Source organism: Rhizobium sp. HT1-10 (genome assembly GCF_049472505.1).
Classification (GTDB): Bacteria; Pseudomonadota; Alphaproteobacteria; order Rhizobiales; family Rhizobiaceae; genus Rhizobium.
This window is the reverse complement of sequence record NZ_JBCEBQ010000009.1, coordinates 56,225-113,173: the sequence shown is the minus strand read 5'-3', so window position 1 is coordinate 113,173 and position 56,949 is coordinate 56,225. Positions and strand designations below refer to the sequence as shown.

Here is a 56,949-nt window from a genome sequence, read left to right as displayed (position 1 = left end):
CTTCATCATGCGCGGATCGATCATTCCGCGCATCCTGCCGCAGATCCTCGTCATCTTCGTCATGTCCTGCTTCATCACCTGGGGCCATCATGAGCGTCCGGGGATGATCCTGTCGGTCAGCGGCGTGCCTTTCGCGGTTCTCGGCACGGCGCTTTCGGTGTTCCTGTCGTTTCGCAACAATGCCTGCTACCAGCGCTGGTGGGAGGCGCGTCAGAGCTGGGGGCAGCTGGTCTATGCGGCCCGCACATTCTCGCGCCAGACCTTGCTCTTGGAGGCGATCCACGGCGACGAAGGCCGGCGCATGCGCCGCAGCCTCATGGAACTGGCGATTGCGATGCCGCAGGCGCTGGTCCAGCACCTCAGGCCGAATGGCGACCATGGCAAGGTCGAGCGGGTGCTGCCGGCCGATTTGCGGCCGCTCTACCACGCCGCCTCGAACCGGCCGGAGATGCTGATGCGGCTGATGTCGACCGATCTGGCGCGGATGCGGGCGGGCGATAAGCTGACAGACATCCAGTACCAGATGCTCGACGCCAGCGTGACGCAGATGGCGATCGTGCCTGCGGTCTGCGAGCGCATCCGCAACACGCCGCTGCCGTTTGCCTATACGCTGCTGGTGCACCGCACCGCCTATCTGTTCTGCTTCCTGATGCCGTTCAGTTCGGTCGATGTGCTCGGCTGGGGAACGCCGTTCGCAGCTGCCGTCATCGCCTACACCTTCTTCGGGCTGGATGCGCTCGGCGACGAGCTGGAAAATCCGTTCAGCAAGGAGGCGAATGCTCTCCCGATCGCGGCGCTTGCCGATGCTATCGAGCATAATCTGCGCGAGGCGCTGGGCGAGACGGACCTGCCGCCGCTGCCGAAGCCCAGGGATTTCGTGCTGATGTAACCCGTTTCGATTTTTTTGATCGGGACGGGAATAAGTTCGCATCGGTGTCCGTATACTCAGTCATGGAACGCAACGGACGCACATTCGATGTCTTGGCACAGCTCTCATCCCTGAGACGCTACGCCCGCTCGCTGGTGCGCAACGCGGACGATGCCGAGGACCTGGTGCATGATGCGCTGGTGCGCGCCTATGAGCGCAAGTCGACTTTCCGCCGCGGTGCCAACCTGCGCTCCTGGCTGCTTTCCATCCTGCACAACGCCCATGTCGACCGGCTGCGTCGCGACCGGTCGATGACCCGCCGCCATGATGGCGCGGCTGTCGAGACGGAGCAATCGCTGGCCGCCGGCCAGGAACATGCCGTGCGGCTGTCGCAGGTGCGCAATGCCTTCTTCAGCCTGCCGGAAGAGCAGCGGGCAGCCCTGCACCTCGTGGCCATCGAGGACATGTCCTACAACGAGGCGGCGGCGGCGCTCGGCATCCCGGTCGGCACGCTGATGTCGCGGATTTCGCGGGCGCGGGCCCAACTCAGGGACTTCGAGGACAAGGCACCGGCTGCGTCGCATCTGCGTGTCATTGGAGGAAATGATCATGACGCCAGCTGACCCGATCATCGATGCCGATCTCGACGCCTATGTCGACGGCGAGCTGGACGTATCCCGGCGCATCGAGGTGGAATCCTATCTCTCGGAGCATCCCGACATGGCGGCCAAGGTGATGGCAGACCTCAGCCTGCGCGGAGAATTGCGGCTGGCGCTTGCCACGGAAGCCGTGGCCGGCGGCGCGCAGACGCGCGAGGCCGCGCGCCGGCTGGAGCGGGGGCTTGCCTCCGGGCGGGTGTTCCAATCGCTGCAGCGTATTGCGGCGGTCGGCGTGCTGGTGACGGCCGGCTGGGTGGCCCACACTTCCTTCGGTGCCTTCTCGGCCACCGAAGTCTCGGCCTCGGTTCCGCCGCCTGAATTCGTCGACGATGCCGTCGCGGCCTTCCGCACCTCGGCCATCCGGTCTGAGGTTGCCTCACAGCCGAAGGCGACAGGCTACAATCCGGAGGAGATGCGGGCTGCCACCGCTATCGTCATGCCGACGCTGCCGGCCGACTGGAAGGTGGCGGACGCCGAAATCTATCCCTCGGCCTTCGGGCCGAGCATCGAAGTCAGCGTCGACGCCAAGGGCAAGCGGCTTTCGCTGTTTGCCGTCCGGCCGGGCAGCTTCGCGGTTGCCAAGGTCGCCCACGTCGCACTCGACGGCGTGCAGGCTTCATACTGGCAGATCGGGGAAGTGGCCTATGCGCTGGTCGCCGATCCCAACGTCAACAATCTCGACGGGGAGGCCGAGCGGCTTTCCCGGACGCTCTATTAACCCAATCAAGGAGACAGATCATGAATCCGATCAATCCCCACTCCGGTTTCGGCGTCAATGCCGGCACCCAGGCGCTGTTCGACGAGGGCCTGCGCAAGCACATGCTGCGCATCTACAACTATATGGCCATCGGCCTTGTGGTGACGGGCCTCGTCGCCTTCGTCGTCGGCACGACGCCGGCCCTCTACGTGCCGATCTTCTCGTCGCCGCTGAAGTGGGTCGTCATGCTCGCGCCGATCGGCTTCGTGCTGTTCTTCTCGTTCAAGATCCAGTCGATGTCGGCCGGCGGTGCGCAGATGATGTTCTGGGCCTTCTGCGCTGTGATGGGCCTGTCGCTCGCCTCGGTTTTCCTCGTCTTCACCGGCGCCAGCATCGCGCGCACCTTCTTCATCGCCGCCACCATGTTCGGCGCGACCAGCCTTTATGGCTATACGACGAAGCGGGATCTCGCGAATTTCGGCTCGTTCCTGATGATGGGCCTGATCGGCGTCGTCATCGCCAGCGTCGTCAACATCTTCCTCGGCTCGACTGTCCTGCAGTTCGCCGTGTCCGTGATCGGTATCGCCGTCTTCGTCGGCCTGACCGCCTGGGACACCCAGAACATCAAGGAACAGTATGCCGAGAACTATGATCAGGAATCGCAGCAGAAGATGGCCGTCATGGGCGCGCTGTCGCTGTACCTGAACTTCGTCAACATTTTCCAGCTGCTGCTCAACTTCACGGGCGAGCGCGAGTAATAGCTCCTCCTGGTGGGGCCAGGAGTGAGCGAGCGCCTGCCGATCTGTCATGGGATCGGCGGGCGCGTTACGTTTTAGGGGTTTAGGAGCATTTCAGCGTCTCGTTGAGGCATGGAAATGCTCTTTTTGTTTTCAAGCATTGAAGCTTTAAGCGGCGCGTTCGTCCAGGCAATCCTGCAGCATGCTCCAGGGCAACAGCGCATTGGGCGCGTGCCGGAGCAGGGCGTGGAAGGGGATCGGCGCCGGCGGTGCGAAGGGAATGGCGAGATCGCGGGCGTCCGCACCCGCCGCCCAGTCCGCGATCGCCCGGCCCATTGCTGTCGTCATGGCGATGCCGCGGCCGTTGCAGGCAAAGCCGGCAATCAGTCCGGGGCCGAGATCGACCAGATGCGGCAGGAAATCCGGCTCGACGGCGGCAATGCCCGACCAGCTGAACTCCAGCGGTGGCAGGTCGGGGAGCCCGAGCTTTTCGGCCATCCGCCTGTGGATCGTGTTCGGCACACGGCTGTTCGCGCCGGGGCCGAAGATGTGCATGCCGCCCGATATCAGCCGGTTGGCGGCATCGAAGCGGAAGGTGAAGAGGTTGCGCCGCGTGTCGGAGGCGCACTGGTTTCCCGGCAGCAGGCTTTGGCGGACGGAAGCCGGCAGCGGTCGGGTCGCGACCTGAAAGACCTTCAGCGGAAAATAGGTGCGCGCCAGCTGCGGATTGAGGCGACCGCCATAGGCATTTGTCGCAACCACCACCTTGCCGGCGCGCACAGTGCCGGTCGACGTCGTCAGCGTCCAGCCATTGCCGGAGCGGCCGATACTCGTTACCGGCGATTGCTCGAAAATTTTCACGCCCAGCCTTTCGGCCGCATCGGCGAGGCCCCGGGCATATTCCACCGGATTGAGCACGCCGCCCGATTTGTCCGTCCAGCCGCCGAAGTAGCCCTCTATCCCGGTGAGGGCGCGGACGGCCTGGCGATCGAGAACCACGGCCGGGCGACCGCGTGCCTGCCACTGGGCGGCGCGCGACTTCACCTTCTCGAAGGCGGCGGCCGAGTGGGCGGGCTGGATCCAGCCGCTCTGTTCAGCTTCGCATTCAATCGCGTGCCGGCGGATCAGGTCGAAGACCAGGTCGCCGCTGCCGGCCGCCATCTCGATCAGGCGTTCGCCGCGCTCGGGGCCGAGTTCGGCGATGACGTGATCCGGGTCCTTCTTGGCGAAGTTCGGCACCACGAAGCCGGCGTTGCGGCCGGTGGCGCCCCAGGCGATTATGCCTGCCTCGAGCACGACGACCGAGAGGCCTTTTTCCGCCGCATGCAAGGCCGTCGAGAGGCCGGAGAAGCCAGCCCCGACGATGGCGAGATCGACGTCGAGCGTGGCCTCCAGGGGAGGGCGGTTGCGTCGGTTGCGGCCGACGGCGTGCCAGAGCGATGGAACGGTCGGGGGGACGCTTTCCCTCGTGCTCACGAGGCGGCCCCGTTCTGATCTGACACGGCCGGCGGCTGTTTCCTGCCGAACCAGCGCGGACGGCGCGGCAGGGTGCCGAGGATGCCGTTCGGGCGCACCAGCAGGATGACGCAGAGCATGACGCCGATGGCAACGATCTGCAGCGATGCTGCGCGTGCCTGCTGGTCGGTCGGGAAGGCGGCGCTGGTCAGCGCTCCGGAGCCGGCCCAGATCGCCCAGACGAGGACGCTCCCGAGGATGGCGCCCTTGTTGCTGCCGGACCCGCCGACGATGAGCATCGTCCAGATCTGGAAGGTCAGCGTCGGCACATAGTTGTCAGGGGCGATGAAGCCGATGAAATGCGCCTGCACTGCGCCGGCCAGCCCCATGATCGCTCCGCCGACGGCAAAGGCCTGGACCCGGTAGAAGCGGGCGCTCTTGCCGAGCGAGATGGCGGCGCGCTCGTCCTCGCGCAGCGCCTTCAGCACCCGTCCCCAGGGGCTGCGGGAGAGATGTTCCAGCGCAAGGTAGGTGACGAGCGTCACGCCGGCGCCGGCGGCGAGGTTCGAGAAGTTGAACAGAACAGGCGTTTCGGCGAGGCCTGCGAAGGGTCGCGGGATAAACCCGATGCCGAAGGGGCCACCGGTCAGTTTTTGCGCGTTCAGCGCCACCAGTTGCACGACGACGGCGACGCCGAAGGTGGTGATGGCCAGATAATCCGACTTCAGCCGTAGCGTGGCGACGCCTGTCAGGGCGGCGGCTAGGCCGGTGACGAGCATGGCGCCGAGCCAGCCGATGACGATGGGCATGTCGAAGCCGCCCAAGCGGCCGACCGTATCGGGTGTCGTCAGCAGCGCCGAGGTATAGGCGCCGATGGCGACGAAACCGGCCAGACCGACATTGAACAGGCCGGTCAGCCCCCATTGCAGATTGAGGCCGAGAGTGATCAGCGAGAAGATCAGCGCCGTCGTCAGGAAGAATGCGCCATAGCCAACGATGTCCATCATCTCTCTTTCACTCCGAAGAGGCCGATCGGCCGGACCAGCAGCACCGCCATCAGGATGACGAAGGATACCGCAGCCCGCCATTCGGCGCCGATCAGTTGCACGGCGCCGGCTTCCGCAAGGCCGATGATCAGGCCGCCCAGCACGGCGCCGGGCACGCTGCCGATACCGCCCAGAATGGCGGCGGCAAACATCGGCAGCATCATGTCGAAGCCCATCAGCGGCCGGATCTGCACCAGGATGCCGATCATCACGCCGGCGACGCAGGCGAGCGCCCCGCCGATCAGCCAGGTCACGCGCACCACCTTGGTAACGTCGATGCCGACCACGCGGGCGAGCGCCGGGTTCTGGCTGACGGCCTGCATCGAGCGACCGATCTGGGTGCGCGTCATCAGCATGTGAACCGAAAGCACAAGAAGCGCGGTCATCAGCAGCAGCACGATCTGGTCGGGCGTGATGCGGATGCCGTAGCCGACCGGCATGGCGATCTGGATCGAACGGCTGAAATAGGCCGGCCGCGAGGTGAAGATGAACTCCAGCAGGCTGCGCAGCGCCATCGAGGCACCGAAGCTTGCCATGACGACGATGATCGTCTGACCCTTGGCGCGCAGCCGCGCGAACAGGATCTTGTCGAGCAGCAGCGCCATCAGCCCGGTGAACGCCATGCCGATGACGACGGCCACGATTAGCGGCCAGCCGAAGGAGAGCGGGCCGATCGGGGCGATCTTGCCGAACATCGCGCCGATGGCACTGACGGCGGTGAGCGTCGCGTAGGTACCCCAGGCCATGAAGTCGCCATGGGCGAAGTTGGAGAAGCGCAGGATCGAATAGGTCAGCGTCACGCCGATGGCGCCGAGGCCGACCATCGAGCCTGTCAGAAGACCGTCGACGATGAATTGCAGGTTCATGCGGCACCTCCGGTATCGGTCGATCGTGCAGGCTGCGACGGTCGCTGGCCGAGATAGAGCTCCGCGACCACAGGGTCGTTCCACAGTTCGGAGGCGATGCCTTCGTGGCGGTCCTTTCCTTCGACGAGCACATAGGCGCGGTCGCCGATGGCAAGCGCTGCCCGGGCGTTCTGCTCGACGAGCAGGATGGTGACGCCTGAGTTGCGGATGTCCGCCAGCATCTGGAACACCATCGAAACGAATTTCGGCGACAGGCCGGCCGAGGGCTCGTCAAGGACCAGCACCTTCGGATCGACCACCAGCGCGCGGGCGACGGCGAGCATCTGCCGCTGTCCGCCAGACAGGTTGCCGGCGGCGATCTTGCGGTGGCGGGCCAGATCCGGGAATGTCGTGTACATCGCCTCGATGCGGGCGGGGACATCGCTTGGCTTTAGGATACCGCAGGCGACCTTCAGGTTGTCGTCGACCGACATCTGCGGAAAGATGTTTTCGGTCTGCGGCACGAAGGCGAGGCCGAGACGCACCATCTTGTGGGCAGGGGCCGCCGTGATGTCCTTGCCGTCGAGCAGCACGCTGCCCGATGTAATCGGCACGAGGCCGGCGACGGCCTTGATGAAGCTCGACTTGCCGGCGCCGTTGGGCCCGAGGACGACGACGATCTCGCCCCTGTTGACGGTGATCGAGGCGCCCCGGACGATTGGCACGCCGGGCTCGTAGCCGGCGACGAGATCGCGGACGAGGAGAACGGGTTCGCTCATGCCGCACCTCCGAGATAGGCTTCGATGACACGCGGGTCACGGGCGACTTCTTCGGCCGTGCCCTGGCAGAGCAGCTGGCCGCCAGCCATGACAAGCACGCGGTTGCAGAGCCTGGTGACCATGTCGATGTTGTGCTCAATCAGCAGAAAGGTGATGCCGCGTGCGTTGATGTCGCGGATGCGGTCGATGATGACCTCGAGCAGGGTGGCGTTGACGCCGGCTGCGGGCTCGTCGAGGAGGATGATCGCCGGATCGGCCATCATTACCCGGGCCAGTTCGAGCAGCTTGCGCTGGCCGCCTGAAAGCACGCGGGCCGGCTCGTGGGCAAGCCGGGTCAGGAGCACGAGGTCGAGCAGTTCCATTGCCTTGTCGCGGGCGCGCTTTTCCTCTGCGGCAACGCGCCAAGGCACCAGGAAATTGGCAAACAGGCTTTCGCCCGTCTGGTGCTGGGCGGCCAGCATGACGTTTTCGATCAGCGTCATGTTGGGGAGCGGGCGCGGGATCTGGAATGTGCGGCCAAGACCTCGGCCGATGCGGCGGTGGGCGGATTCGCCTGAGACCACTGTTCCATTGAGGCGGATTTCGCCGCTCGTCGGCAGGACGCTGCCGGAGAGAAGATCGAACATGGTCGTCTTGCCGGCACCGTTCGGGCCAATCAGACCGAGGATTTCGCCGTGCTTCACCTCGAAGGACACGTCGTTGACGGCGGCTATTCCTCCAAACCGCCTGATGACATTTTTCGCAGTCAGAACAGGCGCTTGGGTATCCTCCCCCTGCCGTTCGGATGGTAAACTCATGGATCCCTCTGGCCGGGGACGATCGTTGCCGACCCCTGATTTTTTGATTTGTGATCACACTTGCATTGATCACGCTATTCAGCTTTAATTCGTTCTGCAAGTCAAAAACGGGATCGCAATGCAAAAGGCCGCAGCCGAAAAAAGCAATGATCTGATTGCCGCCCAGCTGGCCCCGGTCGGCCGCGAAACCGTTCAGGATCGCGTTTATTCCGAGCTGCGCCGCGCCTTGATCGGCGGGCTGTTCGAGCCGAGCCAGGTGTTGACGATCCGCGGCCTTGCCGATGCGCTAGTGACCAGCACCATGCCGGTGCGCGAGGCGCTCGGGCGGCTGATCACCGAAAAGGCGCTGGAGGCGCTGCCCAACCGCTCGGTGCGCGTGCCGCCGATCACGCTTGAGCGGATCGACGATCTCCTGCGCGCCCGCATCCTGATAGAGGGCGAGGCCATCGCCCTTGCTGCGGGGCGGATGGGGCCGAAAGGCATCGCGACCATCGAGGGGATGCTGCACGAGTGGGACGAGATGCGTGCCCTCAAGCAGAAGAAGGACGTCGATCGCGAGGTCACCCTCAACCAGACCTTCCATTTCGAGATCTACCGGGCCTGCGGCTCGGCCGTGCTCATCCCGATGATCGAGAGCCTGTGGCTGCAGTCCGGCCCCTGCATCCGCGTGGCGATCTATGCCTTCTCGGAGGCCGGCGAGGTCGACACCGCCCACTACCACCGCAGCATCGTCGCGGCCCTTGCCGCCGAAGACGCAGATGCCGCGCGCGCCGCGCTGGTCGCCGATATCAGCCGGCCTTTCACATTTTTGCGCAACAAGCTGCAAGCCGATGCAGCCAAGATCCGAGACCGCCCATGAGCCAGTCCGCCATCCACATCACCGAGCCCCGTTCCGGATTGTCCGTGGTGGCGCCGCTTCTCCCCGGCAAGGCGCCCGAGAACGTCGCCTTCTTCACCCAGTATCTGTCCGAGCCGCGCGTCGTTCCGGGCATCCATGCCATGTGGACGGGGCCGGAAATTTCCTGCCCGATCCCTGCAACGCAGCTCGAAGGGGCCGCCTATGCGGCAGCACTTCCCGCCGAGAACGCGACTGTCACACCGCAGCCGGGCGATATCGTGCTGAGCTATGTGCCGGCCCGGATGTGGGGTGGCAGCCCGAATGCGATCTTCGACATCGGCCTGTTCTATGGCCCGGGTGCGCGGCTGCTGTTTCCGATCGGCTGGCTCGCCGGCAGCGTCATCGCGCAGGTGCGCCCCGAGGAGCGCGAGCATTTCGCCGCTGCCTGCGGGATCATCCGCCGCAACGGCGGTTGCGACGTCACCTTTTCGCTGACGGAGGTCTGAGGTGAGCGACGGCGACGACAGTTTCGAGCTCTATGACCTGCGCGTCGAGGCCGTGATCCCCGAGGGCAAGCCGATCTATTGCGGCGCCAAGGCGGGTGATTATTTCGAGCTGAAGGGTGAGATGCTGTCGATGCCGCCGGGGCAGGGATTTTCCGTCTATTCGATTTCCGCCGTGCTGCCGCTGCTGGCGGCCAAGCAGCGGCCGACCCACAAGAACGACTGGATGACCTCGGATGCCGAGATCGCCTGTCCCGATCCAAACTGCGCTAGCCGGCTAAGGATCGTGCGGCTGGGCAAGCGCCGGTTCAGCCATGCCGAGACGACGGCGGTGCCGCTGCCGGACGGCGAGGGCTGATCGATGGCGGGCGGACAGGATGGCCGATGCCTGTCTTCTCCCCTCGGGGAGAAGATGCCCGAAGGGCAGATGAGGGGGCTGGCGCGGGACTGCGCGTGTGGCTCCCCCTCATCGCCTCGCTTTGCTCGGCACTTCTCCCCGAGGGGAGAAGGGGGAGGCTGCCGCAACACCACAGTTTTACCAATTGAAAGCTGCATGAAATGACCAAGACCTTCGAACTGCGCCCCGGCTATGCCATTTCCCGCGTCATTCGCGGCGGCTGGCAGCTGGCAGGCGGTCACGGCGCGATCGACCGCCAGCAGGCGGTGACCGATCTGATCGCCGCCTTCGATGCCGGGATCAATACCTATGACTGCGCCGACATCTATACAGGGGTCGAGGAACTCATCGGGGCTGCCCGTGGCCGGTTGCGCGAGGAGCGCGGCCTTGAGGCGGCGGCCGGGATGAAGGTCCATACCAAGCTGGTGCCGGATCTCGAGAAGCTCGGGAACATGAACCGCGACTATATCAGGGGTATCGTCGAGCAATCGCTGCAACGGCTTCGCACCGACCGGCTGGACCTCGTGCAGTTTCACTGGTGGGACTATTCGCTGGATGGCTATCTCGATGCGATGGGCTGGCTGAACGAACTCCACGGGGAGGGCAAGGTCCGCAATGTCGGCACCACCAATTTTGACACGCCGCATGTGGCCGAGATCCTGAAAGCGGGCATCCCGCTGGTCAGTCAGCAGCTGCAATATTCCGTGCTCGACCAGCGACCGGCCAAAAGCCTGACGGCGCTGGCTGCCGCCAACGACGTCAAGTTCCTGTGCTACGGCTCGGTGGCCGGCGGTTTTCTCAGCGACAAATGGTTGGGTGAGGCGGAGCCGGACATGCCGCTCGAGAACCGGTCGCTGGTGAAATACAAGCTGATCATCGACGATTTCGGCGGCTGGGACCTGTTTCAATCGCTGCTGTCGACATTGAGGAAGATCGGCGACCGCCACGGCGTCGATATCGCCACCATCGCCAGTGCCTGGGTGCTGCGTCAGCCGCAGGTCGCGGCCGTCATCGTTGGCGCCCGCAATCAGGCGCATGCGCTCGCCAATGCCGGGATCATGGATGTCGCGCTTTCCGACACCGACATCGCCGAGATCGACACGGTCATTGCGCAAAGCAACGGCCTCGATGGCGATGTCTATACGCTCGAGCGCGACCGCACGGGGCGTCACGGCTCGATCATGCACTACAATCTCAACGCGGGGAAAGTATGAGCCAGGAGCCATCACTGTTTGAGCGCGCCAGCGCCGAGATCATCGCCTTCCACGAATTCTTCGTCGGCTGGTATGATGCGGCGACCGCCGATCTGACCGATTTCGGACGCTGCGAGCAGGTGTTCGGCGAGGGATTTCAGATGATCCCGCCGACCGGGCGCGTCTACGACCGGGCGGCGACCATCGCCCTGATCCGCGCCAATCGCGCCAGCTTCGACCGCGATTTTTCCATCGACATCGAGGATATAAGGGCCGGCTTCCAGACGGAGGACGCGATTGTCATGACCTATGTCGAGATCCAGTGCCGCCGGGGCGTGTGGTCACGCCGGCAGGCAAGCGCGCTCTTCACCACCAGTTCATCGGCGCCGTGGGGCGTGCAATGGCGGCATCTGCAGGAAACCTGGCTGCAGACACCGGAGACCTGACAGGATTACTGAACGAAAATAGAAGTCGTACCTAACAAGGGGAACAATCATGAAAAATGCGCTTCTTTCCGTCACCACCGCCCTCGGCCTGATCATGGCTGCGGGCATCGCCAATGCTGCCGATTGCAAGATCACCGTCGGCCTCGTCATGGAACTGACCGGCCCTGCCGGCGAATACGGCCAGGCCGGCGCCAAGTCGGTCGAGATGGCCTTCCGCGATCTCAATGCCGCCGGCGGCGTGCGCGGCTGCGATCTGGTCACAGATACCCGCGACAGCCAGAGCCAGGGCAATGTCGCCGTCGATGCCGCGACCCAGCTCGTCCAGGTCAAGAAGGTGCCCGTCGTCATCGGCGGCATCATCTCGTCCGTGTCGATCCCGATCCTGACCTCGGTCACGGCTCCTGCCAAGGTCGTGCAGATCTCGCCAGCTTCCTCGTCGCCGACGCTGACGGCACTCGGCCGCGACGGCAAGACCAACGGCATCTTCTTCCGCACCATCACCTCGGACGCGCTGCAGGGTGTTGCCGCTGCCAAATACGCTGTGGACAAGGGCTTCAAGAAGCTCGCCATCATCCACGTCAACAGCGACTTCGGCGTCAACATGTCGGCCGAGTTCTCGCGCGCCTACAAGGCGCTCGGCGGCACGATCGTCTCCGACACGCCCTACAACGAGAAGCAGTCGAGCTACGCCTCGGAAGTCACCGCCGCCATGTCGGGCAGCCCCGATGGCCTCTACCTTATCAGCACGCCGGTCGACGGCGCGACGATCGCCCGCACCTGGGTCTCGCAGGGCGGCGTACAGAAATTCCTGCTCAACGACGGCATGAACAGCCCGGATTTCATCGAGTCGGTCGGTGCCGACTACCTGAAGGAAGCTTATGGCACGTCCTCCGGCACCAGCCCGACGGCCTCGACCGACTATTTCATGAAGAACTACAAGGAATTCTCGGGCATAGAGCCGTCCAATCCGGCAGCCGACCGGTCTTATGATGCCGGTGCCATTGCCGGGCTTGCCATCGCCATTGCGGGCTCGGAAGATCCGGCGAAGATCAAGGACGCCGTCTTCAAGACCGTCGATCCCTCGGGCACGCCGATATATGCCGGCAAGGAGGAGTTCACCAAGGCGCTCGGTCTCATCAAGGAAGGCAAGCCGATCCGCTACGAGGGCGTCATCGGGCCCGTCGCCTTCGACAAGTACGGCGACATCACCGGCCCGTTCCGCCTCTGGAAGATTGCCGACGGCAAGGTCGTCACCGATGGCGAGATGTCGACGGATGATGTCAACAAGCTGCAGGCGACGCTGAACAAGTAAGTCGCAAAAGGGTGGGCCGGCCTTCTGGGCCGGCTCATCGCGCTTCGGTTGACCGCAGCTGAAGATAGCTACCTCTGCAGGAGTTTCGTCGTCCAGCTGTCGTCTTTTTGGGATAGCACCTTATATTGGCTGTGGCGAAGCCGAGGGCTTCGCCAAGCGGTTGCCCTGGAGAGGCGAACGCTGTCTCCCGAAACCCATCAAAAGGAGCACCACATGAAGATTTCACGCACGGGTTCGGCCCATTGGGCTGGCGGTATCAAGGACGGTAAAGGCGAGATCAGCACCCAGAGTGGCGCGCTGAAGGAGTATCCCTATGGCTACGCCGCCCGCTTCGAAGGCGTTGCCGGCACCAATCCGGAAGAACTCATCGGCGCTGCCCATGCAGGCTGCTTCACTATGGCGCTCTCCGGCATCCTCGACGGCGCCGGCCTGAAGGCGACCAGCATGCAGACGACAGCCAAGGTCACGCTCGAAAGTGTCGAAGGCGGTTTCGGCATCACTGCAATCGCCCTGACGCTGGTGGCCTCCGTGCCCGGCACCGACGCGGCGAAATTCACGGAACTGGCTGAACAGGCCAAGGCCGGCTGCCCGGTCTCCAAGGCACTCGCCGCAGTGCCGATCACGCTCGAAGTACAGTTCTCCTGATCAATCTGAATGGTAGCATGCCGGACCGCCAAGGCGGTCCGGCATTTTGCTGTCCGGGCCGACCGTCGAATTTCCCACGATGTCTTGCAAACGCTATTCCAACTGGAGGATTTGCGGCGTTTGCGCGCTATTCCTTAGCAGGCAACCGAAGTTCAGTTTCAGGCGTTAATGCGATTGCCCGGCATCACACCGGGTGAGACACCGAAAAAATCTCGCCTTGCAGGCGTTTGCTTTACTGTCGATCAATCCTTTTGTGCTCCGCAGCAATTCTGCTTGCTGATTTTGCATTGCGGCAATAAAGAGATGCGACATTGGTAACGATGCTGGCAGCGATTGAGGTTTTAATCATCCAGCGGCGAAGGAGAATTCCATGTCCAATCCCACCACGACCGACCCCAAGTCTGCCGAAATCGACACGCTCGCCGATGTCGGCACGCGCATCCGCACGACACGCGGTTCGTTTGGCTACAGCGTTGACGACCTGGCTGAAACCGTCGGCCTGACCGCCGACGAAATTGTCGCCATCGAAGCCGGCAACGACAATGATCCGGCTAAGATCAAGCGGATCGCCTCGGCCCTGAAAGTCGAACTGCCGGACGCCTGATCGCCCCGCAGCGTTCGCCATCTCCGAAACGGAGAATGGCGACGCCAGGCGCGGGCGCGCCCGGCTCCTGGCAAATCCTCAAGCAATCCAAGATCAAAACGTTATCATGCCCTGTCTGCGGGCGACGGATAGGCTCGCAGGAACGTCTTGACGGCATTTCGGGCCGCGCTGCCGATATCCTCTTCGGTCGGGATGCCGCCGAACAGCGTCGTGACCTGCAGGTCTGCATTGATCAGTGCCAGAAACTGCCGGGCGGCGAGATCGACGTCCTCGATATCCAGCAGGCGGGTCGTCTTCAGGCGCAGGAAAAGTCCGGAGATGGCGTCCACCGGCAGGCCTGAACCTTTCCGTCGCCAGGCCTCGAACAGGTGCGGATAACGCTCACCTTCGGACTGCAGCAATTTTCTGAGGAAACGGCCATCGTGGTTGCACAGGCAGTTGCGGACCAGTCGGATGGCAAAGGCTTCGAGTTCCCCATCGATATCACTGGGCGACGCCGGAAACGTCGACACGATGGCAGAAAGCCCCGCGCCCGTCCGCGCCATGATGTCCTCGACGATGGCGACGAACAGCGCTTCCTTGTCTCGGTAGTGGTTGTAGATGGTCTGGCGCGAGACGCTGGCTTCGACGGCGATCTCATCAATACAGGCGCCTGAAAAACCCTCACGGCAAAAAACTTCGGTCGCCGCCGTCAGGATCGACAGACGCTTCGTCGAAAGCCCACGTGGCGGGGCCGCTGGGATAGCCGGTGAGCAGGTTTGCGCAGTTGTCATGGAGGGAGAGTAAAGCGTATTGACGTTTTAGACAAGTATGTCTAATTTGACAGTTGTGTCCAAATGAGCGGCGATGGCCGCTGGACGTTTTCAGGTGGCCTCCCAACGCCTCCGATGACATCGTTTTTCCGCCCCATCCTCGAAAGTGATCGACCATGACGCCCTTCTTCCGCATAGCGCTGATTCTTGGCCTGTTATCGGCCATCGGTCCCTTCGCCATCGACATGTACCTGCCGGCGTTGCCGTCGATCGGTCATGACCTGACTGCGCCGGACAATCTGGTGCAGATGAGCCTGCTCGCCTTCTTCATTCCCTTTGCCATCTTCCAGCTGCTCTATGGCCCGATCGCCGACATGTATGGCCGCAAGCTGCCGCTATATATAGGCATCGGCCTGTTCGCGGTGGCGAGCGTCGGCTGCGCTGTCGCCAACGACATCCAGACACTGATCGCCTTCCGCTTCCTGCAGGGCATCGGCGGCGCGGCCGGCATGGTGGTGCCCCGCGCCATCGTCCGCGACATGCACACCGGCGTCCAGGCGGCCCGGCTGATGTCGCTGCTGATGCTGGTGTTCAGCATCTCGCCGATCCTCGCGCCGCTGTCCGGCAGCGCCGTCATTGCCTTCTATGGCTGGCGTGGCGTCTTCTGGGCGGTGACCATCGCTGCCTTCATCGGCCTGATCCTGCTGTCGACGCAATTGAAGGAAACCCGATCAAGGGAAGACCGTGCCGGCAGCAGCTTCCGCAGTGCCATGGCGGCCTATCGCTACCTGCTCGGCGACCGGAATTTCATGACGCTTTCCTTCATCGGCAGCTTCGGCATCTCCAGCTTTCTCGTCTATCTCGCCAACTCGCCCTTCGTGCTGATCAATCACTACGGTCTGACACCGACGCAATACAGCTTCGCCTTCTCGGTCAATGCCGTGTCGTTCTTCGCGGTCTCGCAGATGACCGGCCGGCTCGGCCAGCGGTTTGGCCTGGTCCGGGTGATGCGGGTCGCGGTCACGGGCTTTGCGGCGTCGATGGTGGCTTTGGTCGCAGCGATGGGCCTCGGCTTCGAGCAACTGCCGGTGTTGGTCTGCCTGCTGTTCGTCGGCTTCGGCTTCCTCGGCCTGGTGATCCCGACCACGGCGGTGCTGGCGCTGGAGGAGCATGGTGCTATCGCCGGTACGGCCTCGGCGCTGATGGGAACGTTGCAGTTCGTGACCGGTGCCGTTGCGATGGTGCTCGCCAGCCTCGTCGCCAACGGCACGGCCGTGCCGATGTCGGCGGCAATAGCCGGCTGTGCCGTCATTGCGTTCCTGCTCGCACAACTGACTATGGGCAACTACGCCAGCAGCGTCAAAGCTGCTGCGGAATAGCTGCAGCTCCCACGTCTGTATAAAATGCAGCCCGCGAGTCTGGTGCGGGCTGCTTTGTATCGGTCTACTGGTCGAGGACGATCTGCAGCTTGACGTCGCTCGGGCGACCTTCGGCCGCACGATCGAAGGCCTGGATCGACTGCTCGAAACCGAAGGTTTCCGAAATCAGCGGCTTCAGGTCGACGCGGCCGGAGCCGATGAGCGCGATGGCGCGGTCATACTGATGGGCATAGCGGAACACCGTCTCGATCCGCACTTCCTTCGTCGTGGCGATCGACACGTCGATGGCGACAGGTGCCACCGGCAGGCCGACGGCGACGATGCAGCCGCCCGGACGCGGCAGTTCCATGATCGTTTCCCAAGCCTTGGGCGAGCCGGAGCATTCGAACACCACGTCGGCACCCCAGCCGTCGGTCAGGCGGTTGAGTTCGTCGATCAGCTTGGTTTCGCGGATGTTGACGGGGATCACGCCCTGGTATTGCGCAGCGATGTCGAGCTTCGGCTGGGCAAGATCGGCGACGATGACGCGCGAGCAGCCACCGGCAAGTGCTGCGATCGCCACCATCGTGCCGATCGGTCCGGCGCCGAGCACGACAGCGGTGTCGCCGGGCGCAATCCGCGCCTTGGTGGCGGCCTGCATGCCGACCGCGAAGGGCTCGACCATGGCGCCTTCGGCAAAGGTGACATTGTCGGGCAGCTTGAAGGTGTAGTTGGCGGGATGGACGACGAAGGGCGTCAGCACGCCATGGACCGGCGGGGTCGCCCAGAAGACGACGGCCGGATCGACATTGTACATGCCGAGACGGCTGGCGCGGGAGTTGGCATCCGGAATGCCCGGCTCCATGCAGACGCGGTCGCCGATCTTTAGATGGGTGACGTCGGCACCGACTTCGACCACCGTGCCGGCGGCCTCATGGCCCAGCACCATCGGCTCATTCACAACGAAGGGGCCAATGCGACCGTGTGTATAATAGTGCACGTCGGAACCACAGACGCCGACCGTGTGGATCTTGATCTTCACCTGGCCCGGCCCAACCTCCTGCGGCAGGTCTATTTCGCGCAGGGCCAGTTCGTGCTGGCGCTCCAGAACCAGGGCACGCATCTTCGTCATCGTCTTTTCCTCCAGTGTCGATGGGGTACCCGCGTCGGCTTCGTTGTCTCGGACGGGGCGCAGTCGGGATGGCTGTTCGATGTGACTATAGAAAGGCGAAGTGATTTGTTCAAACAAGCGTTTGATATTTCTCCGAGGGAGTTTGCTGGGAGAAGAGGTGGCGTTGGCTCGAGAATGTGGAGCACGACGAAATGCCGGGGGTGCAGCGAATCGAAGCCTTGCACTCTAATGGGGAAATGATAATTAACCGAAGCCCTTGCAGTTGCTGAATCGGATCAGCCAGCCCGCTCGGCACTAACGTGAGCCTCCTGAAGGAAATTCTCGTTACCGACACCAGCGCGAGTCAGCGCGCTTCTGACTTTGCAAACTCGATTACTTCAGGTAATTCATGTCCAGGCAGCGACTTCCCGTTTACCTCATAAATATTGCCCGGGCTGTCGATCGGTTGGCTGCGATCCGGGCCAGCAGCCTCGACTTAGGCATCGAAATACAGCGGATCGAGGGCGTCGACGGCAGTTCAGTCGCGGTTGAGCAATGGGTCGATGTCGACCGCCTTGGTTTCGCAAGACGTCACGGCAGATCCATCCTGCCGGGTGAATATGGATGTTACAGGAGCCACCTGATGGCTCTGCATGAGTTCCTTGCGAGCGAAAGCGATGCCGCCATTGTCATCGAAGACGACGTTGAGCTTAATGGCGAGTTGATGGAGCGCGCGTTGGCAGCGCACCATGCTGTCCCGGCAGCGGGAATTATAAAGCTTGTGAACCATCGCTGGAAGGGCTTTCGCGAGCATGTCCGCAGCACTCGGGGCGATCAGATCGGGCGCTGCCTGTTCGGACCGCAAGGTTCCACCGCCTGTTATCTCGTGACACGATCGGGCGCCGAAAATCTCTTGAGGGCGCTTGCTGTGATGAACCTGCCATGGGACGTTGCCGTGGAGCGTGGATGGGACACGAACGTTTCTATCTTCGCCACGCGGGAAAATCTCGTCGGTTTCAGCAAGTCCCAACGTGAAACTATGATCGGTCGTCGCAGAGACTACCGAGCCGCTAAGCTCGCTTTCTGGAAGCGCATTCCGGCGCATATTTTCCGCACCATCGACTTTTTCAGGCGCCTTGCCTATGTTCTTTCACGGCCGGCACCGGCTGTGACTGGCAAAGCTCCCTTGGTAGATCCCCAAGCAATCAGGAAGCCCCTGGACTGACAGGTGACCGTGACAGGTTAGGCTTTCGTTCTCTGTTCTGTTTGTCGATCAACTGGCTGATACGAACACCGGACATCCACTCTGGCCATCAAGTGCATACCCGCCTGATACGACCACGCTGTTTGCTGTCTGGGTGCTTGCCGACAAACACTCGGAAGGTGAGCACCTTGGGTCGAACTTTTGGTGCGATAACCGCCACTAGAGGTATTCAGACGGTGGCCTTTTGGTTGAATCCACCGTATAGGGGGGCCTTTGTAGAGGCGCCGATCCGCAAGGTTGTTATGCAAACACCAACTCCATCCGCCACCATCGGGCTTGCTACGCATTTGCCCATCGTCGTCGATCTCGACGGTACTTTGGTGCTTTCAGACACCCTTCACGAGACGGCGGCGATCGCATTGTTTCGGAATCCCCTTGGGTTGGCGCGCTCTCTTTCAACGCTTTCCAAAGGGCGGCACGCGTTGAAAGCGGCGCTGGCCAAGGAAGTTGATGTCACAGAGGAAATACTTCCGTTACGCGAAGACTTGGTGAAATGGCTCCGTGAAAAGGCTGAGGAAGGGCATGAATTGCATCTGTGCTCAGCCGCCGATCAAACGATCGTCGACAAGGTTTCCCAGCGCGTCGGCATCTTTGCCTCCGCCACCGGCTCGGCTTTGACCAACCTGAAAGGCAAAGCGAAAGCACAATATCTGTCTGAGCGTTTTCCCGACGGTTTTATCTATGCTGGCGACCATGCGGTGGACATCCCCGTCTGGCAGGCCTCCGAGGGGATCGTGCTGGCGGGCGTAAAGGAGCAGGTCGCCAGACGTGCAAAGGCGCTTGGCAAGCCTGTGCTGAAAGAGTTCCATTCGCCATCGCTGACACCGAAGGAATTCATGAAAGCAATCCGCGTGCATCATTGGACAAAGAATGTCCTGATGTTCGTGCCACTTATTCTTGCGCATGAATGGTCCAACGTCTCGACGATCGTGCAAACCCTGCTGGCCTTTTGCTGCCTCCTTGGCGTCACCTCGGCCACCTACCTGCTCAATGACATCGCTGATCTCAATGCCGACCGCCAGCACTGGTCCAAGCGCAGTCGTGCGCTCGCCAGCGGTCGACTGTCGATCCGTTCCGGATTTATTATTGCGGGTTGTTTGCTGCTCGGCGGATTTGCAGTCGCGATCATGTTGTCGCTCAAGTTTGCCGTCGCGCTGCTTGCCTACCTTCTCATCACCGGTTCCTACTCCCTCGGGTTGAAGAGGGTGCCGCTTCTGGATACGTTGATCATCGGCGTACTGTTTACCACCCGTCTGATCATGGGCACCACGCTGCTTGAAAATCAGCGTCCAGCCTGGTTGTTGACCTTCGCTTTGTTTTTCTTCTTCTCATTGGCAACGGCCAAGCGCCACACGGAGATCGTGCGGGCGGCTTCCAGCGGTGCCGCCAGTCTCAAGAGCCGCGGCTATGAGCTGGAGGATGCGGCTTTGACGCTGGCGCTCGGTGTCGGCGCTGCAATAGCCTCGCTGGTGGTGTTCATGATCTTCGTGTTGCAGGAGTTGACACCCGGTTTTGCCTATTCGCGCCCTGAACTGCTCAGTGGCATTTCAGTCATGTTGTCAATCTGGCTGGGCCGCATATGGCTTCTATCACATCGCGGGCAAATGAACGATGATCCGGTCAGCTTTGCCATACGCGATCGGGTCAGTATCGGGCTGGGCATCGTTGTCGGACTGCTGTTTCTGGTGGCGCTATGACTGCATTCAACCCCCAGGACGACTTTCGCTCATGGGGCAATGTGCTGAAGGCACAGCATCAGGTGGCGCGGCCCGTTTGGCGTGACCAGTTGCGCGCAACCGCCCTGGGCGGCCGCCAGCAAGGGCTGACGTTGCTTGGCACCGGTTTGCGGCGGTCTTACGGAGACAGCGGCCTCAACCCGGGAGGCGGCATCATCGATATGACCGGTGTCGACCGGATCCTCCACTTCGACCCCGCCCAGCGGCTTGTGCGTGCGGAAGCCGGTTTGTCGTTCGACACGCTGCTGCAGGTGATTGTACGGCAGGGGTTTTTCCTGCCGGTGACGCCGGGCACGCGATATGTGACGCTGGGCGGTGCGGTCGGAAATGACGTGCATGGAAAGAATCACCACCGCAACGGTACCATTGGCCGCTGGGTGCGCAGGCTTGGTCTGTTGCGTTCGAATGGTGAAGAGTTAGAGTTGTCGCCGAGCGAGAATCCCGAACTGTTTGCCGCAACGATCGGTGGTCTTGGATTGACGGGCCTTATCACCTGGGTGGAAATGGAGCTCATAGCGATCGAGAGCGCTATGATTGATGCCGAGAGTATCTCGTTTGAAAATCTCGACGCGTTTTTCACGCTTTCCAAAGAAAGCGAGGAGCAATTCGACTATACGGTCTCGTGGATCGACTGCCTGGCTAAGGGGGCATCCATTGGGCGCGGTCTGTTTTCGCGAGGCAACCATGCCAAGGTCGGTTCGCGACTCTCGGATCAAGGCAATACGCGCTTCACCATGCCGTTGAACTTGCCAAGCCTAGCAATGAACCGGTATTCGATCAGCGCCTTCAACGCTCTGTATTATTGGAACGGCAAGCGAAAGGCCGGCGAGGCCCGGGTTCCGCTTCATTCCTTTTTCTATCCGCTTGACTCGATCGGCCGCTGGAACCGCCTCTACGGCCGCAAGGGGATGTTTCAGTATCAATCCGTGGTGCCTCCTTCTGTGCAGCGGGACGCAACGAAGGAAATGCTGGAAGCTATATCGGCGAGCGGCCAGGGCTCGTTCCTCGCGGTTCTCAAGACGTTCGGTGCTGAAAAGTCGCCGGGTTTGCTGTCGTTCCCCACGGAGGGTACGACGCTTGCACTTGATTTTCCCAATCATGGAAGCGAGACACTGCGGTTAATGGCGAGGCTGGATGCCATCGTGCGCGAAGCCGGCGGCCGGCTGTATCCCGCCAAGGATGGCCGAATGTCGGCTCAAATGTTCCAGGCCGGTTATCCTGCTTGGCAGGAGTTCGCCAAGTACGTAGATAGCGGTTTCAGCTCCCATTTGTGGCAGCGCGTCTCGCAAATATAAAGGATTACTAAATTGCGCGTCATAATTTTGGGTGCGACGTCCGCCATCGCCGCGTGCACTGCCCGTCTCTATGCGAAAGAGGGGGCATCGATTCTTCTCGTTGGGCGAGATGAGAACAGGCTGTCGCAGATGGCAGTCGACCTGAAGGCGCGTGGCGCGGAAAACGCCGTCGTTGCCATCAGTGATCTGGCGGCCGCTACCGATGTCGAGCAGCAGTTTACCAGATTCGTGCAGCAGATCGGTGGCGTCGATCACGTGTTGATTGCTTATGGAACCCTAGGAGATCAGGGTCTTGCCGAACGTAATCTCGTCGTCGCAGAAGAAATATTGCGCGTTAACTTCACCTCCGCTGCGGCATGGTCGCTCGTTGCTGCCAATCTGCTCGAAGCGCAGGGTCGGGGCAGTCTGGTTGTCATCGGTTCCGTCGCTGGAGACCGGGGTCGACGTGCGAATTTCATCTACGGGGCCGCCAAAGCCGGCCTTGAAGCGCTGGTTGAAGGCATTGCCCACCGCTTCGCCAACAAGGGGCCTCGCGCCGTCCTGATCAAGCCTGGCCCGACGGTGACGCCAATGACCGAAGGTATGAACCGCAACGGCGCGCTCTGGGCCAAGCCCGAGCAAATCGCCGCCATCGCCCACGCCCGCGCCTATCGCGGCGGGTCGATAGCCTATGCGCCCGGCTTCTGGCGCTACATCATGCTGATCATTCGCAACCTGCCTGCGGCGATATTCAACCGGATGGAAATCTAGTGCAGAAGATTGTAATTACCGGGGCCGCCGGACTGGTCGGCCAAAATGTCATCGCTCGCCTGAAGGGTACTCCCGGGCTGAAGATCGTCGGCATCGACAAACATCCGAGCAACACGGCGCTGCTGCGCAGTCTGCATCCGGAAATCGAAGTGATCGAGGCGGATCTGGCGGTCGAGGGTCCGTGGATGGATGCCTTTGCCGGCGCCGACACGGTGCTTCTCAATCAAGCGCAGATCGGTGGACTGATCGAGCAGGAGTTTACCGACAACAACGTGGTCGCGACGACAAAGATAGTCGAGGCCATGCGCCGTCATGCGACGCCCTATTTCGTTCATATCTCGTCTTCGGTTGTCAATTCCAAGGCCGACGATTTCTACACGCGCTCCAAGACCGCGCAGGAAGTGTTTATCGACACCGTCACCGACATTCCGCATGTCGTGCTGCGCCCGACCCTGATGTTCGGTTGGTTCGATCGGAAGCATCTTGGCTGGTTGCGCCGCTTCATGGACCGCGTTCCGGTCTTCCCAATCCCAGGTGACGGAAAATTTATCCGTCAGCCTCTCTATGTCGGCGATTTCGCCAGCATCATCATCTCGTCTCTCAAGAGCAAGCAAGTCGGCACCTACGACATATCCGGGCTTCAGCAGACATATTATGGAGATGTCATTCAGCTGATTCACGACACCGTAAAGCCTAAGGCGCGCATCGTGCATATTCCCTACCAGCTGTTCTGGTGGCTGCTTTTCGTCTATGGCAAGGTTTCGAAGAAGCCGCCATTCACGACGAGCCAGCTGGAAGCCCTGGTGATCCCCGAGACCTTTCCCGTGATTGACTGGCCGACGATTTTCAACGTCCAGGCAACGCCGCTGAAGAGCGCAATCGCCGAAAGCTATCTCGATCCGCGTTACAGCAAGATTGTACTGGACTTTTAGGAGAAGAAGATGAGCCGAGTTGTGGTCATCGGCGCTGGCGCCATGGGGTTGGCGGCGGCACATCGTGCAGCGCAGCTGGGGCATGAGGTCGACCTGATCGAGGTCGACAGCGTCCCAGGCGGCATGGCCGCGCATTTCGATTTCGGTCCGCTGTCGATCGAGCGGTTCTATCATTTTGTGTGCAAGTCGGATGAGCCGACCTTTGCGCTGATGCGCGAACTTGGGATCGGCGACAAGATGCGCTGGCGCGGGACCTCGATGGGATATTTCATCAAGGGCAAGATCTATCCCTGGGGGGATCCGATCTCACTGCTGATGTTTCCGCATCTTAGCCTGATGGCAAAGATCCGCACCGGTCTGCAGATGTTCCTGACGACCAAGTCCAAGACCTTCAAATCGATCGAAAGCAAGACGGCCCGCCAGTGGCTGGAAGGCGGATCTGGCAAGAAAGTCTACAACACGCTGTGGAAGCGGTTGATGAACCTGAAGTTCTACGAGCTGGCCGACGACATCTCCGCCTCATGGATCGCTACACGCGTGCGCCGCATTGGCAATTCGCGCCGATCGCTGTTCCAGGAAGAACTGGGATATATCGAGGGCGGTAGTCAGACGCTGGTTGATGCGTTGGTATCGGCCTACACTTCCAAGGGCGGTCGCATGCACCTGGCGACCTCGGTCGAGAAGGTCGAGACAGATTCTGGCAAAGTGACAGGCGTTACTGCCGGCGGCCGGTTTTTTCCGGCCGACGCGGTCATTTCCACCGTGCCGACGCCGCTGATCTCGACCCTTGTTCCCGATCTGCCGGAAGCCTCCAAAGCGCAATATGATGCTATCCGCAACATTGGCGTGGTCTGCCTGATCTTCCGCCTGAAGAAGTCCATCAGCAAGCACTTCTGGATCAACATCATAGACGAGACGATCGAAATCCCGGGCGTCATCCAGTTTTCTAACCTGCGCCCGGTTGATGACACCGTGGTCTACGTACCCTACTATATGCCTGTCACTCAGCCAAAATGGCAGTGGAGCGACCAGCAGTTCATCGACGAGGCCTTCGGCTATATCCGCAAGGTTAACCCGGACATTACCGGCTCCGACTTCATCGACGCAAAGGTTGGCCGTCTTAAATACGCGCAGCCGGTCTGCGAGCCGAATTTCCTCGACAAGCTGCCGCCGATCCAGACGCCGATAGCTGGCCTTCAGATCGCCGACACATGCTATTATTACCCCGAGGACCGAGGGATTTCAGAAAGCGTGCGCTATGGCCGTGACATGGCGGAAGCGGTCGGGAAATGATGGGAGCGCTAAGAGGTCTGTTGTCCAGGCCATTTGTCCGATTTGCGATTTCCGGTGGTGTGGCGGCTGGCGTCAATATTCTGTCGCGTATCGCCCTGTCACAGATCATGCCCTATTCGGTCGCGGTCACGATCGCTTATCTTTTTGGCATGACCACGGCCTACGTATTGATGAAGTTGATGGTGTTCGAAAAGTCGGGGCAGCGCGTTCACCAGGAGTATGTCCGCTTCGCCCTGGTCAATGTCGTTGCTTTTGCGCAGGTTTGGCTGGTCAGCATGGGCTTGGCCCATTACCTGTTGCCGGCAATGGGTTTCGAGACCCACGCGGAAACAATTGGCCACGTGATCGGCGTGCTGAGCCCCATCGCGACGAGCTATTTCATGCATAAGTATTTTACGTTTTCGAAACAGGCCGGTTGATGCGTGCTATCCCTCGATAGCAAAGCAGTCAACTTATAAAGCGATCCCTAAATTTTCGCCGTGAAGCTACACTGGCCGTTCGAAATGAAATACGGACTAAAGTATGTAGCTGCCGCTATCGGTCAATTGTAGAATCTGAGTGCTCGCATGCGTATTGAAAAAAATCTCATTCGGTTGGTTATGAGTGTTACAGCTATTTTTGCTGCTAGCCTGATCATCAGCAATATCGCGCTAATTTTCTCCCTGTTTACGCCCATCCATTATTGGGACCAGTGGGAGATGGCAAAGTATGTTTCTGAGGGCAAATCGCTTTCGCTTGCATACCTATTAACTCCACATAACGAACACATCATCTTCACGAGCAAGATCCTGTATTATATGGATTTATGGCTTTTTGACTATACGAATAGGTCCCTCGTGGCCGAGATCGTGGTATTGCACCTCTCCATCGCCCTCGCCTTATCCTTGATCCTGACCAAGGCGTGTTCGCCAATTGAGAAACTGCTGTGGTTTTGCGTGTTTGGCGCTTTGATGCTGTCGCTGGCGCAATGGGAAAATCTCACCATTGGCTTTCAGACCCAGTTTGGATTGACCGGTTTATTTGCGATTTTGGCATGCCATTTCGCTACTAGATTCGCTGATCAATCTAAAACCATTAGCGTTTCATTCGCAGGCGTCGCGGTTTGCACACCACTCACTGTTTTCTCTATGGGAAATGGAATTGCGTTGGTCTGCTCCTTCTTAGTCATCGCCGTCTTAGCGCGCATGAGGCCTTCCCGCGCAATCGTTCTGCTGGTAATCTATACAGCCTGCTTAGTGCTGTTCATCGTCCAGCGCAACGGCAGCAGCGCCACCATAATCAGCCACAATGAAACCATTTCTCTTGGTCATTTGTTGCTTTTTTTTATGGCAGTTTTGGGTGGTACCTTTACCGGCAACTTCACCCAGGCGGTTGCTGTAGGCGCAGGAATTGTCGCGACCTTTACTGTAGTTTTCGTATTCTCAGCACTGATACCTTGGTCACGGCGGAAAAAAATAGATAATGCAGTCATAACGCTTTTCGCAATCTCCATATTTGCCCTTGCAAGTGCTGCTGCTGTTGCGATTGGAAGAGTGTCGCTTGGGCCAGGTGCTGCGCTGACATCCAGATATGCTACTCCCAACCTGCTACTTTACTGCTCCTTAATTGCTGCATACTGCCGATGGCTTGCCGTTGAATGGCAAGCTGAGCGCAGGCGTATATTGATGTCATGTCTGTTTGCGTTGATTGGCCTCGGCCTTGCGTTGGGACTAGCAACACGCACCAGCAACCTAAAGCAACTGACGAACCGAAGTGAGACCCTAACGTCTGCAAGTTATTTTGTGTTGTCGGGCGTAATGTCGGATAATGTGCTCGCCGAACTCTATCCGGTACCTGATGCGATTCGCGCACCCATGGAATACATGCGAGCGAATAAGCTGAATATATTTTCGCCCCGCTTTGGTTTGACAACTCTAAGCCAAACAACAATCGACAGCGCACGCAGCTTGGCAACCTGCTCGGGTTATGCTCTCGAACGTGCCTCCCGAATTGAGGAAAGCTCATGGCAGGTTTCCGGAAGCATCCGCGCCAACCAAACCGGCCATGGGCCTGCGTGGATGATCGCAATTAATTCGGAGGGCAATGTCCTCGGCTATGCGCCGCCGGTTCGGAACCTCAGCGCCGGCATTGTACAGTTTGTCGTGCCCATTCATGACGAAGCTTCGACGTTCGACAAAAGAATTTATTTGATCGCCAAGTGGAACGATAAAGAAATGTGCCGGTTCGAGCAGCCAATCCAGCTTCCAGAGCGCTATTTCGTTCGTCATCGCCCGGAGATCACTGTAGGGGCGGACTATCAAATGAGCACGTCGATCGCCGCAAGTACAAGTAGAGTGCCAGCATTGGCGGAGCAAAATAGCGTAGCTTTTCCGGTGGTGAGGTCCACTTGGCAAGGAGACGATGCGGCTACCGGCAGCATCGCCTATACTCTAGGGAAAATGGCCGGCAAGTGCGCTCAGACGTTCGTCGGCGTAATGAGAGGACCAACTGCCGAGGGCTTGGCGCTGCAAATTAGGGAGGGGAATGATTTGGTTGAGACGCTTACTCTTGACGGAATCAGTCAGCACCAATGGTGGTGGTTAGAGATCACTGGTGCCAACGGCTGTAGCGAAGAGGGAAATACCGTTACGCTTGTTGACAACGGTCGCGCATGGGGCGCCTGGGCGGCAATTACAGCTCCGATTTCTGTTCCATCACATAGAGATTGAAGTTTGCTAAGGCGTCCGCTGTCATGGAGCGATGGCCCGCTCACTTCTCTTTGCTACTGCCAAATTAAAGGTCTGCGGCTGTATGAGGAGCTCGTTTGACCGGTTAATGTAGGTTTCTGTTTGTGAACGCGAACTTCAAGTTTTATAGCCTGGCTCAAGTCAGAATGGCGAAACGTGGAACTCTCCACAAATTCATTAAGCTCAGGGAAAAATCGTGCGTTTCTACGAGGGGGAGATCGACGACGTGTGATTCTCGCCGCAAGTCGGTAAAGGAATTTCTGCTGCTCGTCGCTCGAAGCCAGCTGCCAGGTCGGGCCGTGGTGCACATGAAATTTTGCCGCTGCTTGAACATTTTAGCAGAACAGTGCTAACGGATAGCCCGCTTCACAAAAGGTATTACAGGTGGACAAAATTCCTTCGCAAGCCGATTATGACGAAGCTTATTATCGTAGCCATTGTGGCGGTCTGAATTACGACCGAAGCGAACCCCATTGGTCGCGGTTTTTCGGGTTGATCGCAAAGCACATCGCTAACGAACTCCGTCCAAGAACCGTTTTCGACGCTGGATGCGCTAAGGGCTTTTTGGTCGAGGAACTGCGAAAGCTTCATATCGAAGCGTTCGGAAGAGACTATTCCGAATACGCGATCGGCGACATGCCTCAGGCCCTGCAAGCTTTTTGCGAGGTCGGGTCGATTGCTGACCCCATCACCGGTACCTATGACCTCGTCACCTGCATCGAGGTTCTAGAGCATATGCCGGAAGAGGAGGGTGTCCGCGCAATCGCCAACTTGTGCAGCGCCAGCGATACTATTCTGTTCTCATCCTGCCCTGACGATTTTACTGAATCAACGCACCTGACAGTGCGCCCGCCTTTGCATTGGCTCAAGTTGTTCCAAGCCAATGGCTTCGGTCCGCGTTCGGATTACGATGCGAGCTACCTGTGTCCGTGGGCAATGGTGCTGGAACGGCGCCAGACTGTGGTGACGGATGAAGAACTAAGGGCCTATGCGAGCCATGTTCTGTCGCTGATTGAGCATTCCCGACAGCTGCACCAGCTACATCATGACCAGGCAATCAAGCTCGCGCAGGCGCAGGAAGATGACGGGCGGCTCCTTAGGGAGGTTCGAGCCGATCTCGAAAGGGAACTGCTTGCGGTGTCCGCGCGGCACGAGAGTGAACTTATCGCGGCGTCCGCACGGCATGAGAGTGAACTCCTCGCCGCGTCAGCCCAACACGAGCGGGAAATGCTTGCGGCGTCAGCGCAATACGCAAGGGAACTGCGTGCCGCATCCGCTCTAGCCGGAGTTGCCAGGCAGGAAGTCGACGAACTGAATAGCAACGCCGTCGTCCTGTCGCAGCAATTGATCCAGCGAAACAAGGAATTGGAACTCATACGCCAATCTACAAGCTGGCGCCTGGCGGCTCCCTACCGCGGGATTGGCCATCAGCTAAGGCGCGCTATTCATGTCGCGCGAGTCCTCCCGAAAATCGCAAAGGCTCGGGGTGGATATGCGCCGTTGTTCAAATCGGGCTGGCGTATCCTTTCGACAGAAGGCGTGCGTGGCGCCGTCAAAGTGTGGAGGCGCGCCAACGTTGGGACAACGGCCTCAATAACCGGATCGGGCATCGGATCCCTTGGCAGCGATTATACGGCATGGCTGGAGGCGCACGCAAACCTTGATGACAAGGGACGTCAAGCCATCAGCGCGCAGGTCGCGCGCTGGCGCAACCCGCCACTAATATCGATCATCATCCCGGTCTATAACCCTGATCTTCCATGGCTGGAGGAAGCGATTACGTCGGTGCGTGGCCAGCTCTACCCAAACTTGGAGCTGTGCATCGCTGACGACTGCTCCACAGTTCCGGGCGTGAAGGAGTTTCTCGAGCGGGAAGCGGCGAAAGACAAGCGCATCAAGGTTATGTATCGTTCGGTCAACGGACATATCTCCGAGGCTTCCAATTCAGCCCTTGAACTGGCGACGGGTCAGTGGATGTCGCTGCTGGATCAGGATGATCTGCTGACCGAGGACGCGCTATATTATGTGGCTCGCGCGATCGTCGACGATCCAGATCTGGATTTCATCTATTCCGACGAGGACAAGATCGAGAAGGGACGCCGGTTCGATCCGTATTTCAAGCCGGACTGGAACGTCGAACTTCTGCGTTCGCATAACATGGCTTGCCACTTGAGCACCTTTCGGATCGATCGGGTGAAAGCCATCGGCGGGTTCCGCAAGGGGTTCGAAGGCTCGCAGGACTACGATCTTGTGTTGCGCTTTACCGAGGGACTGAGCGTCGATCGCATCGGACATATACAGCGTGTTCTCTATCATTGGCGCGTGCATTCAAACAGCACGGCGCAGGAGAGCAGCAACAAGAGCTATGCTGCGGTTGCCGGTCAGAAGGCGCTTTGCGAACATCTTGAACGCCTCGGCGTGGATGCCACAGTCGAAGTGTTGCCGACTGGTATGTACCGCACCCACTACCGCCTTCCGCAACAGCTACCGCTAGTCAGTCTGATCATACCGACGCGTAACGGGCTTGATCTCCTCCGACAGTGTGTCACCTCAATCTTGCAGAAGACGGACTATCCCGCCTACGAAATCATCATCGTCGACAACAACTCGGACGATCCTGAAACGCTTGCCTATTTCCGCGACATTGCTGCCAATCCGATGGTTCGGGTGGAGCGTGATGAGCGAGAATTCAACTACTCTGCGCTCAATAATCGGGCCGTCGAACTGTCGAACGGCGACTATATCGGACTGATCAACAACGACATCGAGGTTATCAGCCCGAATTGGCTGGCCGAAATGATCGGTCTGGCGATGCAAGACGGCGTGGGTGCTGTCGGTGCGCGGCTTTGGTATCCCGACGACAGGCTGCAACACGGCGGCGTGATCATCGGTCTCGGCGGCGTTGCTGGGCATTCGCACAAGTACCTCCAGCGCGGTGTGCCTGGCTACTTTCGTCGCGCCGAATTGCCGCAAGACCTGAGTGCCGTGACTGCGGCCTGCCTGGTCGTCAAGAAGGCAATCTTCCGAGAGGTTGGTGGTCTCAATGAGGTGGATCTGAAGGTCGCGTTCAACGATGTCGATTTTTGCCTGAAGATACAGGAGGCGGGCTACCGGAACGTCTGGTCACCATATGCCGATCTCTATCATCACGAATCGGCGAGCCGAGGCCTGGAGGATACTCCGGAGAAGGTCGAGAGGTTCCGGCACGAGATTGCCTACATGCACGCCCGCTGGAAAACGCATCAGCGGCCTGACCGGGCATATAACATAAACCTGACGTTGAATCACGAAGACTTCTCGCTCGCTTGGCCTCCGCGGACAAGCGGAGACCCGTCGTTCGCATCGTGAAGCGCCCCGGCTTTCCTCCTTGTTTTCATGCGCCTTGTAAAATATTGGTCACGGGCAATTTTGATTTTGCCCGCCAAACAGCCATTGGCCTGAAAGAAAATGATGCCTAGCCAGAAAAACTATCTGAGGCCTGCCCTGACCGATCTGTGGCAGGGAATCGAGCGAAGAGAGCTTTGGGTCTATCTCGGCTGGCGCGATGTGAAGCGCCTCTATAACCGTTCGGTACTCGGACCCTTCTGGCTGACGCTCTCGATGGGTGTGATGGTGATGGGGCTGGGGTTGCTCTATTCGCAGATCATGAAGGTCGATGTCGCGCATTATCTGCCCAATCTCGCAATCGGGTTGATTGTCTGGGGATTGATCAGCGGCGTGATCATCGGCGCCTGCAACATTTTCACCGCCGCCGGTGGTTCCCTTCGACAAATCCGCATGCCGCTCAGCATCCATATCTACCAGTTTGTCTGGAGCCAGGTTCTGACCTTCGTGCACAACTTCATCATCTACTTCATCATCATTGCCGTATTTCAGATCAATCCAGGCTGGTCGGCGCTGCTGTTCATACCGGCGGTCTTCCTGATCGTTCTCAATGGCGTCTTCATCTCCCTAATTCTCGGTCCGCTTTGCGCCCGCTTCCGCGACATACCGATGATCATCGCCAGTGTCATGCAACTTGCCTTTTTCATGACGCCGATCATTTGGAGTGCTCAGACACTTGAAGGCCGTGGGCTCGTGCTCGACGCCAATCCGTTTTACCATTTTGTCGAAATCACCCGCGATCCGCTACTCGGCGGTACCGGCACCCTGGCGAACTGGGGCGCCTGCATCGGCATGACCATCGCTCTTGGGGTTGTCGGGATCGCTTTCTTCGCGCGCTACCGCGCGCGCGTCGTGTACTGGAGCTAAGCAATGGCAAGTCTTTCACTTCAGAACGTGGTCGTCGACATTCCGATCTATCAGCCGGCCAACCGCTCCTTCAAAAACAACCTTTTGGCGTCGGTCACCGGCGGCCAGATCAGGCCGCAGCAGGGCACTAACAGCATCGTCATTCGCGCGATTGACGATATGACGCTGGACATCGATCACGGCGCCCGTGTCGGCCTGATCGGTCATAACGGCGCTGGAAAATCGACCATCCTTCGCGTCATGGCCGGCATTTATGAACCGACTGCAGGCCTTGTACGGGTGGAAGGCGAAGTGGCCTCGATGTTCGACATCGGGTTCGGCATGGACCCGGAAGCGACGGGTTGGGAAAACATCATACTGCGCGGCATGTATCTCGGCTATACCAAGAAGGAGATAATCGAGGCCTCGCCGGAAATCGGTGCAATGACGGGCTTGGGCGAGTTTCTTGACATGCCTCTTCGCACCTATAGCGCCGGCATGTCTACCCGCCTGGCCTTTGCCGTTTCCACCTCCATCCAGCCGGACATTCTTCTCATCGATGAGGGCATCGGAGCCGGTGACGCCGCATTCCTGGCGCAGGCCAAGGAGCGTATGCGCACCTTCATCGGCTCCGCAGGCATTCTCGTGCTTGCTTCCCATTCCAACGACCTGATCCAGGAATGGTGTTCGGAGGGCCTATGGTTGGAGCACGGACGTGTGCGAATGCATGGTCCTGTTGACGAAGTACTGGCAGCCTACAAGGAGTCTGTCGGACACTGACCAGCTGCCGAATGTCGGCTAGCCTGCACGGTTGGATTGGATCGAAGATATGCGGCCCTCAGAGGATGCCGATCAACAACCAGCACATGGACAGTCGTTTGCCGGCATTCGAGGCGGCTCTACCCTGCCGCGCGTGGGTTGTGTCATTGTGACCTATCGACCGGATCACGAGCCGTTGTTGAGGCAGGTTGCGGCCATTCGCCCTCAGGTCGACGATATCGTTCTGGTGGACAACGGCGATGGTTCAGGGCTACCGGCATTTTCAGACGGCTTTGGCCTGGAGATAGTTTGCCTCGGTGGCAACGAAGGTATTGCCAAGGCACAGAATGTCGGGATCAGGCGTGTTCGCGAACGCGGAGCAACCCATTTGCTTCTTCTCGATCAAGACAGCCTGCCGGCGGCCGATATGGTGGCCTGCCTTGCCGAGGGGTTAACGCAATTGCGGTATGCCGGCACTGCAGTCGCAGCCGTTGGGCCGCAATATTGCGACCATCGTCAGGGCACGCTCTCGCCCTTCGTCTATCGGGAGGGTTTGACGCTCAAGGAGCGGCCGACCCGCGAACCGCAGTCAGCGACAGTGCCTACCGATTTCCTGATCGCGTCGGGCTGCCTCATCCCAGCAGAAATTCTCGACACGGTCGGCAACATGGACGAGACGTTGTTCATCGACTATGTCGACATCGAGTGGGGTCTTCGCGCACAGTACTTGGGATATGCAAGCTACGGGATACCCGCCGCAAAGATGGCACATAGCCTTGGTGACGACTGGGTGGTGTACAGGGGACGGCGCTTCCCGGTACACAGTCCGCTGCGACACTATTATTTTGTCCGCAATTCCCTTCTTTTGGTCCGTCGTCCCTGGATTGGTTGGCCATGGCGGTGGATCCTTGTTTTGCGCATGGCGAAGCAGTTCGTTTTCTTCAGTGTCGTTGTGCCCGGCAAACGGCTGGTGAATGCTTGGATGATGGCAAAGGGCATATGGCATGGCGTCATCGGGCGCCGTGGGAAACTATGAGCAACCAGCCACTAAGGACGCTATCTATTGTCTCATGAGACTGATCAGCAAGGCGAGTTCACGATTTTCGCGCATGTCTTCTATCCCGACGTATGGGAAGAAATGCGCCGCGAGATCGCGGATGCGATCCATCAGCCTTTTGGCCTGGTGGTGACTCGGCCGCCTTCCGTGACCGCGGTTCCCCTGCCGGACACCCGCTTTCTTGTCTTTTCCCGACAGATCGAGCTGGAAAATCGAGGCCGCGACATCCTGCCCTTCCTAAGGGCGCTGCGCCAGCCGGATCTGCCGTTGACGGATATCGGCTTGAAGCTGCATACGAAACGATCGCCTCATCGCTCGGACGGGGCCGACTGGAGGCGATTTCTAAGTCATTCGCTGCTTGAAACCGACGGGCAGGGAAAACTTCTCGGCCATGCTGTGATCGCGCAGGAAAAGCGGATCGCGCTCATCGCGCCGCGGGCGCATCTCTTGCCTCTGGATGGTCGCACCTCGATCAATGACGGCATGATATCGGACCTGCTCACCAGCCTCTACGGCGGCGACATGACGGGCGACGCCAAGCTGACCCGATTTGCTGCCGGATCGATGTTCTGGTTTCGCCGTTCGCTGCTGACGCCACTTCTCTCAGACGACATCGCGACCCGATTTGCCCCCGAGCACGGCCAGTTGGATGGAACGGCCGCGCATGCGTTGGAACGCATGTTTTCCACCATCGTCGAACGCCAGGGTTACCTAGCCGCCGCCATGGAAAATGCTGTTCCCGTGCTCGAGGCCCCTTCGTCTTCACTTTCGGCCGCGCAACTGGCAGACCTCATCGACCGGACCCTCGACCACGAAAATCCATTTTCGCTGTCTCTGCGAGATTTCTGGCGCAAAAATCCGCGCCTCTTGAGAGTGGCGCATATGATCTATGCGAGAATGCCGAAACGGCTCATCCGCGTGCTTCGCGCGGCTGTGCAGCGTTGATCGCACCTCGCTCAGAGAAAGGCCCGGTTTAACTCGATGGTTTCAAAGACAGCGCGCATCGCTTTCGTTATCTCCGAAGACTGGTTTTTCGTGTCACATTTCCTGCCCATGCTGCGGGCAGCGCGGGATGCCGGATTGGATCCGATCATCATTACCCGTGTAAGCCGTCACCAGCCGACCTTGGAGCGACTGGGCGCCCGCGTGGTCCCGCTCAATATCGAAAGGCGAACCGTGGGGCCGCTGTCCGTGGCCGCCTCAGTCCGACGTATGGCAAGAATCCTGAAGGACGAAGAGGTCGACATCGTTCACTGCATCGCCTTGCGCTCGATAATTCTTGGCGGCATGGCTGCCAATCTCGCGGGCGTCAAAAGACGCATCCTCGCGGTCACCGGTGGCGGCTTGTTGACAGCGAACAAGGGATTCGCCGCCGCCGTTTCCCGGGCCCTCCTCAAAAGTTTCATTGCGCTGATCGTGCTGCGCGGCAAAAATCAGTTCCTGTTCGAGAACGTGACCGATCCGATGGGCTTCGGACTTTCGGCGGATGCTTCCAATGTGACCATTGTTCCGGGCGCCGGTGTTGATCCGGATTTTTTCCAAGCAACAACGCCACCCAAGGCGGGCGGACTGAGGATTGCGATGGTCAGCCGCATGGTCTGGTCCAAAGGCGCTGATCTCGCCGTCGAGGCGGTGTCGATTGCCCGACAGCGAGGGTTTGAGGTGAGCCTTTCGCTATATGGCAATCCCGATCCTTCGAACCCGCGATCTCTCTCAGAAGAAACTCTCAAGAACTGGTCAAGTCAGCCAGGGATAGATTGGCGCGGGGCAACCGAGGATGTGCGCCAGGTTTGGGCGGCCCACGATCTTGCCTGCTTGCCGACGAGAGGAGGAGAGGGGCTGCCGCGCTCAATTCTTGAAGCCGCATCTTGCGGTCGAGCTATTCTGACCACCAATGTTCCGGGTAGCCGCGACTTCGTGCGGGAGGGACACGAAGGCTGGCTCGTGGACCCCGATGACGCGATGGCCCTGGCGAACCGCATTTGTGCCTTGGCTAAGACGCCCGAGCTCGTGGCCCAGGCTGGTATCAATGCGCGCGCCCGGATCGTTGCGGGCTTTACCGAGGCGCATGTAGAGGCGCAGGTCTCGGCGCTATACCGAGCCTTGGCCGTCCTCTGAAGAGTGTTGGATCGCAAAGCGGAGGGAGAGCCTTGCCAGAAGTGGTAGGCCCGTCTCCTTCTGCCGGCGATCGGAAGAATGGCCTACTTTAAAAAGCGGCGTCATCCTTCGCTTCGGCGAGCTTCGCCAGATACTGACCGTAACTGCTCTTGCCGAGAGCCTTTGCGAGCTTTGCGAGCTGCGCGTCGTCGATATGACCCATGCGGTAGGCAACCTCCTCGGGGCAGGCGACCTTAAAGCCCTGACGCTTTTCCAATGTGCCGACGAACTCCGCAGCTTCAAGCAGGCTGTCGGGTGTACCGGTATCGAGCCAGGCGTAACCGCGACCCATCAGTTCGACGGAGAGTTGGCCGCGCTCCAGATAGATGCGATTGACGTCGGTTATCTCGTACTCGCCGCGTGGAGACGGCTTCAGGTTGGCGGCGATGTCGACCACCTGCTCATCGTAGAAATAGAGACCGGTCACCGCCCAATTGCTTTTCGGTTTTTCCGGCTTCTCCTCGATCGACAGGGCCTTCATGCTACGGTCGAATTCGACCACACCATAGCGCTCTGGATCGGTGACGTGATAAGCAAAGACGCGAGCGCCGTTGGTGGTGTCGGAGCCCGACTTCAACAGTTGCGGCAAGCCGTGGCCGTAGTAGATGTTGTCGCCGAGAATGAGTGCCGACGGATTGCGTCCGACGAAATCCGCTCCGATGACGAAGGCTTGGGCGAGGCCGTCCGGGCTTGGCTGCACGGCATACTCGATGGAAATGCCCCACTGGCTGCCGTCTCCGAGCAGGCGCTTGAAGGCCTCGTTGTCATGCGGCGTCGTGATGATCAGGATTTCCCTGATGCCGGCAAGCATCAGCGTTGTCAGCGGGTAGTAGATCATCGGTTTGTCGTAGACCGGCATCAGTTGCTTCGAGACGGCCATGGTGATTGGATAAAGGCGAGAGCCGGAGCCGCCCGCAAGAATGATGCCCTTCATGCTTCTTCCTTTGTATCATGAGACGGTGGGAGCGTATCCGCGAAAACTGTCTCCGATCCGCCGATTGGGGGGTAGCGGAGATGCTCCGATTTGTTAGTCTCTCAGTAGACGTTCGAGAACCACCTTCGTGGACAGTTTCCAGTCCGGAAGTGCAATCCCATAGATAGCATTGAGCTTGTCGTTCGACAGCCGCGAATTTGCCGGGCGTCTTGCCGGCGTCGGATAGTCCGCGGTGGTAATGCGCCCGACGGTAATCGCTTTACCGGTCTTGTGCTCCAGCTTGGCGAAAATCTCTTCGGCGAACTCCGCCCAGGTCGCCTCGCCACCGCCGGTCAAATGAAAGACGCCGCGCAAGTTGGGGTCTTCATCATTGGCCAGGCGCTGCGCGACCGTAATGACCGCGTCCGCTATGTCGAGGGCGCTGGTCGGCGTGCCGCGCTGGTCAGCAACGACGTTCAGAGCATCGCGTGTTTCTGCAAGCCGGAGCATCGTCTTGACGAAATTTGCCCCGTAGGGCGAGTAGACCCAGGCGGTTCGCAGGATCGCGTGGTTGGGTGTCGCAGCCGCGATCGCCTGCTCGCCGGCCAGTTTGGATTTGCCGTAGACGGAGACGGGACCGGTTTCGTCTGTCTCGATATAGGCGCCGTCCTTGTCGCCGGGAAACACATAGTCTGTCGAGAGATGCACGACCGGGATGCCGAGTTCCTCGGCGATGCCCGCAATTGCCGCAGGACCTTCAGCGTTGACTGCAAAGGCGGTAGCCTGCTCGCTCTCGGCCTTGTCCACGGCAGTGTAGGCAGCGGCCGAGACAATCGCGTCTGGTCTAAGTCCGATAAGAGTGGATCGTATCGATTGCGTGTCGGCCAGATCCAATTCAGGACGGCCGACAGCGACGATCTCCACGCCAGCGAGCGGCCCGCGTTCGATCAGGGCGCTCACCACCTGTCCCTGTTTTCCCGTCACGGCTATGCGCATGTTCTTTTCCTCAGCCTTATTTCAGTACGCCGAGGCGTTCACCGGAATAAACGCCTTGGCGCAGTGGCTGCCACCACCATTCATTGTCAAGATACCAGCGCACGGTGCGCTCGATGCCGCTATCGAAATTCTCCTCGGCTTTCCAGCCCAGCTCTGTCTCAAGCTTGGTTGCGTCGATGGCGTAGCGTGCATCATGGCCTGGCCGGTCCGTGACGTAGGTGATCAGGTCGGCGTGGGGCTTGGTCTTCGGGCGCAGTTGATCCATCAACTCGCAGACGCGGGTGACGACATCGATGTTGCGGCGCTCGTTACGGCCGCCCACATTGTACTTCTCGCCCAGACGGCCACGCCCTGCAATCAGATCGAGCGCACGAGCGTGATCCTCGACATACAGCCAATCACGGATGTTGGCGCCCTTTCCATAGACAGGCAGTGGCTTGCCTTCCATGGCGTTGAGAATGATCAGCGGGATCAGCTTTTCCGGGAAGTGATAGGGCCCATAATTGTTTGAGCAGTTCGACACGACGACCGGCAGGCCGTAGGTGCGATGCCAAGCCACCACCAGGTGGTCGCTCGCTGCTTTCGAAGCGGAATAGGGGGATGACGGGTCGTAAGCGGTGACTTCTTCAAACAATCCGTCGTCGCCGAGCGAGCCGTAGACCTCATCGGTCGATACGTGGAGGAAGCGAAAGGCTGCTTTACGATCGGCGGGAAGGTCGTTCCAATAATGCCGCGCGGCTTCCAGAAGGCTGAACGTTCCAATGACATTGGTCTGCACAAAGTCGGCGGCGCCACTGATCGAGCGATCGACATGGCTTTCTGCAGCCAGGTGCATGATGCGGTCCGGCTGGAAGGAGGACATCGCTTCGGACATCTTCTGCATGTCGCAGATGTCTGCCCGCAGGAAGCGGTAATTGGTCGCGCCCTCAATCTCTTTCAGCGATGCAAGATTGCCGGCATAGGTCAGCTTGTCGACGTTCAGAACTTCCGCACCGACATTTTTTACGAGATGCCTGACCAGTGCCGATCCGATGAACCCTGCTCCGCCTGTAACAAGAATGCGCATGTTCGTCTGCCTCCGTGGCCTATTCGTTGATCAAATGAAAGTATGGGGGCAGGTCCGCCAAGGTCGGTTGCACCTTGTCTTTGTTGGACAGGATGGCGTCCTTGAGAGGCAGCGGCCATTCGATACCGATATCGGGATCGCTCCACAACAAGCCGCGATCGTTCTCCGCGCTGTAAGGTGCTGTCACCTTGTACGAGATCACGCAGTCGGGCACCAGTGTCGCGAAGCCATGGGCAAAGCCTGCCGGGATCCACAGCTGCTCACCGTTTTCCTTCGACAGTTCAAGCCCATACCATTGGCCGTAGGTCGGCGAGCCGACGCGGATGTCGACGGCGACATCGAAGATCCGGCCAGCGATGCAGCGCACCAGCTTGCCCTGCGCAAATGGCTCCAGCTGGAAGTGTAAGCCTCGGACCGTGCCGACCGAAGCCGAAAGCGACTCGTTCTCCTGCACGAAGGCGACGTCGGCGACATTCTCGCGAAACCAACTCTCTTTGAATGTTTCCGAAAAGTACCCGCGGTGATCCCCCAGTTTTGTCGGGGTAATTTTTGCAAGCCCGGCCAGCGGCAATCGTTCGATCTTCATTTTGTACCCATCATTTCCAAGCGATCCTTTGTAATTTTCAGGATCTTTTTGCAAGCGACTTCTCCGGCTGAGTTCTCTGGAAAGTCGTTAAATCGCGGGAGGCGGTCGTGCCTTACATGATGTCTGCGCAGTCGAGGACCTTTTTATGACCAGTCAAACTTCAAATGGGGACAGTCCCTTTGGCACCACTCAAGCTTTCTTGCATTCTGGAGATATGGCGGCAAGCCACCGGAGGAAAAGATCATCCGGCAAATCACCATCAATCATAAAAGAAGACGCTGCCACGCTAGCCGGCACATTCGAAAAGTGAGTTTCTCAGGAGAATCTTCGGCGCGGCTGCTCACCCAATCAATGGCTTCCTGAGACTAGCCTAGCTAAGGATTGTGCTGAACGGTCTCATCTTGCTTGGGTGGCCCAGGTTGGAATGGTGCTGCTAGGCGGGATCGAACCGCCGGCCTCTCCCTTACCAAGGGAGTGCTCTACCCCTGAGCTATAGCAGCATCGTGGCGCAAAGGGTGCGCCGTATCGGGCGAGGCGGCTATTGCCATAGCTGATCGGCGAGCGCAAGCCGCAAAATCCAATCTTCTTCAAACAAGCGCGGGAAAACGTGCGTGCGGCTTTTGAAATGCTACTATTTGCGGTATCAGCTTGGTCATGAAGCAGAATGAAGATGGCGATAGCAGCAAGGCCGCTGCGGTGGGCCCGGCAGCATCCGGGGAAAAATCCGGTTCCGCGCCAGTGCCCACGATGAGCGAGTCCGATCGCCGCCGGGCGCGGGCGGCAGCCAAGCTTAAAGAAAACCTGTCGCGTCGCAAGCAGCAGGTGCGCGCGCGTCGCGCCGGCGAAGCAGATGAAACGGTTGGGCTTCCCGCCGCAAAAATGGACGATTTGTAATGATTAGGTCGCGCAGACTGTAAACGAATTGAAGCGGCGCCCAATTTCCTTTAAACACCGCCTTCCTTTGCAAGGCACCAAGAATTCAGAAAGGCGGGTTCGCCCGTAATCGCACATGGATCGTATCAGGATTGTCGGCGGTAATGAGCTCAATGGCGTCATTCCGATCTCCGGCGCCAAGAATGCCGCTTTGCCGCTGATGATCGCGTCGCTTCTGACCAGCGACACGCTGACGCTCGAAAACGTGCCGCATCTGGCCGATGTCGAATTGCTGCTGCGCATCCTCGGCAACCATGGCGTCGACGTCTCCGTCAACGGCCGCCGCGAGCGCCAGGATGACGCCTATTCCCGCACCATCCATTTCACCTGCCGGACGATCGTCGATACCACGGCCCATTACGAGCTGGTGTCGAAGATGCGCGCCAGCTTCTGGGTGCTTGGACCGTTGCTTGCCCGCGAAGGCCAGGCGCGCGTCTCGCTGCCGGGCGGCTGCACCATCGGCACGCGGCCGGTCGACCTGTTCATCGAGTCGCTGCAGGCACTCGGCGCCAACATGGATATCGATGCAGGCTACATCAACGCGACGGCGCCGAAGGGCGGCCTGGTCGGCGCGAAATACACTTTCCCCAAGGTTTCGGTCGGCGCCACCCATGTCATGATGATGGCAGCGACGCTGGCGCGCGGCACGACCGTGATCGGCAATGCCGCTCGCGAGCCCGAGGTCGTCGACCTTGCCAACTGCCTGATCGCCATGGGCGCCAAGATCACCGGCGCCGGCACCTCGACCATCACCATCGAGGGCGTCACCTCGCTCTCCGGCGCGCGCCACCGTGTGCTGCCTGACCGCATCGAGACGGGCACCTATGCGATGGCGGTTGCCATGGCCGGCGGCGACGTCACGCTTGAAAATACCGACATGTCTCTGCTCGAAACGGCGCTCGAAACCTTGCGTCGCGCCGGCGCCGAGATCACCCCCACCAACAACGGCATGCGCGTGCGCCGCAACGGCGGCGGCATCCGCCCGGTCGACATCGTCACCGATCCGTTCCCGGGCTTCCCGACCGACCTGCAGGCCCAGTTCATGGCGCTGATGACGCGCTCTTCCGGAACGGCCCACATCACCGAAACCATCTTCGAGAACCGCTTCATGCATGTGCAGGAACTGGCTCGTCTCGGCGCTCGCATTTCGCTGTCCGGCCAGACCGCGAAGATCGAGGGGGTCGAACGGCTGCGCGGCGCGCCTGTGATGGCAACCGACCTGCGTGCCTCGGTGTCGCTCGTCATCGCCGGGCTTGCCGCAGAGGGTGAGACGGTCGTCTCCCGCGTCTACCATCTCGACCGCGGCTTCGAGCGGCTTGAAGAGAAATTGACCCGCTGCGGCGCCATTGTCGAACGACTGAGCGAATAGGCCGGAAAGCATGGTCTGAAGCCGATTGCGCGGTTGCGTCACGGCTCCAGGCGCCCTATCTCCTGTGGCACTGAGCCGCCGGTGGCCGTGGACGATGGGGAAAAGTGACGTATGGCAGACCTGAAACTTCTGGCGCTCGACGGCGAGGATCTGGCGGTCGTTTCCGCCCATATGCAGGACGCCGTGTTCAAGGTCGGCGATATGGCCTATGAGCCGCGTGGTCTGCAGTTTTCGCTGGCTGCCAATCGCTTCGACTGGGAAAAGTCGGACGGCAAGGCGAAGAGCTTCGAGCGCCACCGCGCCGCTCTGGTCTTCAAGCGAGTGCTTGCGGTGCGCACGCAGGGCATCGACCGCCGCCGACGGGAAACCGTGCTGTCCTTGCTGGCGATCCGCTTTGCCCAGAAGGGCGAGGGGCCGGACGGTACGATCGAGCTGCTGCTTGCCGGCAACGCGACGCTGGCGCTGGACGTGGAATGCATCGAAGTGCAGCTGGCCGATATCGGCGGTGCGTGGCAGACGTCTTCCAAGCCGCATCACCCGGACGATGCCGCCTGATCGCTTTAGACTGATTGTTGCCGCCCCGGCGGTTGTTTAGCAAAAGGATGTTGGCATTGGCGATCTGGCTTGAGCAGGCAGCAGAGGGTTTCGAGGCGCAGTTTTCCGCCTTTCTGACCACCAAGCGCGAAGTGTCCGAGGATGTGAATGCCATCGTGCGCGACATCATCAACGATGTGCGAACGCGCGGCGATGCAGCCCTGATCGACTATTCCGTGCGTTTCGACGGTATCGACTTCGACGCCACGCCCATGCGGGTGACAGCGGAAGAAATCGATGCGGCGATTGCCGAAGTGCCCTCCGAAGTGCTCGGCGCGCTGAAGGTCGCCGCCGTGCGCATAGAATCGCATCATCGCCGGCAGCTGCCGCGCGACGACAGCTATGAAGACGAACTGGGTGTCGTGCTCGGCTCGCGCTGGACGGCGATCGAGGCTGTCGGCCTCTATGTGCCGGGCGGTACGGCGAGCTATCCGAGTTCGGTGCTGATGAATGCCATTCCGGCCAAGGTCGCCGGTGTGGAGCGGATCGTCATGGTCGTTCCGGCGCGCGAGGGGGTGGTCAATCCCGCCGTGCTTGCTGCTGCCCGCATGGCCGGCGTCGAGGAAATCTATCGGGTCGGCGGCGCGCAGGCAGTGGCGGCCCTTGCCTATGGCACCGAGACGATTGCGCCGGTCGCCAAGATCACGGGACCGGGCAATGCCTATGTGGCAGCCGCCAAGCGACAGGTGTTCGGCACAGTCGGCATCGACATGATCGCCGGTCCCTCCGAAGTGCTTGTCATCGCCGACAAGGACAACAATCCCGACTGGATCGCTGCCGATCTTCTTGCCCAGGCCGAACATGACCGGGGCGCCCAATCGATCCTCATCACCGACAATGCGCTGCTGGCAAAGGCTGTCGAGCTATCGGTTGAGCGGCAGCTGAAGACGCTTGGACGCTCCGAAATTGCCGCGGCCAGCTGGCAGGATTTCGGCGCGATCATCATCGTCGAAAACCTTGATGACGCCATCCCGCTTGCCAACCGCATTGCCGCCGAGCATCTCGAGCTTGCGGTCGAGGATCCTGACATGCTGATGTCGGGCATTCGCAATGCCGGGGCCATTTTCGTCGGCAAGCACACGCCAGAGGTGATCGGCGACTATGTCGGCGGCTCCAACCATGTGCTGCCGACCGCCCGTTCGGCGCGGTTTTCGTCCGGCCTGTCGGTGCTCGACTACATGAAGCGCACCTCTGTGCTGAGGCTCGGCGCCGAGCAGCTGCGGGCGCTTGGCCCGGCAGCCATCGCGCTGGCCAATTCCGAAGGGCTCGATGCCCATGCCCGCTCGGTGGCGATCCGGCTCAACCTCGAAGGCTAGGCGATGGCGGCGGGCGACTACCGGCTGACCGATGTGGTCCTTGACGATACGATCGGCCGCGCCAGCCCCGATGTCGAGCACGAGCGCGCCGTTGCCATCTTCGACCTGATCGAGGAAAATGTCTTCCGGCCCATCGGCCATCCCGGTGGTCCCTACACGCTGAAGCTATCGCTGGTCGATGCCAAGCTGGTGCTGCATATCGCGGCCGAAGGGGAGCCGCAGGTGGCGACGCATATCCTGTCGCTGACGCCGTTCCGCCGTATCGCCAAGGACTATTACCTGGTCTGCGAGAGCTACTACGAAGCCATCCGGTCCGCGACGCCGAGCCGCATCGAGGCGATCGACATGGGACGTCGCGGCATCCACAACGAAGGGTCGCAGACGCTGTGCGACCGGCTGAAGGGCAAGATCGAAGTCGATTTCAACACCGCGCGGCGGCTGTTCACGCTGGTCTGCGTTCTCTATTGGCGGGGATGAGCGCCATGGAAACGCAAGACCGCTTTCCCGCGCCGGCTCATGCTCCGAAATCCGTGCTGTTCATGTGCGGCATGAACTCCATCCGCTCGCCGATGGCGGAGGCGATTGCGCGGCGAATTCTACCCGCCGGCACCTATATCATGTCTGCGGGCGTGCGGGCCGGAGAGCGCAATCCCTTCGTCGACAGCGTGCTCGAAGAGATCGGCCTCGACCTCGGGCGCCGGCAGCCGCAGACGCTGGAGCAATTGGAGGACGATTTCTTCGACCTCATCATCACGCTTTCGCCCGAAGCCCACCACGCCGCGCTCGAATTGACCCGGTCCCAGGCCGTCGAGGTTATCTACTGGCCGACCTTCGATCCGACGGTGATATCGGGCACGCGCGAACAGATCGTCGATGCTTATCGGGGCGTGAGGGAGCATCTCTATGGGCTGATCGACAGTCGCCTTGCCCGACGAAACGGAATTGCCGCGCAATCGGCATGAAACAAATGCAGAAACCCTGATCAACGAGGTTCACAAGACCGCGTCGATTGTGTAGTTTCCGCGCAAATTTTCCGGCGGCATCAGCCCCGGCGTCAAACCGACAGGAAGAACCGTCCTAAATGCCTAAAGAAGAAGTTCTCGAATTTCCCGGTGTCGTCACCGAATTGCTGCCGAACGCAACGTTCCGCGTCAAGCTCGAAAACGAGCATGAAATCATCGCCCACACGGCCGGCCGCATGCGCAAGAACCGTATCCGCGTTCTGGCCGGCGACAAGGTGCTGGTGGAAATGACGCCCTACGACCTGACCAAGGGCCGCATCACCTACCGTTTCAAGTAAACCGGCGAATTCTTTCGCCGGCTCCCCGTCTACGTCCGCTGACGTCGAGGTTTTATGGCGCTGAAACATTCGTTGATCCTGGCCTCCGGTTCGCCGCGCCGCGTCGATCTCCTGCACCAGGCGGGGATCGAACCCGCGCGCCTGATGCCGATGGATATCGACGAGACGCCGAAGAAGGCCGAACACCCGCGCTCGCTTGCCCGCCGCCTGTCGGCGGAAAAGGGCGAGGCGGCCTTTGCCGCGCTGACGGGCGACGTCGCCTGGGCCGGCAGCTACCTTCTGTCTGCCGATACCGTGGTGGCCGTTGGCCGACGCATCCTGCCCAAGGCGGAGTTCGTCGAGGAGGCTTCAGCGGCGCTGCATCTCTTGTCGGGCCGCAATCACACGGTCTATACCGGCATCTGCCTGATCACCCCGGACCGCACGCTGCGCCAGAAGGTGGTCGAGACGAAGGTTCGCTTCAAGCGTCTTTCGGGCAACGACATCGAATTCTACCTCGCCTCCGGCCAATGGCGCGGCAAGGCGGGCGCATACGCGATCCAGGGCTTGGCTGGCAGCTTCGTACAGAAGCTGGTCGGCTCATACACCAATGTCGTCGGCCTTCCGCTCTACGAGACCATGCTGCTCTTGTCGGGGGAAGGATTCGATATTCACGCCCATTGGCAGGAAGGGTGATCCATGTCGGAAAATGAGATAAAGCTCGGCGCCAAGGTCGAGCCCCTGCGCAAGCCGCGCGCCTGCGCCGAATGCGGCCGCCCGTCGATGCGCGAACACTACCCCTTCTGTTCGGATCGATGCCGCGAGATGGACCTGTCGCGCTGGCTGAGCGGCTCCTACGCGATCCCGGTAGCCGATGACGAGAAAAAGGCCGGCTACGAGGACGAGGAATAGGCGATCACTAACCGGATTTATGCGCTAAGTTATTGATCCGGATATTGTATTTCTCTTTTGGCATTTCCTGTCGAAAAAATGACAATTGATGCTGGACATGGCCGAACAAGATGTTATAACGCCCACGCTTCCGGGGAAAACCAAGCTCCCCAAGCCTCTTTGAGAGGCAGATCCTTCGGGATGAAGCATGTATGCCCGGATAGCTCAGTTGGTAGAGCAGCGGATTGAAAATCCGCGTGTCGGTGGTTCAAATCCGCCTCCGGGCACCATTTATTTCCAACAAGTGCTTGTTTCGTCAATTAAATTACCGAGACCTAAAGCAGCATATCCCCCCTGTAATCCCCCTTTGCGCGTGCGGTAGACCGTGAGCGAGACGTCACGTTCAGAATAATATTTTTTGCGGAGGGTGTTTTGCTATCGCTCCCAGTCCGTCATGTAGGAAACCACATGTCAGCCTGCGCCTCGCGCGCGTATTTGTCGTGAAACTCGAGGTGCTCCGATGACGAAGAGAGCCTTTTTTCCAGCTGCTGAGCTGAAGCGCTTGGCGCAAGTGGCTAAGGCCGAAGGTGTGACGGTGGAAATCGAGCGGGACGGTACGACCGTGCGCGTTATGCCGTTCTCGCCATTAGATTTCGTTTCGCCCAGCGCTGACCGAGCCACCGTGGGCGCTAGGCAAGGGGAAAATTTATAGGCGGCCTGGAGAGCTCGCAGCGACCCCAAGGGCAGCGGTGGCTATCCAATCCCGACAAACGCGGATCATCCTCTGAAAAAATGGTATGATGGACTAGGTTTCGACCCGAAGACTATGGGCGAGGCTGATATGATGCGCCTTATGGCCGTAGCCGATGCCAAGTGGAAAGCCTCGATACCGAGCAAAGCCATGATCAAATCGGAACGATCCGTGCTGAAGCAGTTGCTCGAGCATGGACCCGGTGTTCAAGTCCACTGGCGCCACATCAAAAGTTGCGGGCCAGGCACCAGCGAGCGGCTTGAAGCGCGGGTGTTTATTGAGCTTCGCATGCAAAAGAAGCATCCTGACCGGCTAGAGGGATACATTCTCACTGAGGCCGGCAGAGATGCCGCCATGACGATTAGAGGCGAAACCTGAATGTCTTGTTTTTACTTCAGCCTGGAAGCCTAGCCGACCACAAGCAATGCTGAACCATGTTGTATATTTTCCGCGGTTCCTGATCGTATGGTGCATCTCAATCAAAACGTGATTCGGCTAGAATCTGATATCGGCCAATCGACATGGGAGGGGGAAGATGGGTAACGATATCGAACTGCCGGCGGAACCGAAAATATTCATTTCGTACAGCTGGAGCAGCGCGGACCATGAGCGATGGGTTGTCGAGCTGGCCGAAGCCCTTGTCGAAAAAGGCGTCGAGGTAAAATTGGATAAATGGGATCTGAAACTTGGTCATGACGCTGACGCCTTCATGGAGAGCATGGTCACCGATCCTACCATCACAAAAGTTTTGCTCATCTGTGACGCGATGTATGTGACCAAATCGAACGAGAGATCGGGAGGCGCCGGGACGGAGGCGCAGATTATAACTCCTCACCTTTATAGGCAGGCGCAGCAAGACAAATTTGTTGCCGTACTGCGTGAGCGGGGCGCCGACGGAAAGGCGCTATTGCCGGCTTACTATGGAAGTCGGCTCTATATCGATCTCAGTGGCCCTTCCAACCCCACTCAGTTTGATCGGTTGCTCCGATGGATATGGAATGAACCTCTCGACGTGAGGCCAGTCAAGGGCTCAAAGCCAAGTTTTCTGAACCCCGACAGTCAGCAAATGAAGACAGGGACCAGCACGACGCATCGACAAGCTTTGGCCGCCATCAAAGGCCAGAGCCCTACTGCACGCGCGGAAGTCGTCGAATATCTAGACTTAGTTGCAGATGGCTTGGAAAATTTCCGAATTAAGGTGACGCAAGACAATCGCGCTGAGTTTGACGACGTCGTTTACAAAAGCATCGACGAGTTCACCCCTTACCGCAATGAACTGATCGAGCTGTTCGCTGCCATAGCCAAATACGACAAAACTGAAGAGATGGCAGAAGCCGTTCACCGCTTCTTCGAAAAGCTTATCCCGTACATGTATCGCTCACCAAATGCGGGCCAGTACACCGATGTCGATTTTGATAATTTTCGGTTCATTGCCCGCGAGTTGTTTTTATATGCTGTTGCATCTGCCATAAAATTCGAGAACTTTTTATTTGCCGCATATCTTTTTAATAACGAATATTACTGGAAGATGGTCGATGGCTCGCCAAAGGGTGATATGCATTCTTTTAAAGTATTTGGGGAGCACGCGAAGTCATTCGAGATCCGCAACAACCGTCTCGGCACACGCAGAACCTCGCTTTCGGCAGATATGATGAAAAGCCGGAATCAAGGGTCTGGGATCCACTTCGATTATATTCTAACAGCAGAGTTCGTGGCTTATCTTCGGGGCCGGAGCGGCAGCGATTGGCGTTCTTGGTGGCCCGACACACTCTTGTATGTCGACCATTATGGCAACGCATTTGAAATCTTCGCCAGAGCAAAATCAGGCCGCTATTTCAATCGCATGCGCGACATGTTGGGGGTCGCTGACGCGACGCATTTCCAGGCCGACATAGCTGCTATGGCCGCAGTCCCCCAGAATATGCCTCACTGGCAGTTCAGTACACTCGATGTCAATCGTTTGAGTGGGGCGGCGAATATCGCTACACTTCCCTGATGGTCGCTGCGTGCAGCATCGCGCTGGACGGTTCTGATGTTTTGTCCGGTTGCTGCAGTAGTCTCCCCAGCAAACGACATTTTGTCGCTTGCTGCTTCTTGCTAAGCCTTGCCACCAGCTACGTGCTGAGGCGTCTCAGGACGACGTTCGAGATAGATTGCCTTGCGCCGCGCAGTCTGGACGGCCCGCTTCGATGCGGATAGCTCAGCCCGCATCAGATTTTGAAAGGTCCGGCAGGCCGGCGCGCGCGTAGTGCATGCGCAAGGTGGCGGTCACATCGCACGTAGTCCGGCAACGCTGGCTCATTCGCTCATTCAGCAGGTTAGGGTGAATTCTAGCTGTTTTGATAAGAGGCTTTTCAGAGACGGTAGCTAGTAGGTCGATGCGAAACGGCTACGGAGTAAATCAGTGAGTATTGCAGCAATAATAGTCCTTGCGTTTGCGGCGCTTTCCGCTTGGGGGCTGGTGGAAAAAATAAAGCCTCTTTTGGATCGAAATTCACGCGCGACTTTGACGATCGGGAATTACGCCCTGACCGGGGGAACAGTTTGCGTCGTTTTGATTTTGTGCGGGTTGACCTACGTTCTGTATAAAGCTCCTTCGGAAGCAGCCCAATGGGACCTGGAGTGCCTATCCAATGCAATCCAAGAAAAGCAGGCTGCGGACGGCCTGAAGACCATATGCGAGGCAGACAAAGACCTTTGCAACATTGCGTCAAAGAAGCCGCCATTCGACGCATGCGCCATCCTTCTGACCCCTCGCTGGTGAATTTTGTTGATCAGCAGGAGGCGGAGCGATTGGCTCTCCGCTACGAAACCATAGCACGGTTTCTTTCCCAACCGGGGCGCTCGCTTTGCGCAACACCGCGGCGACAATGTTGCCGCTGACCCGAAACAGCCATCGTGACGCTCGAAGCATTGCGCGGGCGGACCTGGGGCTAAAGAGACCACCGGAGAGCATCAAAGCCCTTCACCGCCAAGCAATTGAAAATCGCTGAAATTACAATTGGATGCCGCCTCCGGGCACCATTTTCTAAAGATTTTTTTGCGCTCGTTTGGTCTCCTGTTCAAAGCGTGTGGGCCAACATCACGTAGCCCAAAATAATCCAAAAAAGCCGCCCGCAACTTTCATCACAGGCGGCTTAGCATCAACATAAATCCATTCAGGCCGATAGTTTAACGGCACTGCACCCGTGGGCCGTTGTTCGGCTGGTAGGTGTTGTCCGAGGCGCGGTAGGTGCGGTAGCGGTTGGCGCAGGACTGGGCGTGCGAACTGCCGTTGGAGCGTGAGCCGGCAACGATGCCGCCGATGATGGCGCCAGCTGCCAGGCCGCCGATAATTGCACCTGTGTTGTTGTGGCGGCGATAGCCGCGATAACCCCGGTCGTAGTGGCGGTCGCGGCCGCGGTAATAACGGCCCCGGTCGCCGTTATGGCGTCCGTGATATCGGTATTCGCGGTATTGCACGTTCACCACGTCGGCGTTTCTGGCGATTGGAGGTGCCGAGACCGGAAATGCCTCGGCCGGTGCAATGCCTGCGAAAGCAGTCATGAGTGAAATTGCGATGATGGCGAGTTTCTTCATCTGTTGCTCCTTTTCTTGTTCTCACGGGAGTTAATAAAGCTCCTGCTTAAATCTAGGGCTGTTCTCGATTTCGTGATGCAGGTCGGCGTTGCGGCCCAAGCGGTGAGCGCTGTCGGCAGCTGGAAATCCAGCGCCGTTGACACCATATCCGGCGCTCGACTAAATCTGATCGAAGATCCCCGGTGGCTTCAGAAGGCCGGTCCCACGGCCGTTCCCCAGCTCCGCGCTGAGAGCTGCCGCCCACGTTCCAAGAGGTTTCCCCATGCCCAGTTATCCAGACGTCAAGCTGTTCATCGATGGCGAATGGCGCGACGCCCTATCGAAGAAGACGATCGCGGTCAGCGACCCGGCCACCGGCGAAACGCTCGGCCAGATTGCCCACGCGGAGCGCGCCGACCTCGACCTCGCACTTGCGGCTGCCGACAAGGGTTTCCAGATCTGGCGCGATACTTCGGCCTTCGAGCGCTCCAAGATCATGCGCCGGGCGGCGGATATCCTGCGCGAGCGCAAGGACATGATCGCCTGGCTGATGACGCGCGAGCAGGGCAAGCCGCTGGCGCAATCGACCGCCGAAACGCTCGGAGCCGCCGACACCATCGACTGGTTCGCGGAAGAGGCGCGCCGCACCTATGGCCAGATCATTCCGGCGCGCAACACCGGCGTCCTGCAGATGACCGTCAAGCAGCCGGTCGGGCCGGTCGCCGCCTTCACGCCGTGGAATTTTCCGATCAACCAGATCGTCCGGAAGCTCTCGGCAGCGGTTGCCACCGGCTGCTCGATCATCATCAAGGCGCCCGAGGAAACGCCGGCCTCGCCGGCCGAACTGATCCGCGCCTTTGCCGATGCCGGCATGCCGGCCGGCGTGGTCAACCTCGTCTATGGCGTTCCGGCTGAAATCTCGGAATATCTGATCCCGCATCCCGTCATCCGCAAGATCTCGTTCACCGGCTCGACACCGATCGGCAAGCAGCTTGCCGCACTCGCCGGCCTGCACATGAAGCGGGCGACGATGGAGCTTGGCGGCCATGCGCCGGCGATCGTCTTCGAGGATGCCGATATCGCCAAGGCGATCGAGGTCTCGTCGCTGGCGAAGTTCCGCAATGCGGGGCAGGTCTGCGTCGCACCGACGCGCTTTCTCGTCCAGAACGGCGTCATGGACCAGTTTACCGACGGTTTCGTGGCTGCCGCCAAGGCAATCAAGGTGGGTAACGGGCTCGACGGCGACGTGCAGATGGGGCCGCTTGCCAATGAACGGCGCATCCCGGCGCTGGAAGCGCTGATCAACGACGCCGTGGCGCAGGGCGCGACGCTGCGCACCGGCGGCCGGCGGATCGGCAACGAGGGCAATTTCTTCGAGCCGACCGTCATCACCGACGTTCCGACCCATGCGCGCATCATGAACGAGGAACCGTTCGGGCCGGTCGCCATCATCAACCGCTTTGCGACGCTCGGCGATGCCATCACCGAGGCCAACCGCCTGCCGTTCGGTCTTGCTTCCTATGCCTTCACGACTTCGGTCGGCACGGCGCATGCGCTCGGACAGCGGATGGAAGCCGGCATGCTGACGATCAACCACAACGGACTGTCGATCCCCGAAGTGCCATTCGGCGGCATGAAGGATTCGGGCTATGGCACCGAGGGCGGATCGGAGGCAGTCGACAGTTATCTCGAAACCCGCTTCATCACCCAGATGAACGGTTGATAACAAATCGGCTCTGCAGCAAAAAATCGGACGGCATGTGGCATATTTGCCGTCCGCGCCTGCCTCGGGCGTCTGACATATTTCTAAATCAATGAGTTAGCCAACCCTCATGGCGATGGATGGGCAAGTTGGCCTGCGTCATGTACTGCAATCAGTGGATGATTTAGCAATTATTTAACGCAATTTTAGAGCGGTCAATCATTAATTCGAAGGCTTGGGAGCGCCTGGGATATTGCTGCATTGCCGAATCAAGCGTAGCATTTGCTCCAAGGTTATGTTTCGCCTTCCATAGAAACGTCACCGAATTTTGTATGCAGCGGATTGTTTTCCAGCTGACCAGGCGTATTTGCAATAGCAACCTCGATGAGGCGCCATGTACAACACGGATGTACTATTCAACACCTTTGCACGTTCCTTCGAGGCGCGGCGCGAAGTAGAGATGTCATTCTCTGAATATCTGGAAGCCTGCAAGGGCGAACCTTTGATGTATGCCAATGCGGCAGAACGACTACTTGCCGCGATGGGTGAACCACAGTTTGTCGACACGTCGAGGGACTCCCGCCTCGGGCGTATCTTTCTCAACCGAACCATCCGCACCTATCCCGCCTTCGAGGGCTTCTATGGGATGGAAGAGACGATTGAACGGATCGTCGCCTTCTTCCGTCACGCGGCTCAAGGGCTGGAAGAGCGAAAGCAGATCCTCTATCTGCTCGGCCCCGTCGGCGGCGGCAAGTCATCGCTTGCCGAACGGCTGAAAGCGCTGATGGAAGTCCATCCCATCTACGTGCTGAAGGCCGGCAACGAGCTTAGTCCGGTGTTCGAAAGTCCGCTCAGCCTGTTTGATCCGGCTGCGATGGGCGACATGTTGCAGGAACGCTACGGCATTCCCAAGCGGCGGCTGACGGGGCTGATGAGCCCCTGGTGCCTGAAGCGGCTGGAAGAGTTCGGCGGCGATATCTCGCGCTTCAAGGTGGTGAAGATGCAGCCGTCGAGGCTGCGCCAGATCGCCATCGCCAAGACCGAGCCCGGCGACGAGAACAACCAGGATATCTCCTCGCTGGTCGGCAAGGTCGATATCCGCAAGCTCGAAAGCCTCGCCCAGAGCGATGCCGATGCCTACAGCTATTCCGGCGGTCTCAACCGCGCCAATCAGGGCGTGCTCGAATTCGTCGAGATGTTCAAGGCGCCGATCAAGATGCTGCATCCGCTTTTGACGGCGACGCAGGAGGGCAACTATATCGGCACCGAGAATATCGGCGCCATCCCGTTCTCCGGCGTCATTCTCGCCCATTCCAACGAGGCGGAGTGGCAGACCTTCAAGACCAACAAGAACAATGAGGCATTCATCGACCGCATCTGCGTCGTCAAGGTGCCCTATTGCCTGCGGGTCACGGAGGAGCAGAAGATCTATGAGAAGCTGATCCAGGAATCCGAGCTGAGCCAGGCGCCCTGCGCGCCGTCAACGCTCGAAACGCTCGCCCGCTTCACCGTGCTGTCGCGGCTGACGCGGCACGAAAACTCGACGCCGTTTTCCAAGCTTCGGGTCTATGACGGCGAGAGCCTGAAGGAGACCGATCCCAGGGCCCGCAGCGTCCAGGAATATCGCGACACGGCGGGGGTAGACGAGGGCATGGACGGCGTCTCCACCCGCTTTGCCTTCAAGGTTCTGGCGGCGACCTTCAACCACGACACGACGGAGATCGCCGCCGATCCGGTGCATCTCATGTATGTCATCGAGCAATCGATCCGGCGGGAACAACTGCCGGCCGAGGTCGAGAAGCAGTACATGGAGTATATCAAGGGCGAGCTGGCGCCGCGCTATGCGGAATTCATCGGCCATGAGATCCAGAAGGCCTATCTGGAATCCTATGGCGACTACGGCCAGAACCTGTTCGACCGCTATGTCGACTATGCCGATGCCTGGATCGAGGACGTCGATTTCAAGGATCCCGACACCGGCCAGATGCTCGATCGCGACCTTCTCAACCAGGAACTGACCAAGATCGAAAAACCGGCGGGGATTGCCAATCCGAAGGATTTTCGCAACGAGGTGGTCAAGTTCTGCCTGCGGTCGCGGGCCAGCAATGCCGGCAAAAACCCGTCCTGGACGAGTTACGAGAAGATCCGCGAAGTCATCGAAAAGCGGATGTTCTCCCAGGTGGAAGACCTTTTGCCGGTGATCTCCTTCGGCTCCAAAAAGGACGGCGATACCGAAAAGAAACATGGACAGTTCGTCGAGCGCATGACCTCACGAGGCTATACGGAGCGGCAGGTTCGCCGCCTGGTAGAATGGTATATGCGCGTCAAACAGGCAGGCTAGTCCCAACAGAGGAGTAGGAATGCACATAGTTGACCGGCGTCTGAACCCAGGCGGCAAGAGTCTCGAAAATCGCCAGCGCTTCCTCAGACGAGCAAAAGCGCTGGTGCAGAAGGCGGTCTACGAGACATCGCAAAGCCGAGGTATCCAGGACGTTCTCAAAGGCGGCGAAATCAGCATCCCTCTTGGAGGCACGGAAGAGCCGCATTTTCGCAAAGGATCGGCAGGGGTTCATGAATATGTCCTGCCGGGCAACAAGACCTTCATCGAAGGCGATATCCTTGCCCGTCCGCCGGGCGGCAAGGGCAAACCCAAGGACGGCGGAGACGGCAGCGGCGAAGATGCCTTCCGCTTCGTGCTGACCCGCGAGGAATTCCTCGATCTCTTTCTCGACGACCTCGAGCTACCCGATCTCGCCAAGAAGAAGCTCGCGACCTCGGAGCAGCCGAACCCGGTCAGGGCCGGCTATTCCGTCAACGGCTCCCCCTCCAATCTTGCCATCAACCGGACGATGAAGCGGGCGATGATGCGCCGGGTCGCCCTCAACCGGCCGAAGGCCGAAACCGTCGCCATGCTGCATGCCGAGATCGCCGATTGCGTCGATGACGAGCAGAGGCTGGTCCTGGAGGCGGAAGTGACGGCGCTCGAATCGCGGGTGCGGCGTATTCCCTATATCGACCCGATCGACATTCGCTATCGCCGCTTTGAAAACGAGCCGAAGCCGGTCGCGCAAGCGGTGATGTTCTGCCTGATGGACGTCTCCGGCTCGATGACGGAGCATATGAAGGATCTCGCCAAGCGCTTCTACATGCTGCTCTACATTTTCCTCACCCGGCAGTACAAGCGGGTGGAGATCGTCTTCATCCGCCACACCGACACGGCCGAGGAGGTGGACGAGGAGACCTTCTTCCGTAGCCCCGCCACCGGCGGCACGCAGGTCTCGAGCGCACTCGACGCCATGCGACAGATCATGGCTGAGCGGTTCCCGCCCTCCGACTGGAACATCTATGCGGCCCAGGCATCCGATGGTGACAATGCCTATTCCGACAGTGCCAGGACGGCGACATTGCTGCAGGACTGGATCCTGCCGGCGACGCAGTACTTCGCCTATCTCGAAGTCGGCGAGGGGAGGAGCGTGGCGATCTCGTCGGGTTCGGCGGTTTGGCAGCTCTATGAACGGATCTCGGCCGGCTGGCCCGTGCTGTCGATGCGCAAGGTCAGCGATCGCAGCCAGATATGGCCCGTCTTCCACGATCTCTTCCAACGCCGCACTGCGGAGACAAGGGCTGGCTGACCATGGCGAAGGCAATGAAACGGCTTTTCGAAGGCCCGGACTGGGATTTCAACGCGCTGCAGCGCATTCACGATGCCTGTCAGGACATCGCGATCAACGAGCTCGGTCTCGATGTCTATCCCAACCAGATCGAGATCATCACGGCCGAGCAGATGCTCGATGTCTACTCCTCGATCGGCATGCCGCTGTTTTACAAGCACTGGTCGTTCGGCAAGCATTTCGCCCATCACGAAGCCTTCTATCGCAAGGGCCTGCGTGGTCTCGCCTATGAAATCGTCATCAATTCCTCGCCCTGCATTTCCTATCTGATGGAGGAGAACACTGCGACCATGCAGGCGCTAGTCATCGCCCATGCCGCCTTCGGCCATAATCATTTCTTCAAGAACAACTACCTCTTCAAGCTGTGGACCGATGCCGACGGCATCCTCGATTATCTCAATTTCGCCAAGGGCTACATCGCCAGCTGCGAGGAGCGCTACGGCCATGTCGCCGTCGAGCGGACACTGGATTCGGCCCATGCCCTGATGTCCCACGGCGTGCATCGCTATGCCGGCAAGAAGAAGCTCGACCTGCGGATGGAGGAGACCCGCCTACAGGAGCGGCGGGCGCATGAGGAAAGCATATTCAACGATCTCTGGCGCACCGTGCCGACCAAATCCGGCAAGAGTGCACCCGACCTCAGCCTGGAAAGGCGCCAGGCGATCACCGGCCTGCCGCAGGAGAATATTCTCTATTTCCTGGAAAAGACTGCGCCGCGCCTGCAGCCCTGGCAGCGCGAAATCCTGCGCATCGTTCGCCATGTCGCTCAGTATTTCTATCCGCAGGGCCAGACAAAGGTGATGAATGAGGGGACGGCGACCTACGTCCACTACGAGATCATGACCCGGCTGCATGCCCGCGGCGGCATCGGCGACGGGGATTTCCTGGAGTTTCTGACATCCCACACCAATGTGGTGTTCCAGCCGCAGTTCGACGACAGACGCTACTCCGGCCTTAATCCCTATGCCATCGGTTTTGCGATGATGCAGGACATCGAGCGCATCGTCACCAAGCCGGAGGAGGAGGATCGCGAGTGGTTCCCCGATATCGCCGGCACGGGCGATGCGATGGGTGTGCTGCGCGACCTCTGGGCCAACTACCGCGACGAAAGCTTCATTGCCCAATTCCTCAGCCCGAACCTGATGCGCAAGCTTCGGCTTTTCCACCTGACCGACGATCCGGCCGAGGAGGAGGGTATGCGGGTGGCGGCCATTCACGACGAGCGAGGCTATAAGCGGGTGCGCCGCGAACTGTCGCGGCAATATGACATTGGCTGGATCGATCCGCATATCGAGGTTGTCGACGTCGATCTTGCCGGCGACCGTCGGCTGATCCTGCGGCATCAGGTCATGAATGGCAGCCTGCTCGAAGAGGAGGACAGCCGCAAGGTGCTTCAACATCTCGCCGATCTCTGGAGCTATGACGTTCTGCTGCAGGAGGTCGATCGCTCAGGGATCGTGCTGAAGGAGCATCTGGTCAGCCCGCGCCGAGCGGCGCTGGCGGCCTGAGCCCCGCATCCGCTGACTTGTGCGGTGTCCTCACCGTGCCGAACGGATATGGCCGCTGACCTGCTGGCCGTCTTCCGGCCTCAGCTGTAGAAATCCCGGCAGGCCAAGGAGCGGAATGACGGCCATGATCAGGAAGACGGTGTGAAAGCTGTCCAGGCTCAAAGGTGCGCCTCCCAGCGTCACGAGGCCGAGCAGCATGGCGGCAATCGAAACGCCGAAGCTGACACTCAGCTGCTGCAGCACGCCCCCGAGACTCGTGGCGCCGCTCAGCTGCGCCGACGGCATGTCCGAGTAGGAAAGCGTGTTCGACGTCATGAACTGGGCGGCCCGTGTCAGGCCAAAGACGAAGACCCAGGCGATGATTAGCCAGTAGGGTGTCTCCGGCGTCATCAGCGCGAAGCCGGCCACCGTGATCGCTCCGGCAACGGCGCTCCATGTCAGGACGCGGTCGAAACCGCAGGCGCGCAGGAGCCGCTGGGAAATCGGGCGGATCACCAGGGCGCTTAGCGCTGAGGCGAAGGTCAGCGAACCTGAGACGATGGGGCTGACCCCGAAACCGATCTGCAGCATCAGCG

At 59.7% G+C, this 56,949-nt stretch carries 56 protein-coding genes and 2 tRNA genes (2 of these 58 only partly in view); 44 read left to right on the top strand and 14 right to left on the bottom strand.

What is annotated here, in order from left to right; genetic code table 11:
- From VH564_RS20515 to VH564_RS20500, 4 genes are all read left to right on the top strand, one after another.
- On the top strand, positions 1-889 hold the 3' portion of the coding sequence (locus tag VH564_RS20515; RefSeq protein ID WP_423341716.1) for a bestrophin family protein. The gene continues 38 nt to the left of window position 1, outside the view; the window shows 889 of its 927 coding nt (coding positions 39-927); its start codon lies off the left edge, out of view; its stop codon occupies positions 887-889.
- A 62-nt stretch (positions 890-951) separates the two neighbouring features.
- Positions 952-1,491 (top strand): sigma-70 family RNA polymerase sigma factor, encoded by a 540-nt coding sequence (locus tag VH564_RS20510; RefSeq protein ID WP_423341816.1) that lies wholly within the window; start codon positions 952-954, stop codon positions 1,489-1,491.
- Entirely contained in the window at positions 1,478-2,245 is a 768-nt protein-coding gene (locus VH564_RS20505) for an anti-sigma factor family protein (protein ID WP_423341715.1), read from the top strand. Before VH564_RS20510 ends, VH564_RS20505 begins: the two co-directional genes overlap by 14 nt.
- A 20-nt stretch (positions 2,246-2,265) precedes the next feature.
- Positions 2,266-2,982, top strand: coding sequence for a Bax inhibitor-1/YccA family protein (locus tag VH564_RS20500; RefSeq protein ID WP_423341714.1), 717 nt, complete (start codon positions 2,266-2,268; stop codon positions 2,980-2,982).
- Positions 2,983-3,129: 147 nt separating this feature from the next.
- Here VH564_RS20500 and VH564_RS20495 read toward each other — a convergent pair whose 3' ends face one another.
- From VH564_RS20495 to VH564_RS20475, 5 genes are read right to left on the bottom strand one after another with little or no spacing between them, the layout of a single operon-like run.
- Positions 3,130-4,437, bottom strand: coding sequence for an NAD(P)/FAD-dependent oxidoreductase (locus tag VH564_RS20495; protein WP_423341713.1), 1,308 nt, complete (start codon positions 4,435-4,437; stop codon positions 3,130-3,132).
- Complete coding sequence (locus VH564_RS20490) at positions 4,434-5,423, bottom strand: branched-chain amino acid ABC transporter permease (RefSeq protein WP_423341712.1); 990 nt, start codon at positions 5,421-5,423, stop codon at positions 4,434-4,436. The genes VH564_RS20495 and VH564_RS20490 overlap by 4 nt, the downstream gene beginning before the upstream one ends.
- Positions 5,420-6,328, bottom strand: a complete 909-nt coding sequence (locus VH564_RS20485; protein ID WP_423341711.1) for a branched-chain amino acid ABC transporter permease — start codon at positions 6,326-6,328, stop codon at positions 5,420-5,422. The genes VH564_RS20490 and VH564_RS20485 overlap by 4 nt, the downstream gene beginning before the upstream one ends.
- Positions 6,325-7,086 (bottom strand): ABC transporter ATP-binding protein, encoded by a 762-nt coding sequence (locus tag VH564_RS20480; RefSeq protein WP_423341710.1) that lies wholly within the window; start codon positions 7,084-7,086, stop codon positions 6,325-6,327. Before VH564_RS20480 ends, VH564_RS20485 begins: the two co-directional genes overlap by 4 nt.
- Positions 7,083-7,883, bottom strand: coding sequence for an ABC transporter ATP-binding protein (locus VH564_RS20475; protein ID WP_423341709.1), 801 nt, complete (start codon positions 7,881-7,883; stop codon positions 7,083-7,085). The genes VH564_RS20480 and VH564_RS20475 overlap by 4 nt, the downstream gene beginning before the upstream one ends.
- A gap of 118 nt (positions 7,884-8,001) precedes the next feature.
- Here VH564_RS20475 and VH564_RS20470 point away from each other — a divergent pair, with 118 nt between their 5' ends.
- From VH564_RS20470 to VH564_RS20435, 8 genes are all read left to right on the top strand, one after another.
- A complete protein-coding gene (locus VH564_RS20470; protein ID WP_423341708.1) occupies positions 8,002-8,742 on the top strand; it encodes a GntR family transcriptional regulator in 741 nt (246 codons plus the stop codon).
- The gene (locus tag VH564_RS20465) at positions 8,739-9,227 is read left to right on the top strand and encodes a DUF3830 family protein (RefSeq protein WP_423341707.1); all 489 of its coding nucleotides are present in this window, start codon (positions 8,739-8,741) and stop codon (positions 9,225-9,227) included. Before VH564_RS20470 ends, VH564_RS20465 begins: the two co-directional genes overlap by 4 nt.
- A gap of 1 nt (position 9,228) precedes the next feature.
- On the top strand, positions 9,229-9,582 hold the full coding sequence (locus tag VH564_RS20460) for a TIGR04076 family protein (RefSeq protein WP_423341706.1): 354 nt from the start codon (positions 9,229-9,231) through the stop codon (positions 9,580-9,582).
- 200 nt (positions 9,583-9,782) lie between these two features.
- Positions 9,783-10,835, top strand: a complete 1,053-nt coding sequence (locus VH564_RS20455; RefSeq protein WP_423341705.1) for an aldo/keto reductase — start codon at positions 9,783-9,785, stop codon at positions 10,833-10,835.
- Positions 10,832-11,260, top strand: coding sequence for a hypothetical protein (locus VH564_RS20450; RefSeq protein WP_423341704.1), 429 nt, complete (start codon positions 10,832-10,834; stop codon positions 11,258-11,260). Before VH564_RS20455 ends, VH564_RS20450 begins: the two co-directional genes overlap by 4 nt.
- A 49-nt stretch (positions 11,261-11,309) precedes the next feature.
- Positions 11,310-12,572: an ABC transporter substrate-binding protein gene (locus VH564_RS20445; protein ID WP_423341703.1), complete on the top strand. Its 1,263-nt coding sequence runs from the start codon at positions 11,310-11,312 to the stop codon at positions 12,570-12,572.
- 213 nt (positions 12,573-12,785) lie between these two features.
- Positions 12,786-13,217, top strand: a complete 432-nt coding sequence (locus VH564_RS20440) for an OsmC family protein (RefSeq protein ID WP_423341702.1) — start codon at positions 12,786-12,788, stop codon at positions 13,215-13,217.
- A 370-nt stretch (positions 13,218-13,587) separates the two neighbouring features.
- The gene (locus tag VH564_RS20435; protein ID WP_423341701.1) at positions 13,588-13,821 is read left to right on the top strand and encodes a helix-turn-helix domain-containing protein; all 234 of its coding nucleotides are present in this window, start codon (positions 13,588-13,590) and stop codon (positions 13,819-13,821) included.
- A 104-nt stretch (positions 13,822-13,925) separates the two neighbouring features.
- Here VH564_RS20435 and VH564_RS20430 read toward each other — a convergent pair whose 3' ends face one another.
- A complete protein-coding gene (locus tag VH564_RS20430) occupies positions 13,926-14,594 on the bottom strand; it encodes a TetR/AcrR family transcriptional regulator (protein WP_423341700.1) in 669 nt (222 codons plus the stop codon).
- A 155-nt stretch (positions 14,595-14,749) separates the two neighbouring features.
- Here VH564_RS20430 and VH564_RS20425 point away from each other — a divergent pair, with 155 nt between their 5' ends.
- Complete coding sequence (locus VH564_RS20425; protein WP_423341699.1) at positions 14,750-15,952, top strand: multidrug effflux MFS transporter; 1,203 nt, start codon at positions 14,750-14,752, stop codon at positions 15,950-15,952.
- A 64-nt stretch (positions 15,953-16,016) separates the two neighbouring features.
- Here VH564_RS20425 and VH564_RS20420 read toward each other — a convergent pair whose 3' ends face one another.
- The gene (locus tag VH564_RS20420) at positions 16,017-17,063 is read right to left on the bottom strand and encodes an NAD(P)-dependent alcohol dehydrogenase (RefSeq protein ID WP_423341698.1); all 1,047 of its coding nucleotides are present in this window, start codon (positions 17,061-17,063) and stop codon (positions 16,017-16,019) included.
- Between the two features lie 388 nt (positions 17,064-17,451).
- On the opposite strand from VH564_RS20420, the gene VH564_RS20415 reads away from it, so the two are divergent.
- From VH564_RS20415 to VH564_RS20350, 14 genes are all read left to right on the top strand, one after another.
- Positions 17,452-18,267, top strand: a complete 816-nt coding sequence (locus VH564_RS20415; RefSeq protein WP_423341697.1) for a glycosyltransferase family 25 protein — start codon at positions 17,452-17,454, stop codon at positions 18,265-18,267.
- 167 nt (positions 18,268-18,434) lie between these two features.
- Positions 18,435-20,003: a UbiA family prenyltransferase gene (locus VH564_RS20410; protein ID WP_423341696.1), complete on the top strand. Its 1,569-nt coding sequence runs from the start codon at positions 18,435-18,437 to the stop codon at positions 20,001-20,003.
- Positions 20,000-21,337, top strand: a complete 1,338-nt coding sequence (locus tag VH564_RS20405) for an FAD-binding oxidoreductase (RefSeq protein WP_423341695.1) — start codon at positions 20,000-20,002, stop codon at positions 21,335-21,337. The genes VH564_RS20410 and VH564_RS20405 overlap by 4 nt, the downstream gene beginning before the upstream one ends.
- 12 nt (positions 21,338-21,349) lie before the next feature.
- Entirely contained in the window at positions 21,350-22,087 is a 738-nt protein-coding gene (locus tag VH564_RS20400) for an SDR family NAD(P)-dependent oxidoreductase (RefSeq protein ID WP_423341694.1), read from the top strand.
- Entirely contained in the window at positions 22,087-23,019 is a 933-nt protein-coding gene (locus VH564_RS20395; protein ID WP_423341693.1) for an NAD-dependent epimerase/dehydratase family protein, read from the top strand. Before VH564_RS20400 ends, VH564_RS20395 begins: the two co-directional genes overlap by 1 nt.
- A gap of 9 nt (positions 23,020-23,028) precedes the next feature.
- Entirely contained in the window at positions 23,029-24,312 is a 1,284-nt protein-coding gene (locus VH564_RS20390; RefSeq protein WP_423341692.1) for an NAD(P)/FAD-dependent oxidoreductase, read from the top strand.
- Complete coding sequence (locus VH564_RS20385) at positions 24,309-24,731, top strand: GtrA family protein (protein WP_423341691.1); 423 nt, start codon at positions 24,309-24,311, stop codon at positions 24,729-24,731. Before VH564_RS20390 ends, VH564_RS20385 begins: the two co-directional genes overlap by 4 nt.
- Positions 24,732-24,878: 147 nt before the next feature.
- A complete protein-coding gene (locus tag VH564_RS20380) occupies positions 24,879-27,020 on the top strand; it encodes a hypothetical protein (protein WP_423341690.1) in 2,142 nt (713 codons plus the stop codon).
- A gap of 402 nt (positions 27,021-27,422) precedes the next feature.
- The gene (locus tag VH564_RS20375) at positions 27,423-30,386 is read left to right on the top strand and encodes a glycosyltransferase (protein WP_423341689.1); all 2,964 of its coding nucleotides are present in this window, start codon (positions 27,423-27,425) and stop codon (positions 30,384-30,386) included.
- Between the two features lie 102 nt (positions 30,387-30,488).
- Positions 30,489-31,289, top strand: coding sequence for an ABC transporter permease (locus tag VH564_RS20370; protein WP_423341688.1), 801 nt, complete (start codon positions 30,489-30,491; stop codon positions 31,287-31,289).
- 3 nt (positions 31,290-31,292) lie between these two features.
- Positions 31,293-32,048: an ABC transporter ATP-binding protein gene (locus tag VH564_RS20365; protein WP_423341687.1), complete on the top strand. Its 756-nt coding sequence runs from the start codon at positions 31,293-31,295 to the stop codon at positions 32,046-32,048.
- A 49-nt stretch (positions 32,049-32,097) separates the two neighbouring features.
- Positions 32,098-33,063, top strand: coding sequence for a glycosyltransferase family 2 protein (locus tag VH564_RS20360; protein WP_423341686.1), 966 nt, complete (start codon positions 32,098-32,100; stop codon positions 33,061-33,063).
- Between the two features lie 27 nt (positions 33,064-33,090).
- Positions 33,091-34,029, top strand: a complete 939-nt coding sequence (locus tag VH564_RS20355; protein ID WP_423341685.1) for a rhamnan synthesis F family protein — start codon at positions 33,091-33,093, stop codon at positions 34,027-34,029.
- Between the two features lie 36 nt (positions 34,030-34,065).
- A complete protein-coding gene (locus VH564_RS20350) occupies positions 34,066-35,202 on the top strand; it encodes a glycosyltransferase family 4 protein (protein ID WP_423341684.1) in 1,137 nt (378 codons plus the stop codon).
- 88 nt (positions 35,203-35,290) lie between these two features.
- Here VH564_RS20350 and rfbA read toward each other — a convergent pair whose 3' ends face one another.
- From rfbA to VH564_RS20325, 5 genes are all read right to left on the bottom strand, one after another.
- Positions 35,291-36,175 (bottom strand): glucose-1-phosphate thymidylyltransferase RfbA, encoded by an 885-nt coding sequence (rfbA, locus tag VH564_RS20345; protein ID WP_423341683.1) that lies wholly within the window; start codon positions 36,173-36,175, stop codon positions 35,291-35,293.
- Positions 36,176-36,268: 93 nt separating this feature from the next.
- On the bottom strand, positions 36,269-37,150 hold the full coding sequence (rfbD, locus tag VH564_RS20340) for a dTDP-4-dehydrorhamnose reductase (RefSeq protein ID WP_423341682.1): 882 nt from the start codon (positions 37,148-37,150) through the stop codon (positions 36,269-36,271).
- A 16-nt stretch (positions 37,151-37,166) separates the two neighbouring features.
- The gene (gene rfbB / locus VH564_RS20335; protein ID WP_423341681.1) at positions 37,167-38,216 is read right to left on the bottom strand and encodes a dTDP-glucose 4,6-dehydratase; all 1,050 of its coding nucleotides are present in this window, start codon (positions 38,214-38,216) and stop codon (positions 37,167-37,169) included.
- A 19-nt stretch (positions 38,217-38,235) separates the two neighbouring features.
- A complete protein-coding gene (rfbC, locus tag VH564_RS20330) occupies positions 38,236-38,802 on the bottom strand; it encodes a dTDP-4-dehydrorhamnose 3,5-epimerase (protein WP_423341815.1) in 567 nt (188 codons plus the stop codon).
- 425 nt (positions 38,803-39,227) lie between these two features.
- Positions 39,228-39,302: transfer RNA gene (locus VH564_RS20325), tRNA-Thr, on the bottom strand.
- 154 nt (positions 39,303-39,456) lie between these two features.
- On the opposite strand from VH564_RS20325, the gene VH564_RS20320 reads away from it, so the two are divergent.
- The 13 genes from VH564_RS20320 (at position 39,457) to VH564_RS20260 (ending at position 48,699) form a co-directional block, all read left to right on the top strand.
- Positions 39,457-39,696: a hypothetical protein gene (locus tag VH564_RS20320; protein WP_423341680.1), complete on the top strand. Its 240-nt coding sequence runs from the start codon at positions 39,457-39,459 to the stop codon at positions 39,694-39,696.
- A gap of 115 nt (positions 39,697-39,811) precedes the next feature.
- Positions 39,812-41,104: a UDP-N-acetylglucosamine 1-carboxyvinyltransferase gene (gene murA / locus VH564_RS20315; RefSeq protein WP_423341679.1), complete on the top strand. Its 1,293-nt coding sequence runs from the start codon at positions 39,812-39,814 to the stop codon at positions 41,102-41,104.
- Positions 41,105-41,215: 111 nt separating this feature from the next.
- The gene (locus VH564_RS20310) at positions 41,216-41,659 is read left to right on the top strand and encodes a DUF2948 family protein (RefSeq protein WP_423341678.1); all 444 of its coding nucleotides are present in this window, start codon (positions 41,216-41,218) and stop codon (positions 41,657-41,659) included.
- A 56-nt stretch (positions 41,660-41,715) separates the two neighbouring features.
- The gene (gene hisD / locus VH564_RS20305; protein WP_423341677.1) at positions 41,716-43,014 is read left to right on the top strand and encodes a histidinol dehydrogenase; all 1,299 of its coding nucleotides are present in this window, start codon (positions 41,716-41,718) and stop codon (positions 43,012-43,014) included.
- 3 nt (positions 43,015-43,017) lie between these two features.
- Entirely contained in the window at positions 43,018-43,491 is a 474-nt protein-coding gene (locus VH564_RS20300) for a UPF0262 family protein (RefSeq protein ID WP_423341676.1), read from the top strand.
- Positions 43,492-43,496: 5 nt separating this feature from the next.
- On the top strand, positions 43,497-43,976 hold the full coding sequence (locus VH564_RS20295; protein WP_423341675.1) for a low molecular weight phosphatase family protein: 480 nt from the start codon (positions 43,497-43,499) through the stop codon (positions 43,974-43,976).
- A 119-nt stretch (positions 43,977-44,095) separates the two neighbouring features.
- The gene (infA, locus tag VH564_RS20290; RefSeq protein WP_004117876.1) at positions 44,096-44,314 is read left to right on the top strand and encodes a translation initiation factor IF-1; all 219 of its coding nucleotides are present in this window, start codon (positions 44,096-44,098) and stop codon (positions 44,312-44,314) included.
- A gap of 54 nt (positions 44,315-44,368) precedes the next feature.
- The gene (locus VH564_RS20285; RefSeq protein ID WP_423341674.1) at positions 44,369-44,989 is read left to right on the top strand and encodes a Maf-like protein; all 621 of its coding nucleotides are present in this window, start codon (positions 44,369-44,371) and stop codon (positions 44,987-44,989) included.
- Positions 44,990-44,992: 3 nt separating this feature from the next.
- Complete coding sequence (gene yacG / locus VH564_RS20280) at positions 44,993-45,205, top strand: DNA gyrase inhibitor YacG (protein WP_423341673.1); 213 nt, start codon at positions 44,993-44,995, stop codon at positions 45,203-45,205.
- A 193-nt stretch (positions 45,206-45,398) separates the two neighbouring features.
- Positions 45,399-45,474 (top strand) — tRNA-Phe (locus VH564_RS20275).
- Positions 45,475-46,037: 563 nt separating this feature from the next.
- Positions 46,038-46,313 (top strand): hypothetical protein, encoded by a 276-nt coding sequence (locus VH564_RS20270; protein ID WP_423341672.1) that lies wholly within the window; start codon positions 46,038-46,040, stop codon positions 46,311-46,313.
- 157 nt (positions 46,314-46,470) lie between these two features.
- Positions 46,471-47,931 (top strand): toll/interleukin-1 receptor domain-containing protein, encoded by a 1,461-nt coding sequence (locus tag VH564_RS20265; protein ID WP_423341671.1) that lies wholly within the window; start codon positions 46,471-46,473, stop codon positions 47,929-47,931.
- Between the two features lie 408 nt (positions 47,932-48,339).
- A complete protein-coding gene (locus VH564_RS20260) occupies positions 48,340-48,699 on the top strand; it encodes a hypothetical protein (RefSeq protein ID WP_423341670.1) in 360 nt (119 codons plus the stop codon).
- A 407-nt stretch (positions 48,700-49,106) separates the two neighbouring features.
- Here the strand turns inward: VH564_RS20260 and VH564_RS20255 are convergent, their stop codons facing one another.
- Positions 49,107-49,514: a BA14K family protein gene (locus VH564_RS20255; protein ID WP_423341669.1), complete on the bottom strand. Its 408-nt coding sequence runs from the start codon at positions 49,512-49,514 to the stop codon at positions 49,107-49,109.
- A gap of 262 nt (positions 49,515-49,776) precedes the next feature.
- On the opposite strand from VH564_RS20255, the gene VH564_RS20250 reads away from it, so the two are divergent.
- From VH564_RS20250 to VH564_RS20235, 4 genes are all read left to right on the top strand, one after another.
- Positions 49,777-51,216 carry an NAD-dependent succinate-semialdehyde dehydrogenase gene (locus VH564_RS20250; RefSeq protein ID WP_423341668.1) on the top strand — a complete coding sequence of 480 codons (1,440 nt, stop codon included), beginning with the start codon at positions 49,777-49,779 and terminating at the stop codon, positions 51,214-51,216.
- A gap of 373 nt (positions 51,217-51,589) precedes the next feature.
- Complete coding sequence (locus VH564_RS20245) at positions 51,590-53,536, top strand: PrkA family serine protein kinase (protein WP_423341667.1); 1,947 nt, start codon at positions 51,590-51,592, stop codon at positions 53,534-53,536.
- A gap of 19 nt (positions 53,537-53,555) precedes the next feature.
- Complete coding sequence (locus tag VH564_RS20240; RefSeq protein ID WP_423341666.1) at positions 53,556-54,827, top strand: YeaH/YhbH family protein; 1,272 nt, start codon at positions 53,556-53,558, stop codon at positions 54,825-54,827.
- A gap of 2 nt (positions 54,828-54,829) precedes the next feature.
- Positions 54,830-56,374 (top strand): SpoVR family protein, encoded by a 1,545-nt coding sequence (locus VH564_RS20235; protein ID WP_423341665.1) that lies wholly within the window; start codon positions 54,830-54,832, stop codon positions 56,372-56,374.
- A gap of 30 nt (positions 56,375-56,404) precedes the next feature.
- On the opposite strand, the gene VH564_RS20230 is transcribed toward VH564_RS20235, so the two are convergent.
- Positions 56,405-56,949: the final stretch of a DHA2 family efflux MFS transporter permease subunit gene (locus VH564_RS20230; RefSeq protein ID WP_423341664.1), read on the bottom strand. The gene runs 898 nt beyond the window's last position; the window shows 545 of its 1,443 coding nt (coding positions 899-1,443); its start codon lies off the right edge, out of view; it ends in the stop codon at positions 56,405-56,407.

Excerpts from the sequence above, each read along its gene's own strand:
- VH564_RS20510 (WP_423341816.1), top strand. The coding sequence starts at position 952 with ATGGAACGCAACGGACGCACATTCGATGTCTTGGCACAGCTCTCATCC.
- VH564_RS20505 (WP_423341715.1), top strand. The coding sequence starts at position 1,478 with ATGACGCCAGCTGACCCGATCATCGATGCCGATCTCGACGCCTATGTC.
- VH564_RS20500 (WP_423341714.1), top strand. The coding sequence starts at position 2,266 with ATGAATCCGATCAATCCCCACTCCGGTTTCGGCGTCAATGCCGGCACC.
- VH564_RS20490 (WP_423341712.1), bottom strand. The coding sequence starts at position 5,423 with ATGATGGACATCGTTGGCTATGGCGCATTCTTCCTGACGACGGCGCTG.
- VH564_RS20485 (WP_423341711.1), bottom strand. The coding sequence starts at position 6,328 with ATGAACCTGCAATTCATCGTCGACGGTCTTCTGACAGGCTCGATGGTC.
- VH564_RS20480 (WP_423341710.1), bottom strand. The coding sequence starts at position 7,086 with ATGAGCGAACCCGTTCTCCTCGTCCGCGATCTCGTCGCCGGCTACGAG.
- VH564_RS20475 (WP_423341709.1), bottom strand. The coding sequence starts at position 7,883 with ATGAGTTTACCATCCGAACGGCAGGGGGAGGATACCCAAGCGCCTGTT.
- VH564_RS20470 (WP_423341708.1), top strand. The coding sequence starts at position 8,002 with ATGCAAAAGGCCGCAGCCGAAAAAAGCAATGATCTGATTGCCGCCCAG.
- VH564_RS20465 (WP_423341707.1), top strand. The coding sequence starts at position 8,739 with ATGAGCCAGTCCGCCATCCACATCACCGAGCCCCGTTCCGGATTGTCC.
- VH564_RS20455 (WP_423341705.1), top strand. The coding sequence starts at position 9,783 with ATGACCAAGACCTTCGAACTGCGCCCCGGCTATGCCATTTCCCGCGTC.
- VH564_RS20450 (WP_423341704.1), top strand. The coding sequence starts at position 10,832 with ATGAGCCAGGAGCCATCACTGTTTGAGCGCGCCAGCGCCGAGATCATC.
- VH564_RS20445 (WP_423341703.1), top strand. The coding sequence starts at position 11,310 with ATGAAAAATGCGCTTCTTTCCGTCACCACCGCCCTCGGCCTGATCATG.
- VH564_RS20440 (WP_423341702.1), top strand. The coding sequence starts at position 12,786 with ATGAAGATTTCACGCACGGGTTCGGCCCATTGGGCTGGCGGTATCAAG.
- VH564_RS20435 (WP_423341701.1), top strand. The coding sequence starts at position 13,588 with ATGTCCAATCCCACCACGACCGACCCCAAGTCTGCCGAAATCGACACG.
- VH564_RS20430 (WP_423341700.1), bottom strand. The coding sequence starts at position 14,594 with ATGACAACTGCGCAAACCTGCTCACCGGCTATCCCAGCGGCCCCGCCA.
- VH564_RS20425 (WP_423341699.1), top strand. The coding sequence starts at position 14,750 with ATGACGCCCTTCTTCCGCATAGCGCTGATTCTTGGCCTGTTATCGGCC.
- VH564_RS20420 (WP_423341698.1), bottom strand. The coding sequence starts at position 17,063 with ATGACGAAGATGCGTGCCCTGGTTCTGGAGCGCCAGCACGAACTGGCC.
- VH564_RS20415 (WP_423341697.1), top strand. The coding sequence starts at position 17,452 with ATGTCCAGGCAGCGACTTCCCGTTTACCTCATAAATATTGCCCGGGCT.
- VH564_RS20405 (WP_423341695.1), top strand. The coding sequence starts at position 20,000 with ATGACTGCATTCAACCCCCAGGACGACTTTCGCTCATGGGGCAATGTG.
- VH564_RS20390 (WP_423341692.1), top strand. The coding sequence starts at position 23,029 with ATGAGCCGAGTTGTGGTCATCGGCGCTGGCGCCATGGGGTTGGCGGCG.
- VH564_RS20385 (WP_423341691.1), top strand. The coding sequence starts at position 24,309 with ATGATGGGAGCGCTAAGAGGTCTGTTGTCCAGGCCATTTGTCCGATTT.
- VH564_RS20380 (WP_423341690.1), top strand. The coding sequence starts at position 24,879 with ATGCGTATTGAAAAAAATCTCATTCGGTTGGTTATGAGTGTTACAGCT.
- VH564_RS20370 (WP_423341688.1), top strand. The coding sequence starts at position 30,489 with ATGCCTAGCCAGAAAAACTATCTGAGGCCTGCCCTGACCGATCTGTGG.
- VH564_RS20365 (WP_423341687.1), top strand. The coding sequence starts at position 31,293 with ATGGCAAGTCTTTCACTTCAGAACGTGGTCGTCGACATTCCGATCTAT.
- VH564_RS20360 (WP_423341686.1), top strand. The coding sequence starts at position 32,098 with ATGCGGCCCTCAGAGGATGCCGATCAACAACCAGCACATGGACAGTCG.
- VH564_RS20350 (WP_423341684.1), top strand. The coding sequence starts at position 34,066 with ATGGTTTCAAAGACAGCGCGCATCGCTTTCGTTATCTCCGAAGACTGG.
- rfbA (WP_423341683.1), bottom strand. The coding sequence starts at position 36,175 with ATGAAGGGCATCATTCTTGCGGGCGGCTCCGGCTCTCGCCTTTATCCA.
- rfbD (WP_423341682.1), bottom strand. The coding sequence starts at position 37,150 with ATGCGCATAGCCGTGACGGGAAAACAGGGACAGGTGGTGAGCGCCCTG.
- rfbB (WP_423341681.1), bottom strand. The coding sequence starts at position 38,216 with ATGCGCATTCTTGTTACAGGCGGAGCAGGGTTCATCGGATCGGCACTG.
- rfbC (WP_423341815.1), bottom strand. The coding sequence starts at position 38,802 with ATGAAGATCGAACGATTGCCGCTGGCCGGGCTTGCAAAAATTACCCCG.
- VH564_RS20320 (WP_423341680.1), top strand. The coding sequence starts at position 39,457 with ATGAAGCAGAATGAAGATGGCGATAGCAGCAAGGCCGCTGCGGTGGGC.
- murA (WP_423341679.1), top strand. The coding sequence starts at position 39,812 with ATGGATCGTATCAGGATTGTCGGCGGTAATGAGCTCAATGGCGTCATT.
- VH564_RS20310 (WP_423341678.1), top strand. The coding sequence starts at position 41,216 with ATGGCAGACCTGAAACTTCTGGCGCTCGACGGCGAGGATCTGGCGGTC.
- VH564_RS20300 (WP_423341676.1), top strand. The coding sequence starts at position 43,018 with ATGGCGGCGGGCGACTACCGGCTGACCGATGTGGTCCTTGACGATACG.
- VH564_RS20295 (WP_423341675.1), top strand. The coding sequence starts at position 43,497 with ATGGAAACGCAAGACCGCTTTCCCGCGCCGGCTCATGCTCCGAAATCC.
- infA (WP_004117876.1), top strand. The coding sequence starts at position 44,096 with ATGCCTAAAGAAGAAGTTCTCGAATTTCCCGGTGTCGTCACCGAATTG.
- VH564_RS20285 (WP_423341674.1), top strand. The coding sequence starts at position 44,369 with ATGGCGCTGAAACATTCGTTGATCCTGGCCTCCGGTTCGCCGCGCCGC.
- yacG (WP_423341673.1), top strand. The coding sequence starts at position 44,993 with ATGTCGGAAAATGAGATAAAGCTCGGCGCCAAGGTCGAGCCCCTGCGC.
- VH564_RS20270 (WP_423341672.1), top strand. The coding sequence starts at position 46,038 with ATGGCCGTAGCCGATGCCAAGTGGAAAGCCTCGATACCGAGCAAAGCC.
- VH564_RS20265 (WP_423341671.1), top strand. The coding sequence starts at position 46,471 with ATGGGTAACGATATCGAACTGCCGGCGGAACCGAAAATATTCATTTCG.
- VH564_RS20255 (WP_423341669.1), bottom strand. The coding sequence starts at position 49,514 with ATGAAGAAACTCGCCATCATCGCAATTTCACTCATGACTGCTTTCGCA.
- VH564_RS20250 (WP_423341668.1), top strand. The coding sequence starts at position 49,777 with ATGCCCAGTTATCCAGACGTCAAGCTGTTCATCGATGGCGAATGGCGC.
- VH564_RS20245 (WP_423341667.1), top strand. The coding sequence starts at position 51,590 with ATGTACAACACGGATGTACTATTCAACACCTTTGCACGTTCCTTCGAG.
- VH564_RS20240 (WP_423341666.1), top strand. The coding sequence starts at position 53,556 with ATGCACATAGTTGACCGGCGTCTGAACCCAGGCGGCAAGAGTCTCGAA.
- VH564_RS20235 (WP_423341665.1), top strand. The coding sequence starts at position 54,830 with ATGGCGAAGGCAATGAAACGGCTTTTCGAAGGCCCGGACTGGGATTTC.